The organism is Kineococcus gurbantunggutensis (assembly GCF_050871925.1).
In the GTDB taxonomy this organism is placed as follows: Bacteria; Actinomycetota; Actinomycetes; order Actinomycetales; family Kineococcaceae; genus Kineococcus.
Genome location: NZ_JBJLSG010000034.1, coordinates 1 through 41,726, shown reverse-complemented (window position 1 = coordinate 41,726; position 41,726 = coordinate 1). Strand labels below are relative to the sequence as shown.

The following is a 41,726-nucleotide window of genomic DNA, read 5'->3' as shown; positions in this document are numbered from 1 at the left end:
GGTGCGCAGCTGCTACTCCGAGCGGGAGATGTACCGCCTGCTCAACCGCGCGTACCAGCGCCTGGGGGCGGCCAACCGCACCGAGGCGCTGCTGCTGGCCCAGCGCGCCGGCCTGCTGTCGGCGTGAGCGCCTGCGGGTGCGCCCGGTGCCCGGGGCACGTAACCTCGTCGGCGATCACGGCGGGGCGGGCACCGACGCGCGCGCCCCGCGGCGTGACGCGGTGGGCGACGTGGCGGGTGGGGAGCAGCGGTGGATCTCGAGCGGGCCGGCGACCGGGAGCCGGCGGCACCCCCTGAGCCCACGCCGGTGCTGGTGGACGCGCCGTGGCTGGCCGCGCACCGCCGCGACGTGGTCGTCCTGCACGTCGACGAGGACGCCAGCGCCTACCACCAGGCCCACCTGCCCGGCGCGCGGGCGGTCTCGACCTACGACGACCTGCACGAGCCCGTCCGCCGCGGCCCCGCCTCCCGGCAGCACCTGGAGCAGGTGCTCTCGCGCCTGGGCGTGCACGCCGACGACCACCTGGTGCTCTACAGCGCCGACAGCCCCTCCCACGCCGCCTACGCCTTCTGGCTGCTGCGCCGCCACGGCCACCAGCGCCTGAGCCTGCTCGACGGCGGCCTGCGCGCGTGGCGGGACGTCGGCGGGCCGGTGGAGGACCACCCGGTCGTGGCCGTCACCGGCGGCTACCGCAGCCGCGGCGGCGACGACTCGATCGTCGTCGGCCGCGACGAGCTGCTGGCCCGGTACGTGGGCGCGCCGGGACCGGCGCTGCTGCTGGACTGCCGCACCCCGGCCGAGCACGCCGGGCACGTGGGCCACCCGCTGGACGTGGCCGCCGAGCGCCACCGCGTGCCCGGGCACATCCCCGGCTCGCGCAACCTGCCCTCGCACCTGGTCCTGGACGGGCACCGCTTCGCCGGGCGCGAGCACCTGCAGCGCCTGTTCGCCGAGCACGGCCTGCGCCCGGACTCGGACGTGGTCGTCTACTGCCGCGTGGCCGACCGCAGCTCCGTGCTGTGGTTCGCCCTGGCCGAGCTGGTCGGGCACCCGCGGGTGCGGCACTACGTGGGCGGCTGGGCGGAGTACGGCAGCCTGGTCGACGTCCCCGTCGAGCTCGACTGAGCGTGCGGCGGCGCGTCCGCGGGCGGCCCGGGAACCTCCCGCGACGAGCCGGCGGGACCGGGAGGGCGGGAGCTCGGTCGAGCTCTCAGGGCTCAGTCGAGCTTCCAGGCCGCCAGCGCCGTGCCCAGCGGCGAGAGCACGGTGGCGAGCGTGGCGACCACGAGGACGAGCGTCGTGGTCGCGAGCAGGGTGCGTACTCGGGAGCGGTCGCGCACGGCCGCCCGCAGGAGCATCCCGGCGCCCAGGCCCGCCAGCAGCAGCGGGACCCAGCCGAGCAGCGCGGTGAAGACCCCCACGGCGTGCAGCAGGGCACCGGCGGTGCCCTCGGTCGCCGGCCACAGGTCCTTCGGGTCGTGCGCGCCGCTGCTCACCTCCGACAGGCGGAGGTGGTGCAGGTCGTTGACCACGTACGGCAGGAGCACACCGCTCACGTAGCCCGCAGCCACGAGGGAACTGGTCAGCGCGCACGCCAGGAGGACCGCCACCTCCGGGGAGCTCCGCTCGTCGACGGGGGTCGGGGCCGGCCGCGGTGAACGGGTCACCGCTCCAGCACAGCACAGCGCAGCGCCGTCGCCGCTGATCGGCACCGCGACGTGCCCGAACGTTCACCCGGGCGTCCGCTCGAGCGCCGACCCCGGCGCGGAGCGCGAGGTGCGAGGTTCAGCCGGGCGCGTGAGCGCCCCAGCGCCGCAGGGCGTCGGCGCTGACGTAACCGCTGCCGCGCACCTCCACCTCCACACCCGCCGCCTCCAGCACCGCCAGCACCCGACGGCTCACCTCCCCGATCGCGTCCATCGAGGGGGCCTCGTCGCACGCGACACCCGCCACCGCCACCTCCTCGTCCACCGGAGCGGGCAGGTGCTCCCTCCACACCCGGAAACCCCCCTGCCGCAGCACCGCCAGGCACTCGCGCAGCGTCACCCGCTCCGGCACCACCATCAACGTCAGCAGACCCCCCGCGAAGGCACCACCCCCGCGGGCGCCACCGGCGCTCCCGACACCCCCGACGACGCTGGACGCAGCAGCGGTGCCCCCACCGCGCAGGTCGATCTCCATGGCACGCACACTCCCGCAGACGAGGAACCCGCCGGCGGGTTCGCCGACGGTCGAGCAGAGGACCACCCCACCCGCCGGCGCGGGCGCGCACGACCGCGCCGGCGCCGGCGGAACCCGCGGCCCGAACCCGCGGCGGGTCACCGGGTCACCGGGTCACCGGGTCACCGGGTCACCGGGTCACCGGTTCACCGGTTCACCGGGTCACCGGTTCACGGAACCCGCAGGTTCTCCAGGGCCGCCGCGGCGCGCACCCGTCCGCCGAGGGCGCCGGCCAGCACCCGGCAGACCAGCGCGACCAGGGCCGCGGCCACCGCGGCCACCACCAGCGGCAGCAGCGCGGCCCAGGGTGCGCCGCCGCGGTCGTCGCTGGTGCCGCCGGCCACCAGCAGCAGCGAGTACGGCACCGCCGCCGCCAGCACCCCCAGCGCGGTGACCGGGACCGCGGTGCGCGCCAGGCACAGCGCCTGCACCCGCACCAGTTGCCGCGTCTCGGCGCCCAGCGCGGCGGTGGAGGCCACCGCGCGCCGGTTGCCCAGCAGGTGGTCGGTCAGGCTGAGCACCAGCGCGGCCAGCGCCACGACCGCCGCGACCACCCCGACCGCCGCGGCCAGCCCGGCACCGCCGAGGTAGAAGGCCAGCTCGCTGCCGGTGCGCCCGGAACCGTCGCCCTGCGCGGCGTGCTCGGCCAGCAGTTGCGCGCTCAGGGACGATTCGACCCCGAACGAGAGCCCGCACACGAACAGGACCCCGGCCGTGCCGCGCACCGCCGCGGTGCTGCCGCGGCGCTGGGCGTCGGCCAGCAGGCCGACGGCGCTGTCGCGCCCACCCGCGCGCCGGCGCGTCCACCGGCTCGACCGCCGCTGGTCCGGGGAACCGCCGCGGCGGGCACGCACCGCACCGGCGGATCCGCCGGCGGAGGCGTCCTCGGGCACGGACCCGGGCCGGGTCGGGACGGGTCCGCGGACGGTGCCGGCCGCCGAGCGCGCCGAACCGGCGCCGGCCGCCAGCAGGAACAGCACCAGCGAGACGACGAGGGCGGCGGCGAAGAGCGCCTCACTGGAACCGGCCGCGAAGCTGCTGAACAGGACCGCCACCCCACCGGCGGCGGTCAGCAGCACGAACAGGCGCGAGGGGACCTCGGCGCTCATCCCGGCGCGCTGCAGGGCCAGCGCGCGGTCGCGGCGCCACCCCAGCACGGCCAGCACCCGCGCGAAGACCCACAGCGCACCCAGCACGGCGAACCACACCAGCGGCATCTCCCACTGCAGCGGCGGCAGCAACCGCCACCCGGACGGCAGCGCCAGCCCCAGCACCAGCCACAGCAGCAGGTAGACCGGCGCGGCCAGCAGCGCACCGCGCACGAACGCCGCGCTGGTGCGCGCCACGCGCAGCCGGCGCAGGTCGGCCCAGGTCGCCCCGGCGATCAGCAGCTGGCGCGAGCGGCGCTCCTCCACGACCTGCCCCACCCGCAGGGCCTGCACCGCCAGGGCCAGGAAGGGCAGCACGAGCAGCACCGCGGCCGTCACGCTGCCCGTGCGCAGGCCGGGCTGGGCCAGGAACGGCGCCAGGCCGCCGCCGGCCTGGTACAGCTCCTCCGAGACCTCCCGGCCCCGGTCGTCGGTCCAGACGGAGGTCCCCACCAGCACGGTGTCGCGGACGCCGGCCACCGCCGCGGCGATCAGCAGCGCGGTGCCGATGCCGGCGGCGGCCGCGGCGCTGGCCCGGGCGCGGGTGCGCTCCACGCGCGAGCGCGGGACGGTCATCGAACGCACCACCTCCGCGCGCAGCAGCGAGCGCTGCGGGGCCCGCAGGCCGCCCACGACCCGGTCCACGGGGCCCGCGCCGTCGAGGGCCTCCTGCCGCGCGCTCACCGCAGCACCGACTCGCGCTCGACCGCACCGTCGCGCAGGCGGATCTCCCGGTCGGCCATCGCCGCGGCGGTGTTGTCGTGGGTGACCAGCACCACCGCACCGCCGCCGCTGCGGGCCAGGCCCAGCAGCAGTTCCAGGGCGTCCGCGCCGGCCACCGCGTCCAGGCTGGCGATGGGCTCGTCGGCCAGCAGCAGGCGCGGCGAGGTGATCAGCGCCCGGGCGATGGCCGCGCGCTGGGCCTGCCCGCCGGACAGCTCCTGCGGCACCGCGGCGCCGGCGTGCTCCATGCCCACCCGCGCCAGCGCGTCGCGCGCCGCGGTGCGCGCGGCGGCCGCCTCGGCCCCGTCCAGCAGCAGCGGCAGCGCGACGTTGTCCTCCAGGCTCATGTCCGGCACCAGTTGCCCGTACTGCAGCACGATGCCCACGTGCCGCCGGCGCAGCCGCGCCCGCTGGGACTCGTCCAGCGGACCCAGGTCCTGCCCCAGCAGCCGCACCTCACCGGCCTGCGGCCGCAGCAGCCCGGCGGCGACGTGCAGCAGGGTCGACTTGCCGCACCCGCTGGGCCCGGTGACGGCCACCACCTCCCCGGGGTGCACCGAGAAGGACACCTGCCGCAGCGCCGGGGTGCGGGCGTAGGCGTGGCTGACGGCGCGCACGGCCAGCACCGGCTCCTCCGGCGCCGCAGCGCCGCCGGGGCCCCCGGGGTTCCGGGGGTTCCCGGGGTCGTGCGGCTCGTGCGGGTCGCCGGTGCTGCCGGTGGAAGGGGTCATCGACTGGCCTCCTGATCGGGGCTGGGTGGTGCGCCACCAGCTGGGCACGACGCACGGCGGGGACGACGCGGGACGGGGGTGGTCGCGGGCTGCGGGGGCCTCAGGGCGTGCGGGGGGCGCGGTCCAGCGCTGCGGCGGCCTCGTCCAGCCAGCGCAGGTCGGCGTCCAGGTGGAGCACGGCGTAGCGGCGAGCCAGCCGGGCCCCCAGGTCACCGGAACCGTCGGCGGTCCCGTTCCCCGCACCGGTGCCGCTGAGGGCGCGCATGCGCCGCAGGTGCGCGGTGCGCTGCTCGGCCACCACGGCGCTGACCGGGTGCCGGGAGTCGCCGGTGCGCAGGGCCACGATCGCCTTGCGCACCAGCTCCTCGGTGCCGGAGACGGCAGGCGGTGCGGGTTCGGCCAGCCACGCCTGCAACCGCTCCCGCCCGGCGTCGGTGACCGCGTAGACGGTCCGTTCCGGCCCCCCCTCGGAACGGGTCTCGACCACCTCGGCCAGTCCGTCGCGCACCAGGCGCCCCAACGTGGAGTACACCTGCCCGAAGGGCAGGGGTTTGGCGTCGGGGAACCACGCGTCGTACTCCCGCTTCAGGTCGTACCCGTGCGCGGGACCTCGCACCAGCAGCGCCAGGTGCAGCTCGACCATGGACATGCCGGGAATGTACACCGCGGATACGTACTGAGTGAATAGTCGACGAGCCCGAGTTACGAGATGCCGGGCGACCGGCGTTCCGGCCGCCCGGGAGCACCGGGCGCCCGCGGCGGTCGCACGGAGGGACCCGGGGGAACCCGAGGGGACGGGCGACACCCGAACGCCTCGATCGCAGCGGTCCCGTGGACCGCAGCCGCGGGCACGAGCAGACTGATGACCGCGTGACCACCGCTGTCGAAGGGACGAGCACCGTGGACGAGCACGACCTGGACGGTCCGCCGGACGCCGGGGACGCCGCCGATCCCAGAGCGCGCTACCGGGTCCTGCCCGAGCGGATCCGCGTCGCGGACACGACCGGGAGCCGCGACCCCCTGCCCCCGCCCCCGGACTCCACGGAGGGCAGGGACCCCGACCGCGACGCCGCGGTGCGCTTCCCCGGGTGAGGTCAGGCGCCCCGGGCGGCGCACGGGCGTCAGAGCACGAACCAGTCCCGGCCGTCGCCGACCAGGTTCAAGCTCTGCCACCGGGTGTTGAGCGTCCGACTGGCGGCGCCGTCGACGAGGGCGTTTCCGGCGGCCCTGACCGTGACGGCACGGGCACCGGCGTCGACCTTCTTCACGCTCACCTGCACCCCCGGGCCGGGAGCCGGCAGCGTGACGGTCAGTGCCGTCGCGGTGGTGTCGGCGGGCACCACGTCGCCCGCCGCGGCGGTGGCGGCGGCGGTGACCCGCACGACCCGGCGGACCGGGCCGACCTGCACCTGCTGCCAGTCCGCCGCCGTGGCGCTGGTGCTGCGGCAGAACCACAGGCGGTTCCCCCTGTCCACGAGGACGTCCCCCGCGACACCGCCGGCCGGGGGCGCCGCCGCGGCGGCGGGGGTCAACTGCACCTGCGCGAGAGCACCGCGGAAGCGGGCACCGCGCCCGTTGACGGAGTACCCGACCACGGCCGCCTCCGCAGCGGGCGAGGCGGAGGCCTGGTGCCCCCACACCCCTGCTCCCTTGCCGCGGTGCTCGCCGGTGACCGCACCGCTGGTGCTCGTGGCGCTGGCCGCCAGGCCGTACACGGCCCGGCCCGCACCGTCGGCGGTGCTGGTGATGCCGTCCTGGACGGTGGACCCCGTGACGGCGACCCCGCCGGCGCGGACCTCCAGCCCGTCGTTGAGGAGCGTCCTGCCCCTGGCGACGTCGATGCCGCCGTTGCGCACGCGGATGCCGGTACCGCCGTCGTCGGTGTCCACCTCCAGCGCTGTGCCCGGGATGGTTCTGGTCGTCGGGCCGGAGCCGTCCTCGTAGTCGTCGGAGGTGGAGGTGCCGTTGGCGGCGTACGCGCTGATGGCGGTGTTCGCCCTGGCGGTCACCTCCAACCCGATCGCACCGGTCTCGGAGGTGGATTCGCTCCAGTGGCTGAAGGACGCGGAGGAGAAGAGCGCTCCGTGCACGACCATCGTGGTGCCGGGCTGCGCTCCGGAGCCGGCCTCCCCGGTGCCGCTGGAGTACTCCCACGGCCCTCCGCCCTCGACCAGCAGGCCCGTGCCCGCGGGCCGCTGATGGACGCTGACGTTGCCCTGAGCCTCCAAGGCCTGCTGGTTGAACCCGTTGTCGTCAGCACCACCCAGCAGGGTCAGCGCCGGGGCACCACCGGGCCCGGCGATGGAGGTGGTGGCACCGGCGGTGTTGGCCCGTCCCAGCACGACGGGACCACCGGTGGCCGCTGAGGCGGGCGGGGGCGTGAGCAGCTGACCGGCCGCCAGCCCGCCCAGCGCCGCCGCTCCGGCCCCCAGCAGGCCCCTGCGCGACGTCCGCACGGGCCCGGCGGCACGCGCGGCCAGCGGTGCGCCGCTGCCCGCCAGCCCGGCGCGCACGTCCTGCGCAGCGGGCGGCAGGACGCCCGCCCGGGCGAGCAGCGCCTGCAGGTGGTCCAGCTGCTCCTGCACCGCGGCCAGCCGCCGGGCGCACTCCCGGTGCACCGGGTCCACCCCGGCACCGGGGACCTGCCCGGTCGCGTGGTCGATCAGCGGGTGGCAGGTGCCGCCCCGCTCACCCGTGCGCTGGTCCATCGTCGTCCCCCGTCGTCGACCACCCCACGCCGGTGCGGGCGGGGGGCTGCGGTGCGCACCGGTGCCGCCTTGCTGAACCGTCTACGCCCGCACCTGCGGCACGCCCCTGCGGCGGCACGTCCGTGCCCACGTGCAGTGACCCAGCGTAGGCACCGGTGGCGCACGAGCGCAGGCTCTCCGGGTTGCGCGCTGGACGTCCCCGGAGCGGGGGACGCTCTCGTCGACGCCCGGGTCGCCACACCACCTGGACGTCGGGGGTGGGCCCCGGGGATCAGCTCAGCTGTGCGGCTGGTTGAAGTACGGGCTCTTGATCTCCGAGATCCACGCGCTGCGCACGGCCGGGTCGCTGTCCAGGTTGTAGTCGGCGCTGGCGCGGTTGAAGTACAGGACCGCTTTGATCTTCGGCAGGGCTGCAGCCGCCTCGGCCATCCCGTTGATCCACGCGACCCGGCAGGCGCTGCCGGCGGTGCCCGGCCCGACGCCGGTCTCGAACAGCCCGTAGCTCTTGGTCTTCGCGCCGGTGCCGAGCAGACCGTTCTCGAGCTTGGTGTAGAAGGTGCTCCAGGTGGGCTTGACACCGCCCTTGGTGCAGCGGAAGTCGTAGGGATCCCAAGCGATCCAGCTGACGTAGGCGTCGCCGGGATAGGTGCGGGTGTAGACCGTGTCGTCGCTGCGGAAGCCGGCGTAGTCCACGGCGAACGTGACACCGGTGACCCCTTGGGCCTTCAGCCGGTCGACCCAGTGGCGGAAGGCCGCGGGGTAGGTGGTCTCCCACCAGTCGCGCAGCGTGAGCCCGCCGTAAGCGGCCACCGGAGTGGTGTCGTCCATCTTCTCGGTGACGGTGTCGACCTCGGGCATCAAGTCCAGGACGAAGCGGATCCCGCTGGCCTTGATCCTGGCGGCCTGGGCGTCGATGGCCGGGTCGAGAGCACCGCTGCTGATCTGTTGCGGTGTGTAGTAGGAGCCGTTGAAGTCCGGCCCGGCGGTGGTGACCACGAGCCCGGGAGCAGGCAGAGCACGCCCGTTCACGCTGGTCGGGCAGGTGCCGAAGCACTTGGAGCTGGCCGAGGCGAACAGGACGCGGCGGCCGGAGTCGGCGGTGGCGATGGCCGTGTCGGCGGCGCTGGGCCAGGTTCCCGACTGGGACAGGGAGTAGTAGCGCCGGAAGGCGTCCGCCTGGCGCCCGTAGGCGCCCTCCGAGGTGGTGCGCAGGTCGGCGTTGCCCGACAGGTACCAGCCCAGCCAGCTGCCGCTGGCCGGGGACAGGTCCGGCTGGACACCGGCCTTGGCCGTCTTGACCACCAGGACCGGCCCGCGCCCGCCGCTGTCCTCGCGCGAGAACACGTGCGCCGATCCGCTGTCGCTGGCCTGGACCACCAGCGACAGCGGCCCACCGCCGTAGCCGCGCAGCAGCACGTCGCTGGTGGCGCCGACGACAGCGGGTGCAGCGGTGCCGCTGACGGTACCGCTGGCAGCGGGCCGGTTGGCGTACGTGAGGGTCGACTCCGACCAGCCGGTGCTCGTGCCGGTCACCTCGATCGCCGGTGCGGCGCTGTAGCCGGCGCTGAGGGCCTTGGTGGTGAACCGCAGGTGCGCCTCCACGATGCGCTCTCCCGCCGGCACGACAGGAGCGGGGAAGCGCACGTACCACGGGCGGTCGACGCTGGAGGAGTGATCGATGCGGGCGGTGGTGCTGCTGCCCCAGTTGGTGGTGGGCTGACCGCTGAAGACGCCGGCGTCCGCGGCGGCGGCGATCGTCTGCGTTCCTGACGCAGATGCCGGAGCAGCAGCCGTCAGGAGCGCGGCCGCAGTCAGGGCAGCGCTGAGAGCGGCTCCCAGGACTGCCGGCAGGCCCCGACGTGGTCGCGCGGTGGGCACCGTGGCCCTCGGGCGAGACGAACACGACACGATCGAACTCCTCCTCCACCGAAAGCCGCGCAGGTTCTCGTCACCTCCGCGCGCTCTCCAGTGTGGGGAGGGAGCGGTGAACGACCAGCCCGCCTGCGCAGCAGTACGTACGAGGGAGCGTTCGGACGCGCAGCACCGCTTCCTGTGCTATCGCAGCAAGAGCACCCCGACGGACGCCGGTCCCGCCGTCCCGCTCCACGGCGCCACCTGTCAGCGCACGGTCCGGAAACCGGCTCACACCTCTCTGGCGGAGATCTCGGCTCGCTCGAGGGCGGCGAAGCACCCTCAGCGGGCCGCGTGGTCCGAGTACACGAGGTCGCTACAGGTCATCTCGACCCGCGCCCGCGAGGCGGTGGTGATTCCGGCGGGGAAGAAGCTGACGGCGACCAGCAGGCCGACGACCTCCCGGACGGTCTCCGGGTTCTCCCGGCTGGTGCGCCCGGATGGCCTCCAGCAGCGGGTAGGCGTTGCCGGTGGTGGTGAACTCGGTGATCTGCGCGAGCGCCTGCTGCTCCTCGGGGTCGCGGTCGTCGCCGACGGGCGGGTCGACCGGGGACACCCAGGAACCGGTGCCGGTGCCGGGCAGCCCCCCGGGGCGCCGGCTCTGCCGGCGCGCGGGTGGTGGACGATCCCCGGTCACCGCCCTGCACGACGCAGCGGCTCCACCCCGGCCGCCGCACCCGCGCGACCCACGCCCGGGCGGTCCGCGTCACGGTCCGGCGGGCGGTGGGCTCGTCGGGGAACCCGGAACGTCCCGGTCCCCGCTCAGCAGCCACGCCACCTCGCGCCGCAGCAGTTCGCGGCGTGAGGCGCTCTCGTACGAACGCGCGTCGTGCCCCAGACCGTCGTACAGCACCCGCCCCGGGCCCGGGGCCTGCCACACCACCGGGTGCGCCACCCCCTCGTGCTCCGTGGTGAGCAGCACCCGCGAACCCGGTTCCACCTGCAGGTGGCAGTAGCGCTCGTCGAAGGCCTCCACCGGCCCCAGCCCGGCCACCACCGGGTGCTCCTCACCGGGCACCGCCTCGAAGCGCGCCGGCCCGATGGGCGGGTGCATCGAGACCCCGGGCACCCACCGCCCACCGGTCGACCGCGCCCACCCGGGCGCGTCGGTGAAGGTGTTCGCCGCCTGGTGCACCGCCAGCAGCGGCACACCGCCGGCCACCAGCGCGGCCAGCCGCGCGTGGAACGGCGCCCACGCCGCGTCGTCGCCGTCCCAGTCCGGATCGACGCGACCGGTGCCGGCCACGACGACGATCAGGGACGGCTCCCCGTCCTGCCCGTCCTCCCGGCCCCCCGGCCCGGACAGGGCGTGCAGGGCGGTGCCGCGCACCCGCACCCGCAGCCCGGCCGCACCGAGCGCACCGGCGATCAGGTGCGCGCTGGCGGCGTCGTCGTGCCAGCGGTCCTGGTAGCGCCCGCGACCGGCCAGCACCAGCGCCGACCCGCTCACCGGCGCACCCCCGCCCGGGCTCGGCGGTGCGGTCCCCGTCCTGCTGCCTCCTGCACGCGCACCATCCTGGCGCGGTGCCCGGCGCCGGGTCCAGGACCGCCTGCTGGGCCCGCACCGGTACCAGTGCCGGTGCCCACCGCCTCAGGCACCGGCCAGGGACGCGGCGTCGGGGTGGCCGAACAACCCCGGCAGCCCCCCGCTGTGCAGCAGCACCGTGCGCTGCCCGCAACGCACCTCGCCCTCGGCCACCGCCGCGACCAGACCGGCCGCGGCGCGACCGGTGTACACCGGGTCGAGCACGACCCCCTCGCTGCGCGCCACCAGCGAGAGCGCCGCCCGCACCGCGGGGGTCAGCGCGCCGTAGCCCCGCCCCACCTGGTCGCGGCGCAACCGCAGCTCGCCCGGCTGCGCAGCGCCGTCCTCGCGGGCCAGCCCGGCGGCCAGAGCCCGCACGCGCTCGTGGGGGTCGGCGATCGCGCCGGTGTCCACGCCCAGCACCCGCTGCGCCCCCAGGGCGTGCACGAGCCCGGCCATGGTGCCCCCCGAGCCCACGGCCACCACCACCGTCTCCAGGTCGGGGACCTGCTGCAGCAGCTCGGCACCGGCGTGCGCGTACCCGCGCGCGCCCAGCACGCTGGAACCGCCGAAGGGCACGACCTGCGCCGGCGTCCCCGCCGCCCGCAGCGCCCACGCCTCCTGCTCCACCCGAGCCGCCAGCTCCTCGGCACCGACGTCGCCGGCCCACACGACGCGGGCGCCCAGCAGCTCGTCGAGCAGCAGGTTCCCGCCGCGCTGCGCCGGGGCCGCGCCCTCCAGCACCAGCACCGCGCCGATCCCCAGCCGTGCCGCGGCGGCGGCGGTCAGGCGGGCGTGGTTGCTCTGCGCGGCTCCGCTGGTGACGACCGCGCGGGCCCCGTGCGCCAGCGCGGCCCCCATCGTGTGCTCCAGCTTGCGCACCTTGTTGCCGCCGCCGGCCAGGCCGCAGAGGTCGTCGCGCTTGATCCACAGGTCCTGCGGGCACAGCCCCAGCGCGGCCGCCAGGCGCGGGGCCGGTTCCACCGGGGTGGGCCAGGACCCCAGCACGGCTCGTCCAGCGCTCACGGCGCCACCTCCTGCAGCGGTCGGGTGCGCCGGTGCCGCGGGGGACCGGCGGGCGTGCGCGGGCGCTGCGCCCGCACCTCGCCCGGCTCCACCCGGGCACCGTAGCCGTCCGGGCTGCGCCCCGGCCCGCGAAACCCGCCGGCCGGCGGGGCTGCGCGTCAGAGGAGCTCGACCAGGCCGGTGTCCAGGTCGTAGCGGGCGGCGCGGACGTCGAGGCGGTTCGCGCGCACCGCCCGGCGGACGGTCCGGCTGCGGCGCACCAGCTGCTCGGCCACCGTGCGGGTGTTCTCGCGCACCGCGTTCTCGACAAGGTCCCCGGGCTGCTCGCGCACGGCGAGGACCGCCGGGGCGATGGCCTCGACGATGCTCTGCACGTGCTCGGGCGCGCGCCCGCCGTTCTGCACGACGTCGACGGTGGCGCTGACCGCGCCGCAGCGCTCGTGACCGAGCACGAGCAGCAGCGGCGGGGCGAACTCGCCGACCGCGAACTCGATGCTGCCCAGGATCGCGTCGTCGACGATGCCGCCGGCCACGCGCTGGTCGAACACGGCGCCGACGCCCTCGTCGAAGAGGATCTCCGGCGGCACGCGCGAGTCGGAGCACCCCAGGGCGATCACGAACGGGTGCTGCCCCTGGGCGCTGCCGTGCACGGCGTCCACGTCCTGACCGCGGTGGCGCGCGCGCCCGGCGGCGAAGCGGGCGTTGCCGGCCAGCAGGCGCTGCAGGGCGGCGTCCGCGCTGCCCGGCCAGGGCTGCGCGGCGGACGCGGCCGGGGCGCCGGCCCCGGTGGCCACGGCGACCCCGGTCAGCGCCAGGGCGCCGATCAGACCGCGTCGCTCGATCATCGGCCGTGCACCCATCGGTACTCCCCCGCGTCGTCCACGCACCACGGTCATTCGACCGGGCAACCGTCACGCCGATGCTAAGCAGCGGGCGGCACCTTGTCCACGGTCCAGGACGCACGGTCGGCAGCAGTGCCCGTCGGGGCGGGCCGTGGGACCGTCCCGGGTGTGGCGGCCCCCGAGGACGCGATCCGCGCAGCGCTCGACGGCACGCCGGCGGCGCTGTCGGGGACCGAGCGAGCGGTCCTCGGTCCCGGCTCGCCGGCACGGGTGTTCTCGCTGTTCGACGCCCGCACCCGCGACCGCCTCGGCCGGTCGATCAGCGCGCTCCGCTTCCGCGCCGGGCGCATCGACGCCGACTGGTGCGCCGGCAACGTCGCGGTCGCCGACGGGGAGCTGGTGGGCGCCTTCGACCGGGAGCCGGTCGCCGACAGCGAGGCCGTCACCGCCGGGTTCAGCGCCGCCGGTTTCGCCACCAGCTCCACCAGCGGCGGCGGGCTGTCCACCCCGGAGGAGGCGCTGGGGTTCCTGCTGGACCACGAGCGGGCCCGCGGGGTTCCCTTCGACGGGGCCGAGCAGCGGACCGCAGCGGCGGCGGCGGCGTGGGTCGTGGCCTTCAACGCCCGCTGGGAGACCGCGATGCGTCCCGGCCTGGACGACGGGGCCACGACCGCGTCGCTGCACGCACGCGGGGAGGACCTCCTGTCGCTGACCCGGTGAGCCCCCGGCTCCACCCGACCGGCCGCCCCGGCCTCGGGCACGTGCCGCACCGGGGCGCGCCCGCTCCCCCGGGAACGGCGGGTCACCGGTGACGCATGCGCTGCTCGGCGCGGTCAGCGGGGCCGGGGCCGGCGTCGACGAAGCCGTGCCGCCGGTACAGGCGGACCGCGGGGGCGTTGCCGGTCTTGACCGAGAGCACCACCGCAGCGCCCGGGTGCTCGCGCCGGGCCCAGTCCAGGACCGCCTCCACGGCGGCGTCCGCCACGCCGCGACCGCGGGCACCGGGCGCCACCCACAACGAGATCAGCTCCACCGCGCCGTCGGGGCCCGGGTCGGTGGCGCTGACCATGCCGGCCGGTCGCCCCTCCAGGGTCAGGACGAGGTTGAGGGCGACCTCGCGCAGGCGCGCGCGCCAGCGCTCCTCCCGGTCACCGTCCCCGCTCCACCCGGCCAGCGTCGAGCAGAACGCCGACGGCGCCTCGGCCAGCGCCTGGCGGCGCATCGCGCGCCAGGCGCGCCAGTCCTGCTCCCCCACCACCGACACCTCGATCACGGCGTCCATCCTCGCGGACACCGGTGGGAGGGCGCTGCGGCGAGGCCGCCGTCGGGGCGGTGTGTCGGGGCGGTGTCAGGAACGCACCTCCAGGCCCGTGACCCGCCAGTCGGTCCTCGTCTCCTCGACCTGGTGCCCGTGCTGCTGCAGCAGGGTGCGCAGCTCCAGCAGCAGCCCGTACTCCCAGTCCGGGCGCGGCACGCTGTCGGTGGAGGTGGCCGAGACGTGCTCCACCTTCACCGCCACCGCGACGGTGCCGCGGCCGGTGGCGAAGACCGACCAGCGCCGGTACGCGCTGAAGCCCTCGGCCACGTTCTGCCGCGGGTGCAGGCCGCTGACGTACCCGGCGACGACCGCCTCGACGTCCTGGCGCAGCCGGCGGCGCTTCCACACCAGCGCCACCCGCTGCGCTCCCGCCCTGGGCGCGCGCAGCAGCGCGGCAGCGCGCGGTTCTTCGGTCGGCACGGGGGCTCTCCTCGCCAGGGGGGTGCAGCGGTCGGGCCGAGGATAGGGGTGCACACGCTCGCAGGGCGGTGGCGGGCGCCGAGGGTGCTGTCGCCGGCGCAGCGGTGCTGCGGCGGCGGGACGCGGGTCGGGTCAGTGGTGGGGGTCGCCGCTGCCGCGGAACCGGGAGAGGGCCTTCTTCATCTCGTGCACGCGCTGCAGGTGCGCGGAACCTCGGCGCACGGCCACGGAGGTGGCCAGGACGTCGATGAGCACCAGCCCGGCGAGCCTGCTGACCGTGGGCGTGAAGGTGTCGGTGTCCTCGAAGGTGCGCACGACCAGCCCGACGTCGCTGAGGTCGAGCAGCGGGCTGGGACCGCCGACCACGGCGATGACCGTGGCCCCGTTCTCGCGCGCCCGCGCGGTCACCTCCAGCACGGAGGTGGTGCGCCCGGTGTTGGAGATGGCCACCACCACCGTCCCCGGTCCGGCCATCGAGGCGGCCATGTGCTGCTGGTGCAGGTCGCTGGGCGCCGCGCACGGCACCCCGAGCAGCACGCCCTGCTGCAGGCCGTCCTGAGCGATGATCCCCGAGGCGCCCAGGCCGAGGAACAGCACGTCCCGGGCGGCCAGGAGCACCTCGACGGCGCGGGCCAGCCGGGTGGTGTCCAGCGAGCGCCGTGCCCGATCCAGGCTGCTGAGGGTGTGGTCGAAGATCTTCCCGGCCATCGCCTCGACGGTGTCGTCGGGCTCGATGGCGGAGTGGGTGACCGGCAGGCCGATCGCCAGCGCCTGGGCCAGGTCGATCTTGAAGGCCTGGAAACCGGAGTAGCCCAGCGCGGTGGCGAAGCGCATCACCGTGGGTTCGCTGACCCCCGCGGCCTCGGCCAGGCCGGCCATGCTCAGGCCCAGCACGCGGGTGGGGGCCCGCAGCACCGCGGCGGCGACCTTGCGCTCGGAGGGGCGCAGCTGCTGGGCGCCGCTGCTGAGCACCTCCAGCACCGAGGGTGTTCCCGCGGCCGTCACCGGGGCACCAGGTGGGTCAGCAGGTTCTCGACGGCGTGACGCGTGGCCCGGCTGACGCCGGCGCCGGTGTAGCCGCCGACGTGGGGGGTGGCGATGACGCGCGGGTGGCGCAGCAGGGCGCTGGGGGCGGGCGGTTCGCCGTCGTGGGCGTCCACCGCGTAGGCCGACAGCGCACCGGACTCCAGACGGGCCAGCACCGCCCCGTCGTCCACCAGGGCCGCGCGCGCGGTGTTGACGAGCACGGCACCGGCGGGCAGCGCGTCCAGCGCCTCGGCACCGAGCAGCACCGTGCCGTCGGCCGGGGGCGGGCAGTGCAGGGTCAGCACGTCGCTGGTGCGCAGCACCTCCTCCAGCGGCGCCGGGCGCACGCCGTCGGGGACCTCGACGCCGGTGAGGGGGTCGTGGGCGACGACGGCGGCGCCGAGCGCTGCGAAGGCGCCGGCCGCGCGGCGGCCCACCGCGCCGAGCCCGACCACGCCGACGGTGCACTCGGCCAGCTCGCGGCCCCGCCAGCGCTGCCAGCCGCCCTCGTGCAGGGCGGCGGAGGACCACGGCACGTGGCGCAGCGCGGCCAGCGCCAGCGCCAGCGCGAGCTCGGCCACTCCCCGGGCGTTGGCCCCGGCGGCGCGCTCGACGGCGATGCCCGCGCGCCGGGCGGCGTCCAGGTCGACGTTGTCGGTGCCGGCGCCGTTGCGGCTGATGACCCGCAGGCCGTCGGCGGCGGCCAGCACCGGCGCGGTGATCGGCTCGATGCCGGCCAGCCAGCCGGCGCACCCGGGCAGCAGGGCGGTCAGCTCCTCCTCGCCGGGGACCCTGCCCGCCGGCCCGGGGACGAGCTGCAGGCCGGCCCGGCGCAGCGGGTCGAGCTCGGGCACGGCGTCCAGACCGGCCGAGGTGAGCGAGCGGGGCGTGACCAGGACGCGCCGGGCGGCGCTCACCGGCGCGTCCCGGCCGCGATCTCCTCCAGCGCCTCGAACTGCGGACCGCTGGTGGGGATGTCGATGTCGAAGACCTCGGCGATGACCCGGGTCCAGCCGTGCAGGAAGTACACCCAGCCGTCCACGGCCTGCACGTGCCCCGCCGCTCGCGCCTGCTCCAGGAAGACCAGCTCGCCGCGGTAGTTCAGGTCCCAGGCGATCGCGGAGCGGGGGAAGCGCGCGGCAGCGCTGAGCGGGGAGCCGGGTGCGTCCTTGCCCAGCCCGCTGGCGTTGACGACCAGGGCGCCGGGGCTCAGGCCGGCCAGGACGTCGTCGTTGTCGGTCGCCCCGGTGGCGTGCACGGTCTCGATCGGGACGTCGCCGGCCAGTCGCGCGTGGAGGGCGCGCAGGCTCTGCAGCCGTTCGGGGTCGCGGTCGGAGACGATGACGCGCGAGGGCCGGTCCGCGCCGTGGTGCGGGCGCGTCAGGTACCAGCTGATGGCGGTGGCCGACCCGCCGGCACCGATGAGGAAGGCCTCGGCGCCGGTGCGCTCGAAGTGCCGCGGCGGCAGCAGCGCCTGCAGGGCCAGGCCCGAGGAGACGGGGTCCTTGGCGTGGCACACCAGCTGCCCCCCGCGCTTGGACAGGCAGCTGACCTCGCCCGTGAGCTGCGCCAGCGGGTCGACGACGTCGAACCGGTCGCGGCAGGCGCGGAAGAGGTCGATCTTGTGGGTGGTCACCAGCGCGCCGAGGCCGAGGGGGTCGGCGGCGATGAAGTCCACCACGTCGCGGTAGTGCTCGCGCGGGGCGTGCAGCGGCAGGTCGATCCCCTCGAGGCGGGCCTCGCGCAGGCCCAGTCGCGCGGCCCACTGCGGGAAGACGGTGCGGATCGACGAGCGTGCGGTGCTCACGCCGATGAAGTACAGCGTCGGTGCGCCGGCCGGCGCCGGCAGCGCGACGCCGGGGGTCTCGCCGGGGGTTCCGCCGGGGGTTCCGCCGGGGGTTCCGCCGGGGGTTCCCGGTGCGGTGTTCACGCCCCGCCCCGTCCGCGGTACCCGCGGTGCTGCGGGTTGGGGCGCGTCCTCCAGCCGCCGGTGCCGTCCTCGACGACGAGCTGCGCCATGCCGCCGGCCCGGGCGATCAGGCCGTAGTCCTGGCCGGCGTCCGCCGGGTAGGTGAACAGCGTGACGAACGGCTCGTCGCCGACGTTGACGCTGCGGTGGATCCAGTGCCCGGGGACGTGCACCGCCCGGCCGGCGCTGAGGGGGACGGCGCGGGACTGCCCGTCGAGGGTTTCCAGGAGCATCACCCCGCGCCCGCTGAGGCAGTGGTAGAGCTCCGCGCGGTCGGCGACGGCGTGCAGGTGGCCGCGGGTCAGGGCGTACTCCTCCCCCACCCGGCCTGGCAGCAGCGTGGAGGTCCCCACGATCAGCGCGCCGGGGCCGTGGCCGGTCCGGTGCTCCTGCACCCGGTACGCCAGCGCACCGCCGCCGCGCTCCTCGAGCGGGGCGGCGAAGGCCACCGGGTCGCGGTACACGCCGTCCAGGTCCCGCAGGTGCTTGACGTACGAGCCGGTGCGGCCGCCGATGCTGCCGTCGGTGCCGATGCTGAGCGCTCCTGGCTCCGCCACCGGCACGGGCGGGGAGAACGTCATGGGAATCTCCTGCCGTCAGTGGTGGTAGTAGGACTACACCCTTTCCGTGCGGTTCCGCTAGGAGGCCCGCGAGGTCGCCGCACGGACGCAGACGGGAACCGGCCGGCACCTTGCGCAGCGCTGTTCCTGGTAGTACCACTACATCGGGTGTCGACGCCGACGCCGCGAAGGAGAGCATCGATGACTCAACGCTTCACAGGGCGCCGCATCGCCGTGACGGGCGGCGCCGGAGGCATCGGCCTGAGCCTGTGCGCCGCCCTGCTGGCCGAGGGGGCGCGCGTCCACGCCCTGGACCGCCGCGGCCTGGACGACCTGCCCGAGGGTGTCGAGGGCACCGAGGTGGACCTGACCTCGGAGGCGTCCGTCCGCGCCGCGGTCAGTTCCCTGTACGCCCAGGACGACGCACCGGTGGACCTGGTCACCTGCGCCGGGGTGGTCGAGGACGACGTGGCCGCCGAGGAGATGTCGGTCGAGCAGTTCGACCTGGTCGTGGGCGTGAACCTGCGCGGGGTCTTCCTCAGCTGCCGGGAGTTCGGGAGCCGTCTGCTGGCCCGCGGCGGCGGGGCGATCGTCAACGTCGCCTCCATGTCCGGCAACGCCGTGGTCAACGCGCCCCAGCGCCAGAGCGCCTACAACACCTCCAAGGCCGGCGTCAGCGCGCTGACCCGCTCGCTGGCGGTGGAGTGGGGACCGCGCGGGGTGCGGGTCAACGCCGTCTCCCCCGGGTACGTCGACACCCCGCTGAACTCCCTCAAGGCGCACATGCACGAGCAGTGGCGCCGCGAGACCGTCCTGGGGCGCTTCGCCACGCCGCAGGAGGTCGCCGGCGCCGTGCAGTACCTGCTCAGCGACGAGGCGGCGTACTGCTGCGGCACCGAACTGCTCGTCGACGGCGGTTTCTCCCTGCGCTGAAGCAGCCGCGCCGGTCCCCAGCGGCAGCACCCGGCACCACCCGGCACCACCCGAGCCGTCCAGACGATCGAGCGAGGAGCTGCACCCGTGATCCTCTCCCACGACCTGGGCACCACCGGCGACAAGGCCACGCTGGTGGACGCCGACGGCTCGGTCGCCGCCGCCGCCACCGCCCCCTACGGCACCGACTTCGGGCCGCGCGGCAAGGCCGAGCAGGACCCCGGGGCGTGGTGGGAGGCCCTGTGCCGCGCGACGCGGCAGCTGCTGGACGCCCGCCCCGGCGCCGCGGCCGCCGTGGAGGCGGTCTGCTTCTCGGGGCAGATGATGGGGGCGGTGCTGCTGGACGCCGCCCGCGCACCGGTGCGCCCGGCGATCATCTGGGCGGACACCCGGTCGACGGCGCAGAGCGAGCAGCTCGTGCAGCGCGTCGGGATGGACGCCGGCTACCGCACCACCGGGCACCGCCTGAACGCCACCTACTCCCTGTCCAAGGTGATGTGGGTGCGCGACCACGAACCCGAGGTCTTCGAGCGCGTGCGCCACGTCGTGCAGGCCAAGGACCTGATGGTCGCCCGGCTGACCGGGCAGGTGGTCACCGACCCCTCCGACGCCTCCAGCACCAACGCCTTCGACCAGCGCAGCGGCACGTGGTCCGGCGAGCTGCTGGCCGCCGCCGGCCTCGACGCCGGCCTCTTCCCCGAGATCGTGCCCTCGACCACCGTGGTGGGCCGGGTCGGCCGCGAGGCCGCCGCCGCGAGCGGTCTGCTGGCCGGCACCCCGGTGGTGCTCGGCGGCGGCGACGGCCCCGTGGGCGCGCTGGGCGCCGGCGTCGTCGACGCCGCCTGCGGCGCCTACGCCTACCTGGGTTCCTCCTCGTGGATCTCCCTGGCCGCCGACGCGCCCCTGCACGACCCGCTGATGCGCACGATGACGTTCAACCACGTCGTGCCCGGGCGCTACGTGCCCACCGCCACGATGCAGGCCGGCGGCGCCTCCCTGCAGTGGGTGGTGGACCTGCTCGAGCCGGGCGGGGCCTCCCGCTACGAGCGCCTGCTGGGCGCCGCGGCGGGCGTGCGGGCCAGCGAGGACGGCTTGTACTTCCTGCCGCACCTCCTGGGCGAGCGCTCACCGTACTGGAACCCCCGGGCCCGCGCGGTCTTCGCGGGCCTGGCCCGCCACCACGGCCCCGAGCACCTGACCCGGGCCGTGGTCGAGGGCGTGGCGTTCAACCTGCGCACCGGCCTGAAGGCCTTCGTGGACAACGGCGCGGACGTCGGGCGCATCGACGCCATCGGCGGCGCGGCGAACTCCCCCGCGCTGCTGCGCATCCTCGCCGACGTCTGGGGCGTGCCGGTGCGCCGGCTGGACCTGGTCGACGAGGCCACGGCCGTGGGCGCTGCGGTCGTCGGCGGGGTCGGCGTCGGCGCCTACGAGGGCTTCGCGGTGGCCGAGCGCTTCAGCGCCCGCGGCGTCGAGCTCGCTCCCGACGCCGCGGCGCACGAGCGCTACCGCGGCGAGCACGAGGTGTTCCTGGACGCCTACCGGCGCCTCGAGCCGTGGTTCGAGGCGCTGTGAGCGCGCCCGCACCGCTGGCGCCCGGAACGGTGCGCACCGTGCTCGCGGACGTGCCGGCCGGCGCGCTGGGGCGCTGCGACTACCACGAGCACCTGTTCCAGGTCACCGCCCTGCTGCCGGGCGAGGACCTGGACGACGAGGACGCCAGCGGCCGCGAGGCCGCGTCCCTGAGGGCGGCGGGCGTGGACGCGGTGGTGGAGGCCACGCCCACGGGGCTGGGGCGCCGGCCCGCGGCCGTCGCGCGCATCAGCGCGAGCACCGGCCTGACCGTGGTGCACACCAGCGGCGCGCACCGCCAGGAGCACTACCCGCCCGGGCACTGGCTCCTGGGGGCCTCCGTGGACGAGCTCACCGAGCGCTTCACGGCCGACGTGCTCGAGGGGCTGCCGGCCGAGGACGTGCGCGAGCGCGGCGCGTCGGCGCGGGGACCGCACGGGCACCCGGTGCGCGCCGGACTGCTCAAGGCGGGCGTCGGCTACTGGCGCATCAGCCCCTTCGAGCACCGCGTGCTGGCCGCCACCGCGGCCGCGGCGCGCACGAGCGGGGTGGCGCTGATGGTGCACCTCGAGCACGGCTCGGCGGCCTGGGAGGTGCTGGAGGTGCTGCGGGAGAACGGCCTGCCCGCACGGCGGGTGGTGCTCGCGCACGCCGACCGCAACCTCGACCCCGGTCTGCACGTGGAGCTGATCGCCGCCGGCGCCGTCCTCGGCTACGACGGCGCGGCGCGGCACCGCCAGGCGCCGGACTCGGCGATCCTGGACTGCCTGGAGCGCGTGGTCGGGGAAGCGGGCCCGGCCGGGGTGCTGCTGGGCGGGGACGTGGCCCGCCGCTCCCGCTACCGCGCCTACGGCGGGATGCCCGGGCTGGACTACCTGCCCCGGCGCTTCGTGCCCCGTCTGCAGCAGCGGCTGGGTGGAGCCGTCGTCGAGGCGCTGCTGGTGCACAACCCCGCCGCGCTGCTGGCGGGGAGCGGCGCGGGCGGGCACGGCTGAAACCCCGCCGCCGGTGACCGCCCGGTCGCCGGCGCCCGACCCCGGAACCCAGGAGGACCACGCCGTGAAGGCCATCTGGTACGACGCCCCGCGCTCGTTCGCGCTCACCGACCGGCCCGACCCGCACCCGGCCGCCGGTGAGGTGCGCCTGCGGGTGCGTTCGGCCGGGGTGTGCGGCACCGACGTGCACCTGCACCACGGGGAGTTCTCCCCGCGCTACCCGTTCACCCCCGGCCACGAGATCGTCGGCGAGGTCGACCTGGTCGGGGAGGGCGTGCAGGACCTGCGGGTCGGCCAGCTGGTCGCGCTGAACAACCGCGTCTCCTGCGGCACCTGCACGAACTGCCGGCGGGCCATGCCGATGTACTGCACCCGGCTGCGCGACCTGGGCGTGACCGAGCCCGGGGGTTTCGCGGAGTTCGTCGCCGCCCCGGCCGGGCAGTGCCACCCGGTGGACGACCTGGCGCTGGAGGTGGCCGCCTTCGCCGAGCCGGTGGCCTGCGCGGTGCACGCCCTGGACGTGCTGGCCCCGGCCCCCGGCAGCGACGTGCTCCTCTTCGGCGCCGGGACCACCGGGCTGGTCCTGACGCAGCTGCTGGCGCGCAGCGGCGCCTGGCGCCTGACGGTGGCGGCGCCCACCCGGGCCAAGCTGGACCTGGCGCGGGCCCTGGGGGCGTCGGAGACGGTGCTGGTGGACCGCGCCGACCCGGCGGCGACGAGCGCGCGGCTGCGCGACGGCGCCCCGGACGGCTACGACGTCGTGGTCGACGCCACCGGCGCGCCGGCGGTGCAGGAGCAGTGCGTGCCGCTGACCCGCGACGGCGGCACGGTGCTCTTCTTCGGCATGGCCCCGGAAGCGGCCCGGGTGCCGTTGAGCACCAACGAGGTCTTCCGCCGGGAGCTGACGCTGAAGGGCTCCTACACCCAGGCGTTCAGCTTCGACCGGGCCGTGGCGGCGCTGCGCGGCGGCACCGTGCGCACCGAGGGGATGGTCACCCACCGCTTCGACCTGGGCTCCTACGGGCGGGCCCTGGACACCGTCGCCTCGGACCGCTCGTGCATCAAGGCGCTGATCCACCCCTGACGACCCGGCGGGTGACGGCCCGGCGGGTGACGGCCCGGCGGGTGACGGCCCGGCGGGTGACGGCCCGGCGGGTGACGGCCCGGCGGGTGACGGCCCGCCGGGCGGGGATCCTCAGCCGAGGGCCCTGCTGCGGCGACGCCGGCTCGCGGTCAGCGGGGCGCGCTCACCGGCGGGTTCCGCGGGTGGGCCGGCCGGGGCCAGGAGGTTCTCGTCCAGGGCCACGGTGGCCGCGCCCACGGCGGCGGAGCTCAGCCCCAGCTGCGACAGCTCGATGGTCACCGGGTGCACCTGCCGCATGAAGGACAGGGTGCTCACGGCCTCCTGCGCGGCGCTCAGGTACAGCGGTCCTGCCTCGGCGAAGGCCGGGCCCGAGAGGATCACGCGGTCCAGGTCCATCACGTTGGTCAGGGACAGGACGGCGGCGCTGACGTAGCGGGCCGACTCCTGCACCAGGGCGGAGCAGTCCGCGTCCTGCGCCACGGCCGCGGCGGCGATCGAGGCGAAGTCGGCCCGCAGGTCCTGCGGCGCGCCCGTCAAGCCCAGCCGGGTGGCCACCTCGCGCCGGGCCAGGGCCTTGGCGACCACGGTGCGCGGGCCGGCGAAGGCCTCCAGGCACCCGCGGGAACCGCACCAGCACAGCGGGCCGTCCACGTCGAGCGTCATGTGCCCGATCTCGCCGGCGTTGGCGGAGGCGCCGCGGTAGACCTCGCCCTCCAGGACGATGCCCCCGCCGAACCCGGTCGCGGCGTAGAAGCAGATGAAGTCGGCCGTGGCCGGGATGCGCCCGACCCAGAACTCCCCCAGCGCCGCGCAGACGTAGTCGTGCTCGAGCGTCACCGGCAGGCCGGTGGCCTCCCCCAGGGCGGACTCCAGGGCGTACTGCTCCCAGTCGGTGGCCTCGCGCGAGGCGCGCATCGAGTGCCCCCGCGCGTCCAGGCGCCCCGGGATCGCCACGCCGATGCCGGTGACGTCGCGCACCGAGCGCACCCGGTGCCGCTTGAGCAGGCCCATGACCTCCTTGGCCATGCGCCGGACCACGACCTGCGGCTCGGCGGGTCCGGCGCCGCCGGAGGTCAGCTGCCCCACCACCTGCCCGCGCAGGTTGATCAGCACGTACGTCAGGCGGGCGTCGTCCACCGAGACGCCCACCGCGTAGCGGCCCTGGGTGTTCAGCTCCAGCAGCGTGCGGCGCTTGCCGCCGGTGGGGTCGCCCTGGCCGGTCTCGACGAGCAGGCCGTCGTCCAGCAGGCGCTTGACGGTGCGCGAGATCGAGGCACCGGTCAGCCCCGAGCGCTCGGCCAGTTCGACCCTGCTGATCACACCGCTGGAGCGCACGAGGTCGACGATGGCCCGACCGGTCTCCGTGGCTGAGCGGCTCGAGAACTTCGCAGCCACCGGACCCCCTCCTTGCAGGCCGCGCGGACGTTCCGGTCGGCTCCTCACCGCCCTCCGGGAGGGCGCACCGCTCGGCTCCTGCTGCCGAGGGGCCACATCATCTCCTACACCACCGCGCCCGACCGGCGCCGAGGCGCCCGCGCGGCCGGGCACCCCGCGCCGCCGGGAGGGCGCCGCCGGGGCGCGCTGGAGCGGGGGCTAGTCGGCGGTGGTGGCGCCCTCGCGCAGGAAGGCGCGCAGCCAGCGCCCGCTGTCCTTCACCGTGCGCTGCTGGGTCGCGTAGTCCACGTGCACCAGCCCGAAGCGCCGGCTGAAGCCCCAGGCCCACTCGAAGTTGTCCATCAGGCTCCAGACGAAGTACCCCTGCAGCGGGATGCCGCGCTCGCGCGCGGCGGCACAGGCGTCGACGTGCTGCTGCAGGTAGCGCAGGCGCTCTGCGTCGTGCACGAGGCCGTCCCCGCCGACGGTGTCGGGGTAGGCGGAGCCGTTCTCGGTGACGTGCAGCGGCAGCGCCGGTGCCAGCGCGTGGGCCTGCTCCAGCACGTCGACCAGGCCCTCGGGCACCACGGGCCAGCCCATGTGGGTGCGGGGTGCGCCGGTGTCCACCGAACGCACGTCCTCGCTGCCGGGGAAGGCGGGGCCGAAGGTGCTCTCGCCGGCGGCGGGGCTGCGGACGGCGCCGGGCGCGGCGTCGGGTGCGGCGTCGGGTGCGGCGTCGGGTGCGGCGAGGGGCGCGGCGTCGGGTGCGGCGACGGTGTGCCGGCTGTAGTAGTTGACGCCCAGGAAGTCGATCGGCCGCTGGATCCGCGCCAGGTCGGCGGCGTTGGCGGCGAACCACTCCTGCTCGCCCAGGTCCCGCACGACGTCCTCGGGGTAGCGCCCGGCCAGCACGGGTTCGAGGAAGAACCGGTTCTGCAGCCCGTCCACGCGCCGCGCGGCGTCCCGGTCGGCCGCGCCGTCCGAGGCCGGCCGCACCGAGTACAGGTTCAGCGTCACGCCCACGCTGGCGCCGCTGCGGCCGGCCCGGACCGCGTCGACGGCCAGCCCGTGCCCGAGCAGCAGGTGGTGCGCGGCGTGGGAGGCGCGGGCACCGACCTGCAGCCCGGGGGCGTGCACCCCCGAGCCGTGGCCGAGGAAGGCCGCGCACCAGGGCTCGTTCAGGGTGATCCACGAGGTGACGAGGTCGCCGAGGGCGTCGTGGGCCGTGGCGGCGAAGTCGGCGAAGCGCTCGGCCGTGTCGCGCTCGAGCCAGCCGCCGCGGTCCTGCAGGGCCTGCGGCAGGTCCCAGTGGTACAGCGTCGCCCAGGGTGCCACGCCGCGCTCGAGCAGCCGCTCGGCCAGGCGGCGGTAGAAGTCCACACCCGCCCGGTTGACCGTGCCGGTGCCCTCCGGGAGCAGCCGGGACCAGGACAGGGAGAAGCGGTAGGCGTTCGTCCCCAGCTCCCGCATCAGGTCCACGTCCTCGCCGAAGCGGTGGTAGTGGTCCACCGCGACGTCGCCGGTGTCGCCGCCGACGACGGCGCCCGGCCGGCGGGCGAAGGTGTCCCAGATGCTGGGTCCGCGCCCGTCCAGCGCGGCGGCGCCCTCGACCTGGTAGGCGGCGGTGGCCGTGCCCCACACGAAGTCGGCGGGCAGGTCGCTGCGCGCGGTCACCGGCTGAGCACCTGCTGACCGAAGTCGCGCGAGGGGGCGAACCAGTCGGGGCCCTCGTTCTCGGTGCAGGCGATGAGGACGTTGTCGGCCTTCACCCCCTCGGCGACCAGCTCCCGCACGACCGCTGCGCCCATCGCCTGCTTCTGCGCGGCGTCGTACAGGCGCGCCAGCAGGATCTGCACGAAGACGATGTCGTCGCGGTCGGCGTCGGGGAAGGTGGTGGAGTAGACCAGGTCCCCGGGCTCGTGCAGGCGGAAGATCTGGAACAGGTCGTCCTCGGGCATCCCGAGGCCGGCGACCAGACCGCGGTGGACGGCGGCGCTGATCACCGCGCGCTTGTCGGCCAGGTGCTGGTGCATGTCGATCCTGACGAGGGGCATGGGGTTCCTCACTGGGTGCTGGGTGCTGGGAGCTGGGGCGGGGTGGGGCTTCGAGCGGTGGGCCGGGCGGCGGGTCAGGCGGCGTCCTGGTGGTCCAGCCACGCCTCGCGGGCCGGAACGAGCTCCTCGAGCTCCTGCCAGAAGGCCTCGGGCAGGTCCGCGCCGGCGGCTCGGACGACCTGCTCGAGCCGCCGGGGCTTGCTGATGCCGACGACCGTGGTGGCGATGCGCCGGTCGCGCAGGGAGTGCTGCAGGGCGGCGGTGGCCAGGTCGGTGCCGTACCGGGCGCACACCTCGCGCATGCGTGCGACGGCGCGCACGGTGGCCGGGTGCGCCGGGCGGTAGCCGTACGTGGGCCGGGCACCCCCGTCCCGCACCGCGCCGTGCTGGTCCCGCTGGTCCTGCTCGTCCTGCTGGCGGGCGAGCATCCCGCCGCCGTACACGGCCGCGTTGACCACGCCGACGCCCTGGGCCGCGGCCTGCTCGATCAGCTCCCCGGCGCTGCGGTCGACCAGCGTCCAGCGGTTGTGCACCAGCAGCGCGTCGAAGACCCCCAGCCGCAGGTAGCGCGCCATGGTGGGGGCGTGACCACCGGCCAGGCCGATGCTGCCGACGGCTCCGCTCTCGCGCAGGTCGGCCAGCGCCTCGACCGCTCCGCCGGCGGCGGTGATCACCTCCCAGGGGTGGAACTCCGGGTCGTGCAGGTGCACCAGGGGCAGGCGGTCCAGGCCCAGGCGGCGGCGGCTCTCCTCGACCGAGGCGCGCACGCGCCGGCCGGAGTAGTCGCCCCCGCGCGGGTCGACCTTCGTGACGACCACGACGTCGCCGGGCAGCCCGCCGTGGGCCGCGATGCCCGCGCCGATGCGCTGCTCGCTGCGCCCGGCGCTGTAGCCGTTGGCGGTGTCGATGGTGCGCACGGGGCTGTCCAGGCAGGCCCGCACCAGCGCGACGGCCTGGTCCTCGGCGACCTCGTAGCCGAAGTTCTCCGGCATGCTGCCCAGGGGCGCACCGCCCAGCGTCACGGCCGACACGCTCAGCCCGGTGCCCGGCAGCGGGCGCATCCAGGTGGGGTCGGAGGGGCGCAGCACCGCTCAGCCGCCGAGGACCGTGGTGAAGCCGTCGCCGTCGGCGTGCACCGTGCGCCCGCCCACCGCGCCGACCGGCCGCAGGCCGGGTGCCGCGACCGCGCCCGGTCCCGCCTGCCCCTGCGTCCCGGTGGCGAGCACGGCGGCGACGTAGCCGGGCGCGTCGAGCTGCGGGGCCCGCCCGGTCTTGTCCACCCCGTAGGTGAAGACCTCCAGGACCGTGTCGCCGGACTTCAGGTAGTGGATGTCGAAGCCGCGCGCGTCGTGCGGCTGGGCGATCGCGCCGATCGGCGTGAAGCCGAGGGGGGCGTAGCTGGCCTCGGTGGCGTGCAGGTCGTGCACGGTGAGCGCGACGTGGTCGAAGCGGGGGCGCTCGGGCACGCCCTGGGCCCGCTCGGCGGCCACGCCGGCCTCGTCGAGGACCCGGGTGTACTGCAGGTCGCGCTCGACGAGCTCGAGCAGGGTCCCGTCGGGGTCGCGGAAGAAGGTGATGCGCACCCCGCCCTCGGCCTCGATCGGCTCCAGGTGGAACTGCACGCCGGCGTCCTTGAGCCGCTCGACGTAGGGGTCGACGCGGTCGACCTTGAAGCCGACGTGCCGGAAGCCGCGCTGCAGGTCGTCGGGGACCCAGGTGGAGGCCGGGGCCTGCGGCCCGACGGCCACCAGCTCCAGGGTGGCCGTGAGCACGTCCAGGGTGGCGCCGGCCTCGGTGACCGCTCCCAGCAGCTTTGCCTGCAGGTGGTCGGTGTAGAAGGCGACGGAGCGCTCCACGTCGGTGACGTTGAGGACGATGGTGGTGATGGGCACGGGAGACCTCAGTTCTTGACAGCGCCCAGCGTCATGCCGGCGACGAACTGCCGCTGCATCCAGACGTAGACGGTGATGATGGGGATGACGGACAGGACCAGGCCGGCGGTCAGCAGCGGCCAGTTGGTGGAGTACTGCCCCAGCAGGCTGAACAGCACCGGCTGCAGGGGCAGCTTGCCGGTGTCCTGCAGGACGGTGTTGGCCATGAGGAACTCGTTCCAGGTGCTCAGGAACTGGAAGATGACCACGGTCGCCAGGCCCGGTCGGGTCAGCGGCAGGATCACCCGCCAGAAGATCGTGAACTCGCCCGCGCCGTCGATGCGGGCGGCCTGGGTCAGCTCCAGGGGCAGGGTCTCGAAGAAGGCGCGCATGAGGAACATGGCGAAGGGCGTGGACCCGCTGACGTAGAGCACCAGCAGGCCCGTCTGGGAGTCCAGCAGGCCCAGGTCGCGCAGCTGCAGGTACAGCGGCAGGATCAGGGCGGTCGAGGGCATCATCAGCGTGCTCAGCAGCAGCAGGTAGATGACGTTCTTGAAGGGGAAGGACAGCCGCGCGAAGGCGTAGCCGCTCAGCGTGGCGAAGAGCAGGACCCCGGCCACGGTGGCCACGGTGATCCACACGCTGTTCCAGAAGTGCGTGCCGAAGTCGGTGGTGGAGAGCACCTGGCGGTAGGCGTCCAGGGTGAGGGACTCGGGCAGGAAGCTGCCGGTGAAGACGGTGTTGCCCGGCCGCAGGGAGGTGGAGATCATCCACGCCAGCGGTGAGGCCACCGCCAGGCAGACGACGCCGATCACGACGGCCGTCACCGAGCGGGTGAGGGTGCGCCGGGTGCGGTGCGGGCTGCGGGGGCGGGTGGACGGCACCGCCGGCGCGGCCACGTCGGGGCGGTGGGGGGCGGTGGGGTGAACGCTCATCGAGCGGCCCTCCGGTTCAGGACGATCTGGGCGGTCACGGCGGCGGTGCACAGCAGCAGCACGACGATGCTCATGGCCGAGGCGTAGCCGAACTGCGGCACCGACCCGGAGGTGGAGCCGAAGGCCAGCCCGTACAGCAGGGTGCCCATGACCTCGCTGGCGTGGTTGGGGCCTCCCTGGGTCATGACGTAGATGAGGTCGAACGCCTTGAACCCGTTGATCAGGTTCAAGCTGACCACGATGGTGGTGATGACCCGCAGCCCGGGGACGGTCACGTAGCGGAACTTCTGCCACGCGTTGGCGCCGTCGGTCTCGGCGGCCTCGTACAGCGTCGGGTCGATGCCCTGCAGCCCGGCGAAGAAGATCAGCATGTTCAGCCCCAGGCCCTGCCACAGGGCCACGACGATGATCGTGGGCAGTGCCGTCTGCGCCTCACCGAGCCAGGTGCGCGAGAGCGTCTCGAGGCCGACGGAGTCCAGCAGGCGGTTGGCGACGCCGACGTTGGGGTCCAGGACCAGGCGCCAGACGACCCCGGTGACGACGAAGGAGACGATGCCGGGGATGAAGAGCAGCGTCCTGGCCACGACGCCGAAGCGCCTCCAGGTGCTGTTGATCAGCACCGCCGCCACCAGCGGGACCAGCGTCTGCAGCACGGTGGTGACCGCGGCGAAGGCGAGGGTCCGCACGAACGCGGCACGGGCGACGGGGTCGGCGGCCATGCGCGCGTAGTTGTCCAGGCCGGTGAAGACCGGGTCGCCGAAACCGGTCCAGGAGGTCAGGCTGATGTAGACCGCCCGCACGATCGGGTAGCCGACGAAGAGCGCGAAGAGGACGACGGTGGGGAGGATGAAGACGTAGCCGGCGATCGTCTCCGGGCGGTGCAGCCGGGCGGAGACGACGCGCTCGCTCCGGGCGGCCCTGCCGCTGAGCAGCTGCGTGGACACCGGCGCTCAGCCGCGCGCGTTGGTGACGGCCGTCTGCATCTGAGCGGCGACGGCGGAGGGTTCGGCCGACCCGTCCCAGATGCCGGCCAGCGGGCCACCCGCCTCGCTGGAGCCGTTGCCGAAGGGGATGTGCGGAACACCGTCACCGTCCAGCAGCCAGGAGGTCATCTGCTTGAGGACGGGGTTGGTCACCTCGGTGGCCGCGCTCTTGGTGGAGGGCATCGAGTTCGAGTTGTTCATCGTCTGCACGTACTGGTCCGGGGAGTAGATGAACCGGATGAACTCCAGGGCGGCGTCCTTGGCCTTGCTCGTGGCGCTGACCGCCAGGCCGGCGCCGGCCTGGTTGGCGGTGTAGTGCTGCGCTCCGGGCGCCAGGGCGGGGTTCTTCATGACCCGGTACTTCTGCACGAACTCCGGGCTGGCGTTCTGCACCAGGTTCTGCGGCGCCCAGGAGCCGTTGAAGTTCATGGCCGACCCCTCGGTGAAGAACAGCGAGCTCGCCTGGTCCCCCGAGGTGCCGTTGACGCCGGGCTGGAACACCTGGTTGTCCACGAGCTTCTTCAGCAGCGTCAGCGCCTCCACGACCACCGGGTCGGTGTAGGTGACACCGGCGAGCTGGTCCAGGCGCAGGTAGAAGGTCGGGTCGTCGGAGACCTGGGCGAGCAGGGGCAGGAAGAAGTCCAGCCCGCTGGTGCCGGGGTTGGCCGAGAGCGAGACCGCGCTCTTGCCGGTGGCGTTGATCTTCTGGGCAGCCGCGATCAGGTCGTCCCAGGTCTCCGGCTCGCCGTCCACGCCCGCGGCGGCCATGAGGTCGGGGTTGTAGAAGATGCCGAAGGTCTGCGCCATCCAGCCCAGGGCGTACTGCTTGCCGTCCAGGGTGTACTCGTCGATCGTCGACTGGAAGAAGTCCGAGAGGAAGTCCTGGCCGAGCTCGGCGTTCAGGTCGGCGGAGATGCCCGCCTGGCCGTACGTCAGCGCCCGCACGTGGGGGGCGAAGATCTCCGGGACGTCCCCGCCGGAGACGGCGGCGGCCAGCGCGGGCAGGTACTGGTCGGGCGTGCCGAAGAGGCGGTTCTCGATGGTGATCGAGGGGTTGGCCGCCTCGAACTCCGAGATCAGCCGGGGCCACTCGTCCTGCTGTTCGCTGTACCAGGTCCACAGCCGGACCGTGGTCCTGCCACCGCTGCCGGAACCCTCGTCGGAGCCGCACGCGGACAGCAGCGGAACGCTGCCCAGGGTGGCGGCGCCGACCGTGCCGAGCGTCAGCAGCGAGCGCCGGCTCAGCGTGGCGGAGCCCCCGTCGGAGGTGACGGGGATGGTCGGACCGGGCATGACATCTCCTCGTTGAGAACCTCGAACATCGATCGGGCGACGATCCACGAGCTGTGTCGGGCAGCGGTGCTCGACTCGTCCGTCATGATACGCAACGTAAGTAAGTTGATGTCAAGGGTCCCCGCGGCCGCCGCCGGAGGGCTGTACACCGGCGCCGGGATATGGTTCGGTCGCTGCCGACTCCACGCGGCGGCGAGCCGGCACGCGGCGAGCCGGCGGGAACGGCTCGACGAGCGCGACGCCTCCACCGCCCCCGCGGGGTGACGCCGCCGTCGCCTCCAGGAAAGGTCGTCGACCATGCCCAGCCACGTCCCCGGCACCAGCGAGCGGGCCGGACACCACCTCACGGACCCCGCCCCCGGCGCGGGCGCCCGGACCGGGGCCCACGCCGGTCCCGGGGTCGTCCCGCCGGCGCGGCTGCTGCCGGTGCACCTGGAGGACGAGCCGCAGCCGGCCTTCCTGGAGCAGCTGGAGCACCTGCGCAGGCTGAGCGGCGACCTGGTGCGGTGGATGGAGCCGGTGCCCATCGCCCGGGCGGTGGGCACGAGCGCCAGCGCGGTGGTCCTGCCCGACCTCAGCGGGCTGGCGTACCGGGCGCTGGAGCACTTCCGGGCGATCGAGGTGCCCCTGCTGATCGTCACCTCGGAGTTCGGCACCGTGTCGATGTGGGACTGGGAGATCCGCGACTACCTGCGCCGCCGGGGGGTGCCGACCACCGCCCCGACCTCGCTGCAGGAGTTCCACGACGTCGTGCGCGCCCTGTCGGTCAAGGAGCGCCTGGCCGGTGCGAGCATGCTGGCCTACCAGGACGACCTCGGGGCCGGGCAGCAGCCGGACATCTTCAAGCGCTTCTACTGGTGGGAGGAGGAGTGCGTGCACGACCTGCGCGAGCGGCTGGGCGTGCAGGTGCAGCGGCGCAGCTACCGCGAGCTGGTCGCGCGCGCCGGAGCCGTCCCCCAGGCGCGGGTGGACGCCGAGGCCGCCCGGCTGGAGGGCGACGTGCCGATCCACGGCCTGAGCGCGCGGGCGCGGGGTGACGCGCTGCGCATCAAGCTGGCCCTGAGCGACGAGCTCGACGAGACACCGGGCGTCATCGCCGCGGGCATCAACTGCCTGAACGAGTCCAGGACCTCCAGCACCACGCCGTGCCTGGCGTGGAACCTGCTGTTCGAGGAGCGGGGGCTGATCTGGGGCTGCGAGGCCGACCTCACCTCGATGGTCACCAAGTTCCTCACGTGGGAGTCGCTGCGCACCCCGGTGATGATGACCAACCTGTACCCCTTCCTCATGGGCGGGGCGGCGCTGAAGCACGAGAGGATCCCCTACTTCCCCGCGGTGGAGGAACCCCACAACCACGTCCTCGCGGCGCACTGCGGCTTCTTCGGGATCGTGCCGCGCTCCTGGGCCACGCAGTGGTCGGTCCGTCCCCGCGTCCTGGAGATCGTGGACGAGAACGCGCACGCGCTGGACGCCCGCTTCCCCACCGGCGACATCACCATCGTCAAGATCGACAGCACGATGCGCACCTTGACGGCGACGCCGGCCGAGCTGCCCGGCTACGAGCAGTACGAGGACTCGGACTGCCTCAACGGCGCGGTCCTGCGCGTGCAGGACGGCTACCGGTTCGTCGAGAAGCTGCCCTCGCACCACGCCGTCCTGGCCGTGGGCGACGTCGTGCGGCGCCTGGAGGTGGTCAGCCCCCTCCTCGGGGTGTCGCTCGAGCGGATCTGAGCCCCGGGCCCACGTCGTGCCGCTCCGCCCCGCCGGCCCGGGCCGGGCCGGCACCCCACCGCTCCCGGCCACCGCCCGCGGGGGCGGCGCCGCTCAGCCGGCGGGCCGGTGGACGCGGGCGGTGTCGACGATGTCCTGCAGCGCCGCGACGTGGGACTGCAGGGCGGCCTCACCGGTCGCGGTCAGCCGCAGGCGGGTCTTGGTGTAGCGGCCGGAGGCGACCTTGCGGATCTCGACGTAGTCGCGCTCGGCCAGGGCGGTGAGGTTCTTGGACAGGTTCGGCTGGGTCAGGCCGCAGAACTCCTGCACGGCCTTGAAGTCCGCCTCCTCGCAGCCGGAGAGGTAGGCGCAGATCCGCAGGCGCACCGCGGAGCTGAAGGTGTCGTCCAGGACGGGTGCGCTGACGGGTTCCGCCGCCCGGGGTGCCGTCCTGGCCATCAGGCGCGCGGCCTGCCGCCGGCGACGAGCACCCCGCGCAGCATCGCGTACCACGCCACGGCCGAGACGACCCCGAGGCCGGCGAAGATCCACGCCAGTTCGCGGCCGCCGGTGGAGCCGCTGACGAGCAGGGAGACCGCGACCAGCAGGAAGGTGGCGTTCTCTGTCCTGCTCCAGCCACGGTGACCGTGCAGGCCGCGCCGGCGGCGCAGGGCGGCGGGCAGCAGGTGCGCCGCGGCGAAGAGCAGCACCGCGGCGGCGGTGAACGCCAGGTGCTGCCGGCCGGGCTCGCCCTGCGCGGCGAGGGCGACGCCGGCGCCGGCGCAGAGCGCCGAGAGGGCGCACGCGGCGCGCGGCAGGCTGGGGCGGCTGGCGGCGAGGTGGGCGCGGCGGACGTCGTCGGCCTGCGCGCGTGCGGTGTCGTGGTCCACGGGTCAACAGTGACATCCACATGCCAGGTAGGCAAGTAGATGCGCGGAGTTCCTCAGAGGTGGTCGGCACGAGCCGGGCGTGCTCCGCGCCAGACTGTCCCCCGTGAACGAGCAGCAGACCCGGACCGCGCTCACCGCGCCGAGCACGGCGACCGAGCCCGTGCGGCACATCGGCATCGTCCTCTTCGACGACGTCGAGGAGCTGGACGCCGTCGGCCCCTGGGAGGTGCTGGCCCACTGGACGCGCACCCACCCCGAGGACGGCTGGGCCGTCACCTGCCTCTCGCGCGACGGTCGCCCCGTCACGTGCGCCAAGGGGCTGGTCCTGGGCGCGCACCACTCCTTCGCCGACGCCCCCGCCCTCGACGTCCTGCTGCACCCCGGCGGGCACGGCACCCGACCGCAGCTGCGCGACGAGCAGCACCTGGAGTGGGTGCGCCGCCAGCGCGAGCGGGTGCCGCTGATGACCAGCGTGTGCACCGGGGCCCTGGTCTACGCCGCCGCCGGCCTGCTGGCGGGGCGGCCCGCCACGACGTACTGGGGTGCGCTCGAGCTGCTGGGCGAGCTCGACCCCAGCATCGAGGTGCGCGGCGAGGAGCGGTTCGTCGACGACGGCGACGTGGTCACCTCCGCCGGCGTCTCCGCCGGCATCGACATGGCCCTGCACCTGGTCGCCCGCCTGGCCGGTCCCGAGCGGGCCCGGCAGGTGCGCCGCGGCATCCAGTACGACCCGCAGCCGCCGGTGTGAGGGGTCGGCCGGCACGGGCCGCCGCGGGGGACGTCCCCGGTCCTAGGGTGCTGCCGTGCACCCCCCGATCGAGCCCTTCGCCACCGGCCTGCTGCCCGTCGGCGACGGGAACGCGATCTACTGGGAGACCTCCGGGAACCCGGCCGGTGCACCGGTGCTCTACCTGCACGGCGGTCCCGGCGGGGGCGTGAAGACCGGCTACCGCCGCCGCGCCGACCCCGAGCGGCACCTGGTCGTCGGTTTCGAGCAGCGCGGTTGCGGGCGCAGCCGCCCCCTGGCCACCGAGGACCCGGACCGGCTGGCGACGAACACCACGCAGGCCCTGATCGCCGACGCCGAGGCCCTGCGCGAGCACCTGGGCGTGCAGCGCTGGCTGCTGCACGGCGTCTCCTGGGGCACCACCCTGGCGCTGGCCTACGCCCAGGCCCACCCCGAGCGCGTGAGCGCCCTGGTGCTGATGGCCACCGGGCTGACCTCGGCGGCGGAGGTGCGCTGGATGACGCAGGACGTGGGCCGCCTCTTCCCCGAGCAGTGGCAGCGCTTCCACGACGCCGGCGCCCCCCGCCCCGGTCAGCGGCTGGTCGACGCGTACCACGAGAAGATCACCGGCGCGGACGAGCAGGTGCGCGCCGCGGCGGTCCGGGCCTGGCTCGCCTGGGAGGACGCGCACGTCTCCCTGGTGCCCGGCGGCCACCCGGTGGCCCAGCCCGCCGACCCCGGCTGGCAGGAGGTCTTCGCCACCCTGGTGGTGCACTACTGGAAGCACGCCGCGTTCCTGCCCGAGGGCGCCCTGCTGGAGGGGCTGCACCGCGTCACGCACCTGCCGGTCACCTTCGTGCAGGGCCGCTACGACGTCAGCGGACCGCCCGACGTCGCCTGGCGCCTGCACCGGGCCTGGCCCGGCAGCCGCTTCGTGCTCGTGGACGACGAGGGCCACGGCGGCGCGGGCATGGTGCGGGCGGTGGAAGAGGCCATCGCCGCGCGCACCGCCGGCTGACGGGTCGGTGCCCGGCCGCCGTGGACCGGGCCGCCGCACTCACCGCCGCGCCGGGTTCAGCAGACCGCGCGGGCGTCCTGCCGCTGCGACGCCTCCAGCGCGTCGGCGCTGACGTAACCGCTGCCGCGCACCTCCACCTCCACACCCGCCGCCTCCAGCACCGCCAGCACCCGACGGCTCACCTCCCCGATCGCGTCCATCGAGGGGGCCTCGTCGCACGCGACACCCGCCACCGCCACCTCCTCGTCCACCGGAGCGGGCAGGTGCTCCCTCCACACCCGCAAACCCCCCTGCCGCAGCACCGCCAGGCACTCGCGCAGCGTCACCCGCTCCGGCACCACCATCAACGTCAGCAGACCCCCGGCGAAGGGGCCACGTCCTCGCACAGCGCCTGCGCCGCCGGGGGTGGCGGACGCAGCAGCGGTGCCGTCACCGCGCAGGTCGATCTCCATGGCGCGCACACTCCCACACGCGAGCGACCCGTCGGCGGGTTCGCCGACGGTTGAGCAGAGGACCACTTCGCCCGTGGTCGCCGTCGCCGTCCCGGTGCACCAGGTACCACAGCCCCCTCGCCCGGTGCCGGGCGGACACCGCGGGCGGCGGGCGCGGCGTCCCCCCGACCCGGCGGGGCGGGGAGGTGACAGGATGTGACCATGTCGCGCCGGTGGTGTCCCGCGTGAGCCCCGACGGCGCCGGCGCACCGCTCAGCCGCCGGGTCGTGCTGGCGCCCGACCCGGGCGCGGCGCGGTTGGCCCGCGCCCTGGTGCGCGAGGCGCTGGGCGAGGCCGGGCGCGAGGAGTGGGTCGACGCGGCGGAGCTGGCGGTCAGCGAGCTGGTCACCAACGCGGCCCTGCACGCGCGCACGCGCGTCGAGGTCGGCGTCGAGGTGCACCCGCAGCACGCCCGGGTGGAGGTCCGCGACTTCAACACCGTCCTGCCCGTGCAGCGCCACTACGGGGAGCAGGCCACCACCGGGCGCGGCATGGCGCTCGTGGCGGCCGTCAGCAGCGACTGCGGCGTCACCGGCTCGCCCGACGGCAAGGTGGTCTGGTTCGAGCTGCGCACCCGGCGGGAGGAGCCGAGCGCGGAGGAGCTGCTGGCGGCGTGGGACGAGGAGCAGTGGCGCTCGGAGGAGTCGGACCCGGACCCGCGCAGCCCCTCCGGGCAGCAGCCGGCCGCCGTCGCCGGCGGGGTCCCGGCGGCACCGCTGCAGCGGGTGCGGCTGCTGGGGATCCCGCCGACGCTGTGGCTGGCCACCCGCCAGCACCACGACGCGCTGCTGCGCGAGCTGACCCTCTACCTGGCCACCCGCGACGGGGGCGGCGTCGACCTGGCCGAGGTGGAGTTCGCCCGGCAGTCCTTCTCCAACGCGGTCCTCGCCGCCGCCGAGCAGGCCCGGCGGGAGGCCCCCGCCCCGGCCGCCGGGGTGGGCGGGCTGCCGGGGGCGCTGGACCCCCTGGACCTGGACCTGGACCTGCCGGCGCGGGCGGGCCCCGCGGCGGCGGCGCTGCAGGACGCCCTCGACACCGCCGAGCGGCTGGCCCGCGGGGGTGAGCTGCTGGCCCTGCCGGGGCAGGCCGAGGTCGTCGCGGTGCGCGACTGGGTGTGCGAGCAGGTGCAGAGCCAGCTGCAGCGCGTCCCGCCCCGGGCCTGGCAGGGCGCGCGGCACGAGCAGTTCGAGACGTCCGCGCACGAGGTGGACCCCGGCACCGCCGCGGCGCTGGACGCGGCGCTGCGGGGCGTGCGCGAGGACGCGCAGCGCACCGGCCGCGGGTTCGTGGCCGTCGACACCAGCAGCCGCATCGTCGCGGTCGACGCCGGCCTGGCCGCGGCGCTGGGCTGGGCGGCGGGCGAGCTCGTGGGGCGCCGGGTGGTGGCGCTGATCCCGCCGGCGCTGCGCGAGGCGCACATCGCCGGCTTCAGCCGCCACCTGAGCACCGGGCGTTCGCACGTCCTGGGGTCGCCGCTGGTGCTGCCCGTGCTGCACGCCCGGGGCCGGGAGGTGACCTGCGACGTGCTGATCGAGCGCACGGCCACGTCCGCGGGGCGCTCGCTGTACCTCGCCTGGATCGCCCCCGTGGCCGGTGCCGGAGCGTCCACGCCCTCCTGAGGGCGGCACCGCGGCCGAGCGCACCGGCCGAGCGCGCCATCCTCGGCTGAGCGCCCGGGCGGGTGCGGCCGTCACCCCACGATGGTGCGCTCCTCGGGCAGCTGGTAAAGCCGGGGACGGCTGCGCAGCGCCAGCGCCGCGGCCAGCGTGATGGTGCCGGTGCGCCCGATGAACATCAGCGCCACCAGCACGAGCTGGTGCGGCACCGGCAGCTGGGCGGTGATGCCGGTGGACAGGCCCACCGTGGCGAACGCGGAGATCACCTCGTAGAGGATCTGGTCCAAGCTGAAGGGGGTGGTCAGCGCGAAGGCCACCGCCGGGACGACCACGGTGGCCACCCCCAGCAGCGCCACGCTCAGCGCCTGGCGCTGCAGCGCGCGCGGCAGCCGGCGCCCGAACGCGGTGACGGCGTCGTCGCCGCGCGCCTCGGAGGCGATGACGAACAGCAGCACCAGGAACGTGGTGATCTTGATGCCGCCGGCGGTGCCAGCGCTGCCGCCGCCGATGAACATCAGGATGTCGCTGCCCAGCCAGGTGCCGGTGTTCATCGCCGCGATGTCCACGCTGTTGAAGCCGGCCGTGCGGGGCATGACGCCCTGGAAGAAGCCCACCAGCAGCTTGTCCGGCACGCTCAGGGGCCCCAGGGTGGCCGGGCTGCGCCACTCGGTGAGCAGCATGAAGGCGCTGCCGGCGACCAGCAGCACACCCGTGCCCAGCAGCGTGATCTTGGTGTGCAGGCTCCAGCGGCCGGGGCGGCGCAGGTGCCGGCGCAGCTCGAAGAGCACCGGGAAGCCCAGCCCGCCGACGATCACCGCCGCCGCGATCGGCAGGCAGATCCACGCGTCGGTGGCGAAGCCGACGAGGTTGTCGCTGTACAGGGCGAAACCGGCGTTGTTGAACGCCGACACGGCGTGGAACAGCCCCAGCCACAGCGCGCGCGGGACCGGCTCGCCGTAGCCCAGGGCGAAGCGCGCCGCCAGCACCAGCGCCGTGACCGCCTCGACGACCAGGCTGGTCCTGGCCACGCCGAGCAGGATGGTGCGCACGTCGCCCAGCTGCAGGGTCTTGGTCTCCGCCGCCGCGGCCAGCTGCCCGCGCAACCCCAGCCGGCGGGTGATCAGCACCCCCAGCAGCGAGGCCAGGGCCATGATGCCGAAGCCGCCGACCTGGATCAGGGCGAGGACGACGACCTGCCCGAAGCCGGACCAGTAGACCGGGGTGTCCACCACGATCAGCCCGGTCACGCACAGCGCGGAGGTGGCGGTGAACAGCGCCTCCAGCACCGTGGCGTGCCCGGGACCGCGCTGGGAGACCGGCAGCAGCAGCAGGGCGGTGCCGACCACCACGCCGAGCGCGAAGCCGGCGATGGTCAGCTGGGCGGGGTGGGGGCCGCGCCGGGCCCTGCGGGGCATCGGCGAGCCCGCCGGGCGCCGCGAGCTCCTGCCGAGGGACCGTGTGCTGCTCATCGCGCGACATCCTGCCCGCGGCCGCCGTGGCACGAGCCACGGCGCGCCCCGCGGGGCCTCGACCTTGACGCGTTCTTGACGCCCCCCGGCGCGGCGCCGGGCCCGGCGTCCGGCACCCGGTGGCTGGGCGGCCCGGGCACGTGTTTGCCACCGGCGCCGACGGGCACGGTGCTGGCAGGGGCGGACGCGCCGGGGCCGGGGACGGGAGGAGGACGTGGTGGAGCGGGTGGTGCTCGCACCCCGGCTGTCCTCGGTGCCCGCCGCCCGGCACTGGGTGGCCGCGGCCTACGCCCGGCTCACCGCCCGGGGCTGCTGCTCCCCCGGCGTCCGGACCGGCCTGCTGGAGCTGCTGACCACCGAGGTGGTGGCCAACGCCGTCCTGCACGGCGCCGGCGAGGTGGCCGTGGAGCTCAGCTGCGAGGCGGACGCGCTGCGGGTGGCCGTCAGCGACACCGGCGCGGGGGTGCCGGTGGTGCGCCGCGCCGGCCCGAGCGTGGTCGGCGGTCAGGGCATGGCGCTGGTCGACACCCTCGCCGCGCGCTGGGGCGTGCGCGCGGGCACCGGCGCCGAGCCGGACCGCGGCACCGGCAAGACCGTCTGGTTCGAGCTGCCCGCCCGCACGTGAGGCGGGGCCGGGCGGGCGGGGTCCGGTGCGACGGCTGCGCCCCCTGCGCACCCGGCGCGGCGCCACCGGGCGTCACACCCCGGAAACATCGTCCGCCTACCCTGGGCGCACGCCGCAGCGCCAGCGGCGCCGAGCACCGCGACAGCACCGACCCGTCAGCAGGAGCACCGCGCACCCCAGGAGCCGGCATGCCGAAGTTCACCGACGAGGAGCAGCGGGTGTGGACGTACGTGCGCGCCTGGTACCGCCAGAACCGCGGCGCCCTGCCCGCCCGGCGCGTCGCCGAGGACCTGGGCATCCCGTGCACGGCCGTCTCCGCCGCCGCGGACGTCCTGGCCGCCGCCGGGGCGGTGCGCACCCACCACAGCGCCCGCCTGCACGAGGGGCAGCGCGACGTGCTCTTCCTGGACGCCCCGCCGGCCGCGCAGCGCCTGATCGACCTGCGCAGCGCCGACGTGCTCCACCCCGCCTGAGCCCTCCCGCCCCGCGCGCCGCGCGCGGCTGGGTCGCCGTGCGGGCCCGCCGGACGGGCTCGCGGCGCCACGGGCGGGCCCGGCGGGCGGCTGCCCTCAGCCGGCCGCGGCGGTGATCGTCGAGGCGACCTGCTGCACCGCCGCCTCGACGGCGGCCGGGGCCCGCTCGCCCCCCTCGGAGTCGTGGACGAAGGCGGTGCGGCCGCGCCGGGCGCCGCAGAAGTCGACGATGCCGCCGTGCACCTGCGCGCTGAAGGCGTCGGCGTACCCGTGCCGGGCGAAGGAGGCGGCCGAGGTCCCCGACAGCGGCAGCAGGTGCACCGTCAACCGCTGCAGCCGGGGGACGATGCGCCCGTCCTCGCCCGCGTCGAAGGCCCACCCGGCGACGAAGACGCGGTCGACCCAGCCCTTGAGCAGCGCCGGCATCGACCACCAGTACACGGGGAAGACGAGCACCAGGTGCTCGACGGCGTCCACCCGCTCCTGCTCGGCGACCACGTCGGGGGCGGTGGGTCCCCGGCCGAGGTAGGCCCGGCGGTCCCCGGCGGTGAAGCGCGGGTCGAAACCCTCACCGGCCAGGTCCACCACCTCGGCCGCCTCGGCGCCGAGCACCTGCTGCAGCCGGCGCGCGGCGTGGTGCGTCAGGGACTCCGCGTCCGGGTGGGCGGTGACGATCAGCGTCCTCACGCGCCGCACCCTACGCGCCGCGACCGGCGGCCCCGGGCCCGCCGGGGCGGGCGGGCGCGGGTCGCCCGGCACCGGTCGGGTTCAGTGCGCGGCGAGGTACTGCTCGCGCACCCGCGTGCTCAAGGGCCCGCGCGGCGGCACGGCGATGCCGTTGGCCGCCGCCCACTGCCGCACGGCGCGGGCGTCCGGGCCCGGCGCGGTGGAACCCCCGGCGGCTCCGGCCGGGGCGGAGGTGACCTCCTCGGCGTCCGGTTCCGCCGCCCGGCGCGGAGCGGCCTTCTTCGCGCTCTTGCGGGCAGCGGCCCTGCGGCCGGCGCCGCGCACCGGTGCCGCCGCGCCGGCCAGGTCCGCCACGGGCGCCGGCGCGGGCGTCGCCGTCTCGGCACCGGGCGCGACACCGCTGCCGTCGCCCACCACGGGGCCGGGCGCGCTGCGCCGGTCCTGCGGGTCCGGCGCAGCGCCCCGTCCCGGCTGCTCCTGGTCCACGGCGGGGTTCACCGCGGGGTTCGCCTCGGGGTTCGCCGCGGCGTTCGCGGCCACCGCCCCGTCGGCGGGCGCCGCGGCGGCGGGCTGGCCGGCGTCCGCGGTCCCCGCGGGAGCGGTGTCCGGTTGCGCTGCAACGGTCTGCGGCTGCGCACCGCCCGGCGCACCGGTGCTGCGGCGGCGGGCGGTGCCCCCGGCCGGGGGGGGGGGGGGGGGGGGGGGGGGGGGGGGGGGGGGGGGGGGGGGGCGCGGCGGGGGGGGGGCCGCGGCCGCGGGGGCCGCGGGCGCCGACGCCGCGCAGCCGAGGGCGCCGGG

General features: G+C 75.7%; 44 protein-coding genes. 13 read left to right on the top strand and 31 right to left on the bottom strand.

Annotated features, from left to right (window positions below; genetic code table 11):
- The first annotated feature begins 250 nt into the window (after positions 1 to 250).
- Entirely contained in the window at positions 251 to 1,126 is an 876-nt protein-coding gene (locus ACRYR7_RS09070) for a sulfurtransferase (RefSeq protein ID WP_432571753.1), read from the top strand.
- Positions 1,127 to 1,218: 92 nt separating this feature from the next.
- Here ACRYR7_RS09070 and ACRYR7_RS09065 read toward each other — a convergent pair whose 3' ends face one another.
- The 5 genes from ACRYR7_RS09065 to ACRYR7_RS09045 all read right to left on the bottom strand — a co-directional run bounded on the left by ACRYR7_RS09065 (position 1,219) and on the right by ACRYR7_RS09045 (position 5,472).
- A complete protein-coding gene (locus ACRYR7_RS09065; RefSeq protein WP_432571752.1) occupies positions 1,219 to 1,668 on the bottom strand; it encodes a hypothetical protein in 450 nt (149 codons plus the stop codon).
- A gap of 118 nt (positions 1,669 to 1,786) precedes the next feature.
- Positions 1,787 to 2,182 (bottom strand): hypothetical protein, encoded by a 396-nt coding sequence (locus tag ACRYR7_RS09060; protein WP_432571751.1) that lies wholly within the window; start codon positions 2,180 to 2,182, stop codon positions 1,787 to 1,789.
- A gap of 209 nt (positions 2,183 to 2,391) precedes the next feature.
- Positions 2,392 to 4,053: a hypothetical protein gene (locus ACRYR7_RS09055; RefSeq protein ID WP_432571750.1), complete on the bottom strand. Its 1,662-nt coding sequence runs from the start codon at positions 4,051 to 4,053 to the stop codon at positions 2,392 to 2,394.
- Positions 4,050 to 4,823, bottom strand: a complete 774-nt coding sequence (locus ACRYR7_RS09050; RefSeq protein ID WP_432571749.1) for an ABC transporter ATP-binding protein — start codon at positions 4,821 to 4,823, stop codon at positions 4,050 to 4,052. Before ACRYR7_RS09050 ends, ACRYR7_RS09055 begins: the two co-directional genes overlap by 4 nt.
- Before the next feature lie 100 nt (positions 4,824 to 4,923).
- Positions 4,924 to 5,472, bottom strand: a complete 549-nt coding sequence (locus tag ACRYR7_RS09045) for a PadR family transcriptional regulator (RefSeq protein WP_432571748.1) — start codon at positions 5,470 to 5,472, stop codon at positions 4,924 to 4,926.
- 221 nt (positions 5,473 to 5,693) lie between these two features.
- Here ACRYR7_RS09045 and ACRYR7_RS09040 point away from each other — a divergent pair, with 221 nt between their 5' ends.
- Positions 5,694 to 5,915, top strand: a complete 222-nt coding sequence (locus tag ACRYR7_RS09040) for a hypothetical protein (RefSeq protein WP_432571747.1) — start codon at positions 5,694 to 5,696, stop codon at positions 5,913 to 5,915.
- Positions 5,916 to 5,944: 29 nt separating this feature from the next.
- Here ACRYR7_RS09040 and ACRYR7_RS09035 read toward each other — a convergent pair whose 3' ends face one another.
- The 6 genes from ACRYR7_RS09035 to ACRYR7_RS09010 all read right to left on the bottom strand — a co-directional run bounded on the left by ACRYR7_RS09035 (position 5,945) and on the right by ACRYR7_RS09010 (position 12,838).
- Complete coding sequence (locus ACRYR7_RS09035; RefSeq protein ID WP_432571746.1) at positions 5,945 to 7,531, bottom strand: hypothetical protein; 1,587 nt, start codon at positions 7,529 to 7,531, stop codon at positions 5,945 to 5,947.
- 276 nt (positions 7,532 to 7,807) lie between these two features.
- A complete protein-coding gene (locus ACRYR7_RS09030; protein ID WP_432571745.1) occupies positions 7,808 to 9,409 on the bottom strand; it encodes a CBM96 family carbohydrate-binding protein in 1,602 nt (533 codons plus the stop codon).
- A gap of 349 nt (positions 9,410 to 9,758) precedes the next feature.
- Positions 9,759 to 9,998: a hypothetical protein gene (locus ACRYR7_RS09025; RefSeq protein ID WP_432571744.1), complete on the bottom strand. Its 240-nt coding sequence runs from the start codon at positions 9,996 to 9,998 to the stop codon at positions 9,759 to 9,761.
- A 150-nt stretch (positions 9,999 to 10,148) separates the two neighbouring features.
- Positions 10,149 to 10,892: a ThuA domain-containing protein gene (locus tag ACRYR7_RS09020; RefSeq protein ID WP_432571743.1), complete on the bottom strand. Its 744-nt coding sequence runs from the start codon at positions 10,890 to 10,892 to the stop codon at positions 10,149 to 10,151.
- A 141-nt stretch (positions 10,893 to 11,033) separates the two neighbouring features.
- Entirely contained in the window at positions 11,034 to 11,993 is a 960-nt protein-coding gene (locus ACRYR7_RS09015; protein WP_432571741.1) for a pyridoxal-phosphate dependent enzyme, read from the bottom strand.
- Between the two features lie 158 nt (positions 11,994 to 12,151).
- Complete coding sequence (locus ACRYR7_RS09010; RefSeq protein ID WP_432571740.1) at positions 12,152 to 12,838, bottom strand: carbonic anhydrase; 687 nt, start codon at positions 12,836 to 12,838, stop codon at positions 12,152 to 12,154.
- Positions 12,839 to 13,003: 165 nt separating this feature from the next.
- Here ACRYR7_RS09010 and ACRYR7_RS09005 point away from each other — a divergent pair, with 165 nt between their 5' ends.
- Complete coding sequence (locus ACRYR7_RS09005) at positions 13,004 to 13,555, top strand: hypothetical protein (RefSeq protein WP_432571739.1); 552 nt, start codon at positions 13,004 to 13,006, stop codon at positions 13,553 to 13,555.
- A gap of 82 nt (positions 13,556 to 13,637) precedes the next feature.
- On the opposite strand, the gene ACRYR7_RS09000 is transcribed toward ACRYR7_RS09005, so the two are convergent.
- The 6 genes from ACRYR7_RS09000 to ACRYR7_RS08975 form a co-directional block, all read right to left on the bottom strand.
- Complete coding sequence (locus tag ACRYR7_RS09000; RefSeq protein ID WP_432571738.1) at positions 13,638 to 14,108, bottom strand: GNAT family N-acetyltransferase; 471 nt, start codon at positions 14,106 to 14,108, stop codon at positions 13,638 to 13,640.
- A 75-nt stretch (positions 14,109 to 14,183) separates the two neighbouring features.
- A complete protein-coding gene (locus tag ACRYR7_RS08995; protein ID WP_432571737.1) occupies positions 14,184 to 14,573 on the bottom strand; it encodes a hypothetical protein in 390 nt (129 codons plus the stop codon).
- Between the two features lie 132 nt (positions 14,574 to 14,705).
- Entirely contained in the window at positions 14,706 to 15,578 is an 873-nt protein-coding gene (locus ACRYR7_RS08990) for an SIS domain-containing protein (protein WP_432571736.1), read from the bottom strand.
- Positions 15,575 to 16,516: an NAD(P)-dependent oxidoreductase gene (locus tag ACRYR7_RS08985; protein WP_432571735.1), complete on the bottom strand. Its 942-nt coding sequence runs from the start codon at positions 16,514 to 16,516 to the stop codon at positions 15,575 to 15,577. Before ACRYR7_RS08985 ends, ACRYR7_RS08990 begins: the two co-directional genes overlap by 4 nt.
- Positions 16,513 to 17,448: a shikimate dehydrogenase family protein gene (locus tag ACRYR7_RS08980; protein ID WP_432571756.1), complete on the bottom strand. Its 936-nt coding sequence runs from the start codon at positions 17,446 to 17,448 to the stop codon at positions 16,513 to 16,515. Before ACRYR7_RS08980 ends, ACRYR7_RS08985 begins: the two co-directional genes overlap by 4 nt.
- A gap of 77 nt (positions 17,449 to 17,525) precedes the next feature.
- Positions 17,526 to 18,149 carry a glucose-6-phosphate isomerase family protein gene (locus ACRYR7_RS08975; protein ID WP_432571734.1) on the bottom strand — a complete coding sequence of 208 codons (624 nt, stop codon included), beginning with the start codon at positions 18,147 to 18,149 and terminating at the stop codon, positions 17,526 to 17,528.
- Between the two features lie 180 nt (positions 18,150 to 18,329).
- On the opposite strand from ACRYR7_RS08975, the gene ACRYR7_RS08970 reads away from it, so the two are divergent.
- The 4 genes from ACRYR7_RS08970 to ACRYR7_RS08955 all read left to right on the top strand — a co-directional run bounded on the left by ACRYR7_RS08970 (position 18,330) and on the right by ACRYR7_RS08955 (position 22,712).
- Positions 18,330 to 19,061, top strand: coding sequence for an SDR family NAD(P)-dependent oxidoreductase (locus ACRYR7_RS08970; protein ID WP_432571733.1), 732 nt, complete (start codon positions 18,330 to 18,332; stop codon positions 19,059 to 19,061).
- An 87-nt stretch (positions 19,062 to 19,148) separates the two neighbouring features.
- On the top strand, positions 19,149 to 20,636 hold the full coding sequence (locus ACRYR7_RS08965; protein WP_432571732.1) for a xylulokinase: 1,488 nt from the start codon (positions 19,149 to 19,151) through the stop codon (positions 20,634 to 20,636).
- Positions 20,633 to 21,628, top strand: a complete 996-nt coding sequence (locus ACRYR7_RS08960) for a phosphotriesterase family protein (protein WP_432571731.1) — start codon at positions 20,633 to 20,635, stop codon at positions 21,626 to 21,628. Before ACRYR7_RS08965 ends, ACRYR7_RS08960 begins: the two co-directional genes overlap by 4 nt.
- Positions 21,629 to 21,692: 64 nt before the next feature.
- Positions 21,693 to 22,712 carry a zinc-dependent alcohol dehydrogenase family protein gene (locus ACRYR7_RS08955; protein WP_432571730.1) on the top strand — a complete coding sequence of 340 codons (1,020 nt, stop codon included), beginning with the start codon at positions 21,693 to 21,695 and terminating at the stop codon, positions 22,710 to 22,712.
- Positions 22,713 to 22,823: 111 nt separating this feature from the next.
- Here ACRYR7_RS08955 and ACRYR7_RS08950 read toward each other — a convergent pair whose 3' ends face one another.
- The 8 genes from ACRYR7_RS08950 to ACRYR7_RS08915 form a co-directional block, all read right to left on the bottom strand.
- Positions 22,824 to 24,107, bottom strand: a complete 1,284-nt coding sequence (locus ACRYR7_RS08950; protein WP_432571729.1) for an ROK family transcriptional regulator — start codon at positions 24,105 to 24,107, stop codon at positions 22,824 to 22,826.
- Between the two features lie 198 nt (positions 24,108 to 24,305).
- Complete coding sequence (locus ACRYR7_RS08945) at positions 24,306 to 25,760, bottom strand: glycoside hydrolase family 1 protein (protein WP_432571728.1); 1,455 nt, start codon at positions 25,758 to 25,760, stop codon at positions 24,306 to 24,308.
- Positions 25,757 to 26,140, bottom strand: coding sequence for a tautomerase family protein (locus ACRYR7_RS08940; protein ID WP_432571727.1), 384 nt, complete (start codon positions 26,138 to 26,140; stop codon positions 25,757 to 25,759). Before ACRYR7_RS08940 ends, ACRYR7_RS08945 begins: the two co-directional genes overlap by 4 nt.
- A 74-nt stretch (positions 26,141 to 26,214) precedes the next feature.
- Complete coding sequence (locus tag ACRYR7_RS08935) at positions 26,215 to 27,228, bottom strand: aldo/keto reductase (protein WP_432571726.1); 1,014 nt, start codon at positions 27,226 to 27,228, stop codon at positions 26,215 to 26,217.
- A gap of 3 nt (positions 27,229 to 27,231) precedes the next feature.
- Positions 27,232 to 28,032, bottom strand: a complete 801-nt coding sequence (locus ACRYR7_RS08930; protein ID WP_432571725.1) for a VOC family protein — start codon at positions 28,030 to 28,032, stop codon at positions 27,232 to 27,234.
- 8 nt (positions 28,033 to 28,040) lie between these two features.
- Entirely contained in the window at positions 28,041 to 28,946 is a 906-nt protein-coding gene (locus ACRYR7_RS08925) for a carbohydrate ABC transporter permease (protein ID WP_432571724.1), read from the bottom strand.
- Positions 28,943 to 29,890 (bottom strand): carbohydrate ABC transporter permease, encoded by a 948-nt coding sequence (locus tag ACRYR7_RS08920; protein ID WP_432571723.1) that lies wholly within the window; start codon positions 29,888 to 29,890, stop codon positions 28,943 to 28,945. The genes ACRYR7_RS08925 and ACRYR7_RS08920 overlap by 4 nt, the downstream gene beginning before the upstream one ends.
- Before the next feature lie 6 nt (positions 29,891 to 29,896).
- A complete protein-coding gene (locus ACRYR7_RS08915; RefSeq protein WP_432571722.1) occupies positions 29,897 to 31,222 on the bottom strand; it encodes an ABC transporter substrate-binding protein in 1,326 nt (441 codons plus the stop codon).
- A gap of 297 nt (positions 31,223 to 31,519) precedes the next feature.
- Between ACRYR7_RS08915 and ACRYR7_RS08910 the strand changes: the two genes are divergently transcribed.
- Positions 31,520 to 32,953: a hypothetical protein gene (locus ACRYR7_RS08910; protein ID WP_432571721.1), complete on the top strand. Its 1,434-nt coding sequence runs from the start codon at positions 31,520 to 31,522 to the stop codon at positions 32,951 to 32,953.
- Positions 32,954 to 33,046: 93 nt separating this feature from the next.
- Here the strand turns inward: ACRYR7_RS08910 and ACRYR7_RS08905 are convergent, their stop codons facing one another.
- Positions 33,047 to 33,391, bottom strand: coding sequence for a transcriptional regulator (locus ACRYR7_RS08905; protein WP_432571720.1), 345 nt, complete (start codon positions 33,389 to 33,391; stop codon positions 33,047 to 33,049).
- A complete protein-coding gene (locus tag ACRYR7_RS08900; RefSeq protein WP_432571719.1) occupies positions 33,391 to 33,822 on the bottom strand; it encodes a hypothetical protein in 432 nt (143 codons plus the stop codon). The genes ACRYR7_RS08905 and ACRYR7_RS08900 overlap by 1 nt, the downstream gene beginning before the upstream one ends.
- A 160-nt stretch (positions 33,823 to 33,982) precedes the next feature.
- Here ACRYR7_RS08900 and ACRYR7_RS08895 point away from each other — a divergent pair, with 160 nt between their 5' ends.
- Positions 33,983 to 34,570: a DJ-1/PfpI family protein gene (locus tag ACRYR7_RS08895; protein ID WP_432571755.1), complete on the top strand. Its 588-nt coding sequence runs from the start codon at positions 33,983 to 33,985 to the stop codon at positions 34,568 to 34,570.
- Between the two features lie 55 nt (positions 34,571 to 34,625).
- Positions 34,626 to 35,567 carry a prolyl aminopeptidase gene (gene pip, locus ACRYR7_RS08890; RefSeq protein WP_432571718.1) on the top strand — a complete coding sequence of 314 codons (942 nt, stop codon included), beginning with the start codon at positions 34,626 to 34,628 and terminating at the stop codon, positions 35,565 to 35,567.
- 56 nt (positions 35,568 to 35,623) lie between these two features.
- On the opposite strand, the gene ACRYR7_RS08885 is transcribed toward pip, so the two are convergent.
- On the bottom strand, positions 35,624 to 36,019 hold the full coding sequence (locus ACRYR7_RS08885; protein ID WP_432571717.1) for a hypothetical protein: 396 nt from the start codon (positions 36,017 to 36,019) through the stop codon (positions 35,624 to 35,626).
- Positions 36,020 to 36,243: 224 nt separating this feature from the next.
- Between ACRYR7_RS08885 and ACRYR7_RS08880 the strand changes: the two genes are divergently transcribed.
- Positions 36,244 to 37,677 carry an ATP-binding protein gene (locus ACRYR7_RS08880; RefSeq protein WP_432571716.1) on the top strand — a complete coding sequence of 478 codons (1,434 nt, stop codon included), beginning with the start codon at positions 36,244 to 36,246 and terminating at the stop codon, positions 37,675 to 37,677.
- A 71-nt stretch (positions 37,678 to 37,748) separates the two neighbouring features.
- Here ACRYR7_RS08880 and ACRYR7_RS08875 read toward each other — a convergent pair whose 3' ends face one another.
- Complete coding sequence (locus ACRYR7_RS08875; protein ID WP_432571754.1) at positions 37,749 to 39,089, bottom strand: TrkH family potassium uptake protein; 1,341 nt, start codon at positions 39,087 to 39,089, stop codon at positions 37,749 to 37,751.
- A gap of 283 nt (positions 39,090 to 39,372) precedes the next feature.
- Between ACRYR7_RS08875 and ACRYR7_RS08870 the strand changes: the two genes are divergently transcribed.
- The gene (locus ACRYR7_RS08870) at positions 39,373 to 39,768 is read left to right on the top strand and encodes an ATP-binding protein (protein ID WP_432571715.1); all 396 of its coding nucleotides are present in this window, start codon (positions 39,373 to 39,375) and stop codon (positions 39,766 to 39,768) included.
- A gap of 188 nt (positions 39,769 to 39,956) precedes the next feature.
- A complete protein-coding gene (locus tag ACRYR7_RS08865; protein ID WP_432571714.1) occupies positions 39,957 to 40,241 on the top strand; it encodes a hypothetical protein in 285 nt (94 codons plus the stop codon).
- A 96-nt stretch (positions 40,242 to 40,337) separates the two neighbouring features.
- Here the strand turns inward: ACRYR7_RS08865 and ACRYR7_RS08860 are convergent, their stop codons facing one another.
- Entirely contained in the window at positions 40,338 to 40,928 is a 591-nt protein-coding gene (locus ACRYR7_RS08860) for an NAD(P)H-dependent oxidoreductase (RefSeq protein ID WP_432571713.1), read from the bottom strand.
- Positions 40,929 to 41,009: 81 nt separating this feature from the next.
- Positions 41,010 to 41,468, bottom strand: coding sequence for an Lsr2 family DNA-binding protein (locus ACRYR7_RS08855; protein ID WP_432571712.1), 459 nt, complete (start codon positions 41,466 to 41,468; stop codon positions 41,010 to 41,012).
- Positions 41,469 to 41,726: the final 258 nt, after the last annotated feature.

What these genes read in the sequence shown, in the direction of transcription:
- ACRYR7_RS09060 (WP_432571751.1), bottom strand. Translation starts at nt 2,182, where the DNA reads ATGGAGATCGACCTGCGCGGTGGGGGCACCGCTGCTGCGTCCAGCGTC.
- ACRYR7_RS09050 (WP_432571749.1), bottom strand. Translation starts at nt 4,823, where the DNA reads ATGACCCCTTCCACCGGCAGCACCGGCGACCCGCACGAGCCGCACGAC.
- ACRYR7_RS09045 (WP_432571748.1), bottom strand. Translation starts at nt 5,472, where the DNA reads ATGTCCATGGTCGAGCTGCACCTGGCGCTGCTGGTGCGAGGTCCCGCG.
- ACRYR7_RS09035 (WP_432571746.1), bottom strand. Translation starts at nt 7,531, where the DNA reads ATGGACCAGCGCACGGGTGAGCGGGGCGGCACCTGCCACCCGCTGATC.
- ACRYR7_RS09010 (WP_432571740.1), bottom strand. Translation starts at nt 12,838, where the DNA reads ATGATCGAGCGACGCGGTCTGATCGGCGCCCTGGCGCTGACCGGGGTC.
- ACRYR7_RS08975 (WP_432571734.1), bottom strand. Translation starts at nt 18,149, where the DNA reads ATGACGTTCTCCCCGCCCGTGCCGGTGGCGGAGCCAGGAGCGCTCAGC.
- ACRYR7_RS08970 (WP_432571733.1), top strand. Translation starts at nt 18,330, where the DNA reads ATGACTCAACGCTTCACAGGGCGCCGCATCGCCGTGACGGGCGGCGCC.
- ACRYR7_RS08940 (WP_432571727.1), bottom strand. Translation starts at nt 26,140, where the DNA reads ATGCCCCTCGTCAGGATCGACATGCACCAGCACCTGGCCGACAAGCGC.
- ACRYR7_RS08925 (WP_432571724.1), bottom strand. Translation starts at nt 28,946, where the DNA reads ATGAGCGTTCACCCCACCGCCCCCCACCGCCCCGACGTGGCCGCGCCG.
- ACRYR7_RS08915 (WP_432571722.1), bottom strand. Translation starts at nt 31,222, where the DNA reads ATGCCCGGTCCGACCATCCCCGTCACCTCCGACGGGGGCTCCGCCACG.
- ACRYR7_RS08910 (WP_432571721.1), top strand. Translation starts at nt 31,520, where the DNA reads ATGCCCAGCCACGTCCCCGGCACCAGCGAGCGGGCCGGACACCACCTC.
- ACRYR7_RS08905 (WP_432571720.1), bottom strand. Translation starts at nt 33,391, where the DNA reads ATGGCCAGGACGGCACCCCGGGCGGCGGAACCCGTCAGCGCACCCGTC.
- ACRYR7_RS08885 (WP_432571717.1), bottom strand. Translation starts at nt 36,019, where the DNA reads ATGGAGATCGACCTGCGCGGTGACGGCACCGCTGCTGCGTCCGCCACC.
- ACRYR7_RS08875 (WP_432571754.1), bottom strand. Translation starts at nt 39,089, where the DNA reads ATGCCCCGCAGGGCCCGGCGCGGCCCCCACCCCGCCCAGCTGACCATC.
- ACRYR7_RS08865 (WP_432571714.1), top strand. Translation starts at nt 39,957, where the DNA reads ATGCCGAAGTTCACCGACGAGGAGCAGCGGGTGTGGACGTACGTGCGC.